The sequence below is a fragment of the Pedobacter caeni genome (assembly GCF_900129215.1).
Taxonomy (GTDB): domain Bacteria; phylum Bacteroidota; class Bacteroidia; order Sphingobacteriales; family Sphingobacteriaceae; genus Pedobacter; species Pedobacter caeni.
In genome coordinates this window covers 288,357-346,027 of sequence record NZ_FQUQ01000002.1, presented here as the reverse complement: position 1 = coordinate 346,027, position 57,671 = coordinate 288,357, and the positions used below count along the sequence as shown (strand labels likewise).

48 protein-coding genes (1 of these 48 only partly in view) are annotated in these 57,671 nt (G+C 41.1%); 20 read left to right on the top strand and 28 right to left on the bottom strand.

The window, feature by feature from the left end:
- The first annotated feature begins 16 nt into the window (after window positions 1–16).
- Together BUC20_RS08850 and BUC20_RS08845 are read left to right on the top strand one after the other, a co-directional pair.
- Window positions 17–922: a class I SAM-dependent methyltransferase gene (locus BUC20_RS08850; protein WP_073230101.1), complete on the top strand. Its 906-nt coding sequence runs from the start codon at window positions 17–19 to the stop codon at window positions 920–922.
- Window positions 923–989: 67 nt separating this feature from the next.
- Window positions 990–1,469, top strand: coding sequence for a GNAT family N-acetyltransferase (locus BUC20_RS08845; protein ID WP_073230099.1), 480 nt, complete (start codon window positions 990–992; stop codon window positions 1,467–1,469).
- A gap of 28 nt (window positions 1,470–1,497) precedes the next feature.
- Here the strand turns inward: BUC20_RS08845 and obgE are convergent, their stop codons facing one another.
- The 3 genes from obgE to BUC20_RS08830 all read right to left on the bottom strand — a co-directional run bounded on the left by obgE (window position 1,498) and on the right by BUC20_RS08830 (window position 4,311).
- Window positions 1,498–2,502, bottom strand: coding sequence for a GTPase ObgE (gene obgE / locus BUC20_RS08840; protein ID WP_073230097.1), 1,005 nt, complete (start codon window positions 2,500–2,502; stop codon window positions 1,498–1,500).
- Between the two features lie 87 nt (window positions 2,503–2,589).
- On the bottom strand, window positions 2,590–3,159 hold the full coding sequence (locus BUC20_RS08835; RefSeq protein WP_073230095.1) for an adenylate kinase: 570 nt from the start codon (window positions 3,157–3,159) through the stop codon (window positions 2,590–2,592).
- 654 nt (window positions 3,160–3,813) lie between these two features.
- Window positions 3,814–4,311, bottom strand: a complete 498-nt coding sequence (locus BUC20_RS08830) for a copper resistance protein NlpE N-terminal domain-containing protein (RefSeq protein WP_073230093.1) — start codon at window positions 4,309–4,311, stop codon at window positions 3,814–3,816.
- 222 nt (window positions 4,312–4,533) lie between these two features.
- Between BUC20_RS08830 and BUC20_RS08825 the strand changes: the two genes are divergently transcribed.
- The 5 genes from BUC20_RS08825 (at window position 4,534) to BUC20_RS08805 (ending at window position 7,492) form a co-directional block, all read left to right on the top strand.
- Complete coding sequence (locus BUC20_RS08825; protein ID WP_073230091.1) at window positions 4,534–5,226, top strand: NUDIX hydrolase; 693 nt, start codon at window positions 4,534–4,536, stop codon at window positions 5,224–5,226.
- A gap of 36 nt (window positions 5,227–5,262) precedes the next feature.
- Entirely contained in the window at window positions 5,263–5,814 is a 552-nt protein-coding gene (locus tag BUC20_RS08820) for an NADAR family protein (protein ID WP_073230089.1), read from the top strand.
- A 12-nt stretch (window positions 5,815–5,826) separates the two neighbouring features.
- Window positions 5,827–6,333, top strand: coding sequence for an O-acetyl-ADP-ribose deacetylase (locus tag BUC20_RS08815; RefSeq protein ID WP_073230087.1), 507 nt, complete (start codon window positions 5,827–5,829; stop codon window positions 6,331–6,333).
- A gap of 18 nt (window positions 6,334–6,351) precedes the next feature.
- Window positions 6,352–6,903, top strand: coding sequence for a 2OG-Fe(II) oxygenase (locus BUC20_RS08810; RefSeq protein WP_073230085.1), 552 nt, complete (start codon window positions 6,352–6,354; stop codon window positions 6,901–6,903).
- Window positions 6,904–7,075: 172 nt separating this feature from the next.
- Window positions 7,076–7,492, top strand: a complete 417-nt coding sequence (locus BUC20_RS08805) for a DoxX family protein (RefSeq protein ID WP_073230083.1) — start codon at window positions 7,076–7,078, stop codon at window positions 7,490–7,492.
- Window positions 7,493–7,504: 12 nt separating this feature from the next.
- On the opposite strand, the gene BUC20_RS08800 is transcribed toward BUC20_RS08805, so the two are convergent.
- Window positions 7,505–8,698: an MFS transporter gene (locus tag BUC20_RS08800; RefSeq protein ID WP_200800915.1), complete on the bottom strand. Its 1,194-nt coding sequence runs from the start codon at window positions 8,696–8,698 to the stop codon at window positions 7,505–7,507.
- Between the two features lie 83 nt (window positions 8,699–8,781).
- Here BUC20_RS08800 and BUC20_RS08795 point away from each other — a divergent pair, with 83 nt between their 5' ends.
- The 3 genes from BUC20_RS08795 (at window position 8,782) to BUC20_RS08785 (ending at window position 12,142) form a co-directional block, all read left to right on the top strand.
- The gene (locus BUC20_RS08795; protein ID WP_159441078.1) at window positions 8,782–9,663 is read left to right on the top strand and encodes an AraC family transcriptional regulator; all 882 of its coding nucleotides are present in this window, start codon (window positions 8,782–8,784) and stop codon (window positions 9,661–9,663) included.
- 47 nt (window positions 9,664–9,710) lie between these two features.
- Window positions 9,711–11,039: a DUF6138 family protein gene (locus BUC20_RS08790; RefSeq protein ID WP_073230079.1), complete on the top strand. Its 1,329-nt coding sequence runs from the start codon at window positions 9,711–9,713 to the stop codon at window positions 11,037–11,039.
- A 65-nt stretch (window positions 11,040–11,104) separates the two neighbouring features.
- Window positions 11,105–12,142 carry an aldo/keto reductase gene (locus BUC20_RS08785; RefSeq protein ID WP_073230078.1) on the top strand — a complete coding sequence of 346 codons (1,038 nt, stop codon included), beginning with the start codon at window positions 11,105–11,107 and terminating at the stop codon, window positions 12,140–12,142.
- Between the two features lie 136 nt (window positions 12,143–12,278).
- Here the strand turns inward: BUC20_RS08785 and BUC20_RS08780 are convergent, their stop codons facing one another.
- The 5 genes from BUC20_RS08780 to BUC20_RS08760 all read right to left on the bottom strand — a co-directional run bounded on the left by BUC20_RS08780 (window position 12,279) and on the right by BUC20_RS08760 (window position 18,233).
- On the bottom strand, window positions 12,279–13,055 hold the full coding sequence (locus BUC20_RS08780; protein WP_159441077.1) for a LuxR C-terminal-related transcriptional regulator: 777 nt from the start codon (window positions 13,053–13,055) through the stop codon (window positions 12,279–12,281).
- Window positions 13,056–14,018: 963 nt separating this feature from the next.
- On the bottom strand, window positions 14,019–14,903 hold the full coding sequence (gene rfbA / locus BUC20_RS08775; protein ID WP_073230075.1) for a glucose-1-phosphate thymidylyltransferase RfbA: 885 nt from the start codon (window positions 14,901–14,903) through the stop codon (window positions 14,019–14,021).
- Entirely contained in the window at window positions 14,904–15,782 is an 879-nt protein-coding gene (gene rfbD / locus BUC20_RS08770) for a dTDP-4-dehydrorhamnose reductase (RefSeq protein ID WP_073230073.1), read from the bottom strand.
- Window positions 15,763–16,821, bottom strand: coding sequence for a dTDP-glucose 4,6-dehydratase (gene rfbB, locus BUC20_RS08765; protein ID WP_073230071.1), 1,059 nt, complete (start codon window positions 16,819–16,821; stop codon window positions 15,763–15,765). Before rfbB ends, rfbD begins: the two co-directional genes overlap by 20 nt.
- Before the next feature lie 20 nt (window positions 16,822–16,841).
- The gene (locus tag BUC20_RS08760) at window positions 16,842–18,233 is read right to left on the bottom strand and encodes an undecaprenyl-phosphate glucose phosphotransferase (RefSeq protein ID WP_073230069.1); all 1,392 of its coding nucleotides are present in this window, start codon (window positions 18,231–18,233) and stop codon (window positions 16,842–16,844) included.
- Window positions 18,234–18,471: 238 nt separating this feature from the next.
- Here BUC20_RS08760 and BUC20_RS08755 point away from each other — a divergent pair, with 238 nt between their 5' ends.
- From BUC20_RS08755 to BUC20_RS08745, 3 genes are read left to right on the top strand one after another with little or no spacing between them, the layout of a single operon-like run.
- The gene (locus tag BUC20_RS08755; RefSeq protein ID WP_073230067.1) at window positions 18,472–19,806 is read left to right on the top strand and encodes a UDP-glucose dehydrogenase family protein; all 1,335 of its coding nucleotides are present in this window, start codon (window positions 18,472–18,474) and stop codon (window positions 19,804–19,806) included.
- Between the two features lie 4 nt (window positions 19,807–19,810).
- Window positions 19,811–20,890 (top strand): mannose-1-phosphate guanylyltransferase, encoded by a 1,080-nt coding sequence (locus BUC20_RS08750; protein WP_073230065.1) that lies wholly within the window; start codon window positions 19,811–19,813, stop codon window positions 20,888–20,890.
- Between the two features lie 12 nt (window positions 20,891–20,902).
- The gene (locus tag BUC20_RS08745; protein WP_073230064.1) at window positions 20,903–22,438 is read left to right on the top strand and encodes a capsule assembly Wzi family protein; all 1,536 of its coding nucleotides are present in this window, start codon (window positions 20,903–20,905) and stop codon (window positions 22,436–22,438) included.
- A 16-nt stretch (window positions 22,439–22,454) separates the two neighbouring features.
- Here the strand turns inward: BUC20_RS08745 and BUC20_RS08740 are convergent, their stop codons facing one another.
- From BUC20_RS08740 to BUC20_RS08660, 17 genes are all read right to left on the bottom strand, one after another.
- Window positions 22,455–23,561 carry a DUF1972 domain-containing protein gene (locus BUC20_RS08740; protein WP_073230062.1) on the bottom strand — a complete coding sequence of 369 codons (1,107 nt, stop codon included), beginning with the start codon at window positions 23,559–23,561 and terminating at the stop codon, window positions 22,455–22,457.
- Between the two features lie 132 nt (window positions 23,562–23,693).
- Window positions 23,694–24,392 carry an SGNH/GDSL hydrolase family protein gene (locus tag BUC20_RS08735; RefSeq protein ID WP_073230060.1) on the bottom strand — a complete coding sequence of 233 codons (699 nt, stop codon included), beginning with the start codon at window positions 24,390–24,392 and terminating at the stop codon, window positions 23,694–23,696.
- Window positions 24,385–25,119, bottom strand: a complete 735-nt coding sequence (locus BUC20_RS08730) for an acyltransferase (protein ID WP_200800914.1) — start codon at window positions 25,117–25,119, stop codon at window positions 24,385–24,387. The genes BUC20_RS08735 and BUC20_RS08730 overlap by 8 nt, the downstream gene beginning before the upstream one ends.
- A gap of 16 nt (window positions 25,120–25,135) precedes the next feature.
- On the bottom strand, window positions 25,136–26,218 hold the full coding sequence (locus BUC20_RS08725; RefSeq protein ID WP_084528703.1) for a glycoside hydrolase family 99-like domain-containing protein: 1,083 nt from the start codon (window positions 26,216–26,218) through the stop codon (window positions 25,136–25,138).
- A gap of 106 nt (window positions 26,219–26,324) precedes the next feature.
- The gene (locus BUC20_RS08720) at window positions 26,325–27,428 is read right to left on the bottom strand and encodes a glycosyltransferase family 4 protein (protein ID WP_084528701.1); all 1,104 of its coding nucleotides are present in this window, start codon (window positions 27,426–27,428) and stop codon (window positions 26,325–26,327) included.
- A 194-nt stretch (window positions 27,429–27,622) separates the two neighbouring features.
- The gene (locus tag BUC20_RS08715) at window positions 27,623–28,444 is read right to left on the bottom strand and encodes a glycosyltransferase (protein ID WP_159441076.1); all 822 of its coding nucleotides are present in this window, start codon (window positions 28,442–28,444) and stop codon (window positions 27,623–27,625) included.
- A gap of 24 nt (window positions 28,445–28,468) precedes the next feature.
- Entirely contained in the window at window positions 28,469–29,728 is a 1,260-nt protein-coding gene (locus BUC20_RS08710; protein WP_073230055.1) for a glycosyltransferase, read from the bottom strand.
- Complete coding sequence (locus tag BUC20_RS08705; RefSeq protein WP_073230053.1) at window positions 29,725–31,062, bottom strand: O-antigen ligase family protein; 1,338 nt, start codon at window positions 31,060–31,062, stop codon at window positions 29,725–29,727. The genes BUC20_RS08710 and BUC20_RS08705 overlap by 4 nt, the downstream gene beginning before the upstream one ends.
- On the bottom strand, window positions 31,055–32,299 hold the full coding sequence (locus BUC20_RS08700; protein WP_084528699.1) for a polysaccharide pyruvyl transferase family protein: 1,245 nt from the start codon (window positions 32,297–32,299) through the stop codon (window positions 31,055–31,057). Before BUC20_RS08700 ends, BUC20_RS08705 begins: the two co-directional genes overlap by 8 nt.
- Before the next feature lie 23 nt (window positions 32,300–32,322).
- Complete coding sequence (locus BUC20_RS08695; protein WP_084528697.1) at window positions 32,323–33,330, bottom strand: nitroreductase family protein; 1,008 nt, start codon at window positions 33,328–33,330, stop codon at window positions 32,323–32,325.
- Window positions 33,331–33,343: 13 nt separating this feature from the next.
- Window positions 33,344–34,891 carry an MATE family efflux transporter gene (locus BUC20_RS08690; RefSeq protein WP_073230049.1) on the bottom strand — a complete coding sequence of 516 codons (1,548 nt, stop codon included), beginning with the start codon at window positions 34,889–34,891 and terminating at the stop codon, window positions 33,344–33,346.
- Window positions 34,892–34,897: 6 nt separating this feature from the next.
- A complete protein-coding gene (locus BUC20_RS08685) occupies window positions 34,898–37,255 on the bottom strand; it encodes a GumC family protein (RefSeq protein ID WP_073230047.1) in 2,358 nt (785 codons plus the stop codon).
- 118 nt (window positions 37,256–37,373) lie between these two features.
- Complete coding sequence (locus BUC20_RS08680; protein WP_234994484.1) at window positions 37,374–38,168, bottom strand: polysaccharide biosynthesis/export family protein; 795 nt, start codon at window positions 38,166–38,168, stop codon at window positions 37,374–37,376.
- Between the two features lie 113 nt (window positions 38,169–38,281).
- On the bottom strand, window positions 38,282–39,010 hold the full coding sequence (locus BUC20_RS08675; RefSeq protein WP_073230043.1) for a tyrosine-protein phosphatase: 729 nt from the start codon (window positions 39,008–39,010) through the stop codon (window positions 38,282–38,284).
- 175 nt (window positions 39,011–39,185) lie between these two features.
- A complete protein-coding gene (locus BUC20_RS08670; protein ID WP_073230041.1) occupies window positions 39,186–40,277 on the bottom strand; it encodes a hypothetical protein in 1,092 nt (363 codons plus the stop codon).
- 151 nt (window positions 40,278–40,428) lie between these two features.
- Window positions 40,429–41,907: an SGNH/GDSL hydrolase family protein gene (locus BUC20_RS08665; protein ID WP_073230039.1), complete on the bottom strand. Its 1,479-nt coding sequence runs from the start codon at window positions 41,905–41,907 to the stop codon at window positions 40,429–40,431.
- 21 nt (window positions 41,908–41,928) lie between these two features.
- The gene (locus BUC20_RS08660; RefSeq protein ID WP_073230037.1) at window positions 41,929–43,698 is read right to left on the bottom strand and encodes a right-handed parallel beta-helix repeat-containing protein; all 1,770 of its coding nucleotides are present in this window, start codon (window positions 43,696–43,698) and stop codon (window positions 41,929–41,931) included.
- Window positions 43,699–43,996: 298 nt separating this feature from the next.
- On the opposite strand from BUC20_RS08660, the gene BUC20_RS08655 reads away from it, so the two are divergent.
- Entirely contained in the window at window positions 43,997–44,980 is a 984-nt protein-coding gene (locus BUC20_RS08655; protein ID WP_073230035.1) for an MBL fold metallo-hydrolase, read from the top strand.
- A gap of 100 nt (window positions 44,981–45,080) precedes the next feature.
- A complete protein-coding gene (locus tag BUC20_RS08650; RefSeq protein WP_073230034.1) occupies window positions 45,081–45,677 on the top strand; it encodes a hypothetical protein in 597 nt (198 codons plus the stop codon).
- Between the two features lie 32 nt (window positions 45,678–45,709).
- On the opposite strand, the gene BUC20_RS08645 is transcribed toward BUC20_RS08650, so the two are convergent.
- Both BUC20_RS08645 and BUC20_RS08640 read right to left on the bottom strand, forming a co-directional pair.
- Entirely contained in the window at window positions 45,710–47,035 is a 1,326-nt protein-coding gene (locus BUC20_RS08645) for an SWIM zinc finger family protein (protein WP_073230032.1), read from the bottom strand.
- Between the two features lie 6 nt (window positions 47,036–47,041).
- Window positions 47,042–50,119: a DUF6493 family protein gene (locus BUC20_RS08640; protein WP_073230030.1), complete on the bottom strand. Its 3,078-nt coding sequence runs from the start codon at window positions 50,117–50,119 to the stop codon at window positions 47,042–47,044.
- A gap of 305 nt (window positions 50,120–50,424) precedes the next feature.
- On the opposite strand from BUC20_RS08640, the gene BUC20_RS08635 reads away from it, so the two are divergent.
- The 5 genes from BUC20_RS08635 to BUC20_RS08615 all read left to right on the top strand — a co-directional run.
- Window positions 50,425–51,003, top strand: a complete 579-nt coding sequence (locus tag BUC20_RS08635) for a sigma-70 family RNA polymerase sigma factor (protein WP_159441075.1) — start codon at window positions 50,425–50,427, stop codon at window positions 51,001–51,003.
- Between the two features lie 57 nt (window positions 51,004–51,060).
- A complete protein-coding gene (locus BUC20_RS08630; RefSeq protein WP_073230022.1) occupies window positions 51,061–52,110 on the top strand; it encodes a FecR family protein in 1,050 nt (349 codons plus the stop codon).
- A 108-nt stretch (window positions 52,111–52,218) separates the two neighbouring features.
- A complete protein-coding gene (locus tag BUC20_RS08625) occupies window positions 52,219–55,293 on the top strand; it encodes a SusC/RagA family TonB-linked outer membrane protein (protein ID WP_159441074.1) in 3,075 nt (1,024 codons plus the stop codon).
- 25 nt (window positions 55,294–55,318) lie between these two features.
- Window positions 55,319–56,812: a RagB/SusD family nutrient uptake outer membrane protein gene (locus tag BUC20_RS08620; RefSeq protein ID WP_159441073.1), complete on the top strand. Its 1,494-nt coding sequence runs from the start codon at window positions 55,319–55,321 to the stop codon at window positions 56,810–56,812.
- A 15-nt stretch (window positions 56,813–56,827) separates the two neighbouring features.
- Window positions 56,828–57,671 carry the 5' portion of an alkaline phosphatase gene (locus tag BUC20_RS08615; protein WP_073230016.1) on the top strand. 218 nt of this gene lie beyond the right edge of the window, so 844 of the gene's 1,062 nt are visible here — the first part of the coding sequence; the start codon lies at window positions 56,828–56,830; the stop codon falls past the right edge of the window.

The following is a 57,671-nucleotide window of genomic DNA, read 5'->3' as shown; positions in this document are numbered from 1 at the left end:
AACCCACTTAAAGATAATGTTTCATAAAGAAAGCTATGAGCTGCATGAGAAATGGTATAACGAAAAGTTTCCTACTCCAGAGGCGAAATCTGACTATTTTAAGAAAAGCAGATACGAAGATGCCGGTAGTATAGGATCATGGCTTCAGCGCTTGTTTTTTGATTGTCTGAACCCCTTGTTAAAAAATAAAGACCAGCGATGGTTAACTGTTGGGGATGCCTACGGTTTCGATGCCAGATACATTCTTAAGAATGGGAATAAAGCAACTGCAAGTGATCTGAATACAGATTTCCTCAGTATTGCGCATCATGAAGGGATTGTCAATGATTTTCGCTCTGAAAATGCCGAAAGGTTATCATTTACAGATGACAGCTATGATTTTGTCCTTTGTAAAGAGTCCTATCATCATTTCCCACGCCCTTACTCTGCATTATACGAGATGATCAGGGTTTCCAAAAAAGGGATCGTGGTGATTGAGCCACAGGACCCCATTTCAAAAATGCCTTTATTGCTGTTTATGGTGAACAGCCTGAATGCCATCAAAAGTAATTTAGGATCGTCAATCTGGAAAAACAGGTTTTCTTATGAGCCTGTTGGTAACTTTGTGTACAAGGTGTCGGAACGTGAGTTTGAAAAATTTGCAGCAGGTTTAAACCTGCCGATGGTTGCTTTTAAAAAAATCAATCCCAATTTCTATTTTAGCGGGGCTGAGGCACTGGAGGCCAATATGAAAAATAAAAAATTCAGATCCATTTATCTTAAAAAATCATTTCTGGACGTTCTCTTAAAGTTGAAGATCATTCCGGGCCAGGTATTGTCCGCAATCGTCTTTAAACAGCTACCCAATGAAACAGAACTACAAGACCTTAAAAATGATGGCTATAAAATCGTAAACATCCCTAAAAACCCTTATATTAACTAAACCAGCGCCATTCATCCCTAGTATAGATTTATTCATCAGACAGATTCATTTAGTAAATAAATATATCATGAACAGGAGCATACACATTAGCAGGACAAATCCGGAACATCTGGACTTCAGAAAATTAATCGCTCTTTTAGACGAGAACCTAAGCATTAACAATGGAGAAGACCATGCTTTTTTCACACAATTCAATAAAACAGATACCATAAAACATGCAATAGTTGCCTATATCGATGGGAGTGCAGTAGGTTGTGGTGCGATAAAGGAATATGGGGAAGGCGTAATGGAAATTAAGCGGATGTTTGTTCATCCTGAGTTCCGCAGACAGGGAATTGCCAGACAGATCCTGGAGCAACTGGAACACTGGGCAAATGAGATGAAATATGAAACCTGTATCCTGGAGACTGGGAATAAACAGAAGGAAGCAGTAACCCTTTATCAAAAAGTAGGTTATGAGGTGATTCCAAACTTTGGGCCTTATGAAAAGGTGGAGAGCAGTATTTGTATGCAGAAAAAACTAAAAGACCTTTCTTCAGCAGTATAGTTGCTGAAGAAAGGTCTTTATCTATTTTTTAAGCTTCCGAATTGATCGATTCCCATAGCATATCTTTCAATTCTGTTAAGCCTTTTTGGGCTACAGAAGAAATAAAGATGGATGGAATATTTTTAGGCAGTTCTTTCTTCATTTCAGCAACCAGCTCTTCGTCCAGCATATCGGATTTAGTGATGGCCAGTAAATGAGGTTTTTGCATCAGTTCCGGATTGTAATCCTGAAGTTCTGCTTTAAGAATGGCATATTCTTCTGCAATTGTTCTGTGGGTATCCGCCGGAACCATAAACAACAATACTGAATTTCTTTCGATATGACGTAAAAAGCGATACCCTAAACCTTTTCCTTTTGAAGCGCCTTCAATAATTCCCGGGATATCGGCCATTACAAATGATTTGCCTCCACGGTAAGAAACGATCCCAAGATTCGGCACCAGGGTGGTAAAAGGATAATCTGCGATTTCCGGTTTTGCTGCGGAAAGTACAGAAAGTAAAGTTGATTTTCCTGCATTGGGAAAACCTACCAGGCCTACATCGGCAAGTACCTTTAATTCCAGTACCATCCATTCTTCTTTACCTGCTTCACCTGGTTGGGCAAAGCGTGGTGTTTGAAGGGTTGGTGTTTTAAAATGCCAGTTTCCCAGTCCGCCACGTCCACCTGCAGTCAGGATTTTTGTTTCTCCATCTTCAGTGATTTCAAAAAGCACCTCTCCTGTTTCCGCATCTTTGGCGATGGTTCCCAGGGGTACATCCAAAATTTCATCTTTACCGAACTTACCGGAAGAGGTTCCACTGGAACCCGGCTGACCATCCTGTGCGATGATGTGTTTACGGTATTTCAGGTGAAGTAAAGTCCAGAACTGGGAGTTACCTTTCAGGATGATGTGTCCACCGCGTCCGCCATCACCTCCATCAGGTCCACCTGTAGAAGTCCGTATATCACGATGCAAGTGTGCAGAACCTGCCCCTCCCTTGCCGGAGCGACAGCATATTTTAACATAATCTACAAAATTTGAACCTTGCGACATAACCTTCTTTTTTTAAAATAAAAAAGCCGGCTTTTAAGCCGGGCTTTTGTTATCCTGATGAGATCAGGACCAATCCTATTGTTAAAACTAATATTTATCTACTACTTCACATAACTCAGCAAAGATGTCATCGATTTTTCCGATTCCATTTACTTTACTTAGTTTGCTTTGTGCTTCGTAATAAGGCAAAACATGAATCGTTTTGCTAAAATACTCGTCTATTCTTTTTTGCAATTTATCTGCCTGATCATCCACACGACCGGTTTCCAACTGACGTTGGGCGATACGTTTGGTTAATTCCTGCTGATCAACATCCAAAGCAATTACACCTGCAATTGAACTTCCTTTGCTTTCCAGAAACTCATCTAAAGCAGCCGCCTGAGGAACAGTACGTGGAAAACCATCAAAAATAAAGCCTTTGGCTCCAGGGTTTTTATCCACTTCTTCTTCCAGCATAGCAATGGTAATTTCATCCGGAACTAACTGTCCATCTGCAATTAGCTCACTTACTCTCTGGCCTAATGGTGATTGATTTTTAATGTGAGCCCTAAAAAGGTCACCTGTTGAAATGTGAATCAATTGATATTGATCTATCAATTTCTGAGATTGAGTGCCTTTGCCTGCACCCGGTGGGCCAAAGAGAACAAAATTTAGCATTTGGGTTGTCTTTAAAGTTTAGGAAGCCTTCTACCTTGGCTTAAGGCTTTAGTTTCTTGTTTTTCCAATTAATCAGATGATTTCTTCCTTAAATTCCAATCTGGTCAGTTAACCTGATCGACAATTACCGTATAAAACCATAAAATCTTTGCAGTCTTCAAAACCAGCCTTTTGTTTTGTTGACTATTTTCTCCGGGATTTGAGCTTCAATCCACCCTCCTTTTGGCAAGCCGCCGGAAGGATCAATTTACATCCAATTACCTGTATTAAAGTTCAAAACAGGTAAAATCCTTTTGAGGTTGCAAATATATAATTATTAATTTAGTATACTTAATTTTTGACAAAAAACTACGATTAACACCACAACGGCAACCTGGATAAAATAACATAAATCTCTCATTATCAATGTAATTACTCCTCAACAGACTCCAATCTGCCATGGGATAATTTATCCAAAGAAGATGGTGTAAATATAACACTATGTGGATTAATAAACTGAGCATACTGCCAATCAGTGTTTTAAGCAGTTGAATACAGGCAGATTATCTTGCAGAAAATCCCTCATCCGGGATTCCGGATCTGATCATCTATCAGAAAATAAGCGCGAAAAAACTGAAGCGCCTGAAACTGGATTGCAGACGCTTCAGCCAGCATTTATTTGCTTTTTTTAAGTAAATACAGGTCTTTCATTTCGCCTTCAATTACTTTTCCTTCCTGAGTTAACTGACGCAATTGTCTTCCCTCAGTTTTAAACTTTTTATAGGGTTCAATGTTATTTTCTCTTAAACTAATCACATCCGTATGTCCGGTTTCCCGAGACCAATATCCGGTAGACTCAAGAGGTTTCGCTCCCGCACGGGTGAAGAGTTCTGTCAGTTTGAATGTTCCATTATCATTTAAGACCAGGGTTGTTTTAGCCGTTCCATCAGCATTAGGAATATTCCCTTTATATTTACCTGCATATTTTTTTCCCAGCTTATGATCAACAGCAACCTCTTTTTTACCTGCACCATCCAGTACTTCTGTTGCCGGCGAGGAAGTAGAATCAACTATCGTCGTATCCCCACCAGCGATATTGCCATTAGAAGAAGAAGTTTGAGTACATGCCGCAAAAATTGCTAAAAAACTTGCTGCTAAAAATATTTTTTTCATAGATAGATTTCAATAGTTAAATATGTTTCATTGTGAACAAATACAACGAGACTCAAACTATAACGTCTTATTTTCTCAATTCGCATTTTGACCTCACTTATCTTTCACAAAAGAGCAGGTTAAAAAAGCATCATAAAGGCTGATTTTCAAGAAGATTGAAGATTTATTTGGAAGTTATTATAATTTCACCGTTACTTTGTGTCATAATAACGCAAAGCAGAAATGAATCCGGAATTCCACACCTATAAAAACCCCTCTCTCGCAGTTGACCTTGTGGTATTCGGCTACCATAACCAGTCGCTATCTGTATTGCTGCTCAACAGAAAAGACGAGCCTTTTAAAAATGGCTGGACCCTCCCCGGAGGATTCCTGCAAATGGAAGAAACACTGCAGCAGGTCTGCAACAGGATTATGCACACTAAGATTGGCATTGAAAACCTTTATCTCGAACAGCTTTATTCTTTTGATGAACCCAACCGGGATCCCAGAGGCCGGGTAATTTCTATTGCTCATTACGCGCTGATCAATCCGGAGCGTTTTGAAATTGTAGCAGGAAAAATGGCCAACGATGTGCAATGGTTTCCGGTAAACCAACTGCCAGCACTTGGCTTTGATCATGGGTTGATCTTCGATCAGGCCTTGCAGCGGTTGAAATCCAAAATACTCTATTATCCTGTAGGTTTTGAATTGCTGGACGAAACATTTACCATGCCTGAACTACAGGCACTTTATGAATGCATTTTAGGCATTACGATTGACCGGAGAAATTTCCGCAGAAAGATACTGGATGCAGAATACATCTTACTAACCGGCAGCAAACGGGAAGGCTCAAAAAACCGCCATCCTGATTTATACAAATTCAACAAAGCATTGAAACAAAGTAATTTTCAATTGAACATTTCAGCTCAGCAATAGCATACCGCTTTGCGATGATGATTAAACCTTAAAACCATGACCAATTCCCATAAAGAAGAACTAATTAAAAAGTACCAGAAAAAAGAAAAGATCAAATTCCTTTTCTTCTGGGGGCACCAACCCGCCAAAGACGGCCATATTTCTGCAAGTTGTTTCAGTCAGTGGTGGATTGCTCCATTTACCCATGAAGGAAAAACTTACCCCAGTACAGAACATTGGATGATGGCAAAGAAAGCAGAATTATTTGAGGATTTTGCCATTGCAAAAAGAATCCTGGAGGTTAAATCCCCGGCCGAAGTAAAGAAACTGGGGAGATTAGTGGAGCGCTTTGATGCCAAAGTATGGGATGCTCATAAGTTTGATATTGTCCTTGCCGGAAACTATCATAAATTCAATCAGCATCAGGAGCTGAAAGACTTTTTATTGCAAACGAAGAACAGGGTTATCGTAGAGGCAAGCCCGGTAGATCCGGTTTGGGGAATAGGCCTCGCTGCTGATGACCCGAAAGCAGAAAACCCTTTATTATGGAAGGGTGAAAACTTGCTTGGCTTTGTCTTAATGGAAGTAAGATCGCAATTGAATGCTTAAACATCATCCAATATGAAAATCGAGTTGGTCAAAGGAGACATTACTACTATTAAAGCAGACGCAATCGTAAATGCAGCAAACAGTTCATTGCTGGGAGGCGGTGGAGTGGACGGAGCAATTCATCGAAAGGGTGGAAAAGCCATTCTGGAAGAATGCATTTTAATTCGGAACAGGCAGGGTGGCTGTGCAACCGGACACGCGGTCATCACAACTGCAGGGCTTCTGCCTGCAAAATTCGTGATTCATACCGTTGGCCCGGTATGGAATGGCGGATCTAAAAATGAAGACAAGCTATTACATGATTGTTATAAGAACTGCCTGCAGTTAGCATTTGAACACCATTTAAAAACGATTGCATTTCCCGGAATAAGCACAGGAATCTATCATTTCCCGAAAGATAAGGCTGCAGAAATCGCCATAGATACCGTCCGGAATTTCAAGAATGTAAAGGCATTTGACCGTTTGATTTTCGTTTGTTATGACGAAGAAAGCCACGAGATATATCAAAAACTATTGTAATTATTAACCTTCAACGCTATGAACAACATTAATGAGCATACCGAAATCTTCACAATTGATCATTTCCTGACTGATGAAGAATGTGATCAGTTGATTTTCAAAAGTGAAGAAATGGGCTTCGAAGAAGCGAAAGTAAATATTGATGGTCAACAGGCGATGATGAAAATGATCCGCGACAATGAAAGGATTTTATATAATGATCTTAATTATGCCGGAGAGCTTTGGGAAAGACTTAAAACCCATATCAGACCAGTCATTGGCCATGCTGAAGCTATTGGATTAAATGAATTATTCCGATTCTACAAATATAGCCCCGGACAACGGTTCAAAATGCACAGAGACGGCAGCTTTATACGCAGTGAAACAGAATTCAGTTATTACACATTTATGGTGTATCTGAATGAAGGATATGAAGGTGGAGAGACTAAGTTTAAATCCGGAGAGGTCATCACTCCAAAAAAAGGGATGGCCCTGATTTTTGAACACAGTCAGCGCCATGAGGGTGATCGCCTTATCAACGGAATCAAGTATGTTCTAAGGTCTGATATCATGTATAGGCTAAATTCCTAAACCTTTCCAATTGTAATTTAATTGTCATAGAATCACATTTACCCTCTTTTATTGTTTAGAAAGATTCTAAATAGATTACATTTGTCATGCTATTTGGTTAGAAAACAAAGTCCTGTTTACCTGTGCATAATGAAGCACAGGTAAGTCAGGCACAATCTTTAGATCCCATTTGATGAAGCGATTATCCACAATAAGTCATAGCCCAGTCCAATTTAACCTCGCCACATTATTCCTGAGAATCGGATTTGGCGCATTAATGATCCCCAGTCACGGTTACGCGAAATTGATCCATTTTGCAGAGAAGAAAGATACTTTCATGAGTTTTATGGGCCTGGGCAGTACTTTTTCATTGGGCCTGACTGTATTCGCCGAATTATTTTGCTCCATTCTTATCATTCTTGGTCTTTTTACCAGACTCGCTACCATTCCGTTACTCATTACCATTTTTGTCATTCTGGGCATACACAACTGGGAGATCTTTGGAGAACATGAACTTGTCCCTGCTTTTTTAGTTGGCTACCTGTCTATTCTTTTGCTGGGACCAGGGAAATACAGTATTGATGCCATGATCAGTTCTAAAAAAAGATAGGTTTTGTATTCCTTAGTTTAGTGCAGCTACAGGTTTTGAACGTGCAGAAATCATCACAATGATCAAAGCAGTGCTACTCCAGAATAACATTTGCCATGTTGCCGCATTCCATCCCCCATATTCCCAGGCCAGCAAACCAGCATAAGTCCCTGCTGCAGCTCCTATAAAATAAGTGGTCATATAAATGGTGTTCAGCCGGCTATGGGCATGTTCATGCAAGCTGTAAATTCTGGTAAAATTGGTAATCTGCGTGGCCTGAACCCCAATATCCAAAAAGAAAACGCTAATGATCAGAACAGCTATAGAAAAAGGGAATAGCTTGATCAGAAGAATACTTCCAATAATCATGCAGACCGTCATCACGAGCGACTTATACACACTTCCCCTATCTGCCAACTTACCAAAGTAAGGTGCAACCAGCGCCCCTCCTATCGCAATCAATCCAAATAAACCAATTGTTCCTGCATGATAATGAAATGGAGAAGCACTCAAATGAAAAGTCAGGGTGGTCCAGAAAGAACAAAAAACCCCAAAGGTAAATGCGCCCAACACCGCAGCCTGCCTCAACACCTTATATTCTTTAATCAGGGATAAGGTAGATCTCAAAAGGCTGAGGTAATTTCCTTTAAATTTAGACGCAGCCTCGGGCAGGTAAATTTTTAAAAGGATGCACATGACCATCACCATGAAAGCCGAGATCGCAAACACGGACCTCCAGCCCAACCATTCGGTGAGGAGTCCAGCTGTAACCCTTGCACCCAGGATTCCCACCAAAATTCCGCTAAACACCTTACCCACCGTGGCCCCTCTGTTTACCTTATCTAAAGTCGCCGCCATTGGTAAAATGATCTGTGCGGGTGTGGAAAAAAGACCAACAAAAAAACTCAGGATGGAGACTTGCAGGAGACTGGTAGAAAAAGCAACCATCACCAGTGTTATGGAGAGCAATCCTGCCAAACCGATGATCAGGTTTTTCCTGTTTACTTTATCCCCAAGGGGGAGTAGAAAAAACATTCCCAATCCATAACCGAGTTGGGAGATCATAGAAATCTTGCCAATTTCACTTTCTGTCGCATTGACGGAAAGCCCTATTTCCTTTAGAATCGGTTGGTTATAATATACGTTTGCTACTATAATTCCTGCGGAAATTGCCATTAAGGGAATCACTACAGGTCGTATTTTTGTATTTTGATCAGACAGCATCATTTGTTGTTTAGGAATGTCGCAAATCTATGACCGCTCTGATTTTAATAATTGTACTTATTAATCCTATACTTGTAAAATTCAACGTGAAAAGATTTATCCAGCATGAGGCCCTTTTTATCCGGCATTTTACTACGCTAAAATGGCCTTTTCCTTTGCATAATCACGATCATTTTGAATTGGTGTTCATCCATTCCGGCAAGGGAAAACATTACCACAATCAGATAGAGCAGCATTATGAAGGCAAAAGTCTCTTTTTACTTGCACCTCAGGATGGCCATATTTTCGATATCACGGAAGAGACCACCTTTAGCGTATTGAAGTTCAATAACATGTACCTGGAGGGCTTTTCTAATGAAAAGACAACGAAAGACTGGAGTAAACTCATTGATCATTTACTGGCCATCAGTGCCACTTATGATTCCAGGTTAGTCAAATCTGAAGATGATCTGGAAAAGATTGATCAAATCATGTTATTGATTGTCAGAGAATGGCAAAACACGTTAAGCCCATCCAATGAGCTGATTTTTCACCTCATCCGGGCAGTATTTTCCATTCTGAAGAAGAATGCCATCACTGATATGATCACCGAGCAATCGCCAAATGGCCATACTTTGATTTCCGTCGTTGAATTTATCCACTCCCATATCCAGGAGCCAGAATCACTAAAGATGAGTGTACTATCTACCCATTTCCATTTCTCTCCTAATTATTTAAGTAATCTGTTCAAGCGTCAGATGAATGTTTCCATCAAACAATATATTGATGATTATAAATTCAAGGTCATTGAGAGTCAGTTGAGTTCCGGGAATGCGACAAAAAAAGAGATCAGCTATAAATTCGGCTTCAGCGACCTCAGCCATTTTAACAAGTTCCTGAAAAAATACAATCCGTTAAATGGCAGGATACCGGGAAAGAATGAAAATGGAGCAATTTATATCGCTCATTTAAATCATCAGCAGAGCTAAAAACGTTTTTCAAACGTTATGCTGTAAAAATAAAGAATTGCCATAAAATGAATAAAAACTATAATGTAAAAATCGAAGGAAACGAAGAATTACTGGAGCGGTTTATCGATGCCATCTGGTCTGATACCATTAAAGAATCAGCAGAATACCCCCATCCTCTTGAATTACCAACAGGAGAACTTTTTCTCATTGATAGTATCATTAGATATTTCCTGAATAAAGCACCATTTACCGCAGAAAAAGCCGGTCAATTTTGTGATAAAATCAGAAAGCAGGCCCCGGAAGGATTTCAGGAATACAGCCTGGAAAAATGGGTTGAAGAAAATGTTCAAAAACCATTTTTTGGTAAAGCGCCTGTCCGCTCTGCAGATGATTACCTGCTAAGCCCAGGCACTGATCTTTCTGCCGTAAACCCTGAACATTTAAGTTTTGTATGTTATGTGGCCATCTGTTTGATGAAATACGGAGCAAGCTTTGAAATCGTGACCGTAAACAGGTACTTCCGGATGGTAAAATCCCTCGGTTCAAATGAAGTGGAAGAATTGAAAAAATATGGTTCAGGGAAACTGGCAACACAGTTAACAAACTATAAAGATGAAAATGTAAGCTGTGTAGCCAATGATGTTTTTGCCACCATTAAAATCAAAGTAAATCAGGAATGTGAAGCGGCTTATCAAGCCATCTTTCAGTTCATAAACGCACTCCTGAAAGTTGATTTCCCGAAAAGTTATTCTATAGAATTTTCCGCAAAAACAAAGCAGATCCTCCCCATAAAAGGACTCATCAAAACCGGTGTCCATCATCTCTTTGCCAACGCTGTTCAATATCCGGACCTCCATAAATTAATTGAAGAATACGCCCTCCTTGCAATGAAAAAATGGGAATGGTACCATAATCTACAGGACGAAAATTGCGCGATGCCTTCTACCTTTGCTGTTTTTGCATTGGGTCTTGAAAGTGAAAAACACTTTGAGCTGGTGAAAAAGTACATGCAGGAGGTTGACGAAGAACACCAATCCATTCAGGAGAAATTCACTCCTGCTTTTGTGGAAAAGTTTGGCATCAGCAAAGCCTCCTTACCTGTCTTTATCAGCTGTATTCTATCAATGCAGGAACACAAACCGTTTAAACTGTTTGCTGAAGCTTTCCATAACGTTGAGAACTTACAATTGCTGCTGGATTGCAAAAGAAATTTTACGGATTACATCAGCAAAAGCAGCAAAGAAGACTGGTCGGAAGAAGATGCCAGAGAGATGCCGGCTTACATTTGGACTTATGTGATCTACAGCATCTGGGGACCCGACAACAAATACCCTGCACTGATCAAAAAGTCGCCTCCCGAAATGAAAGCTTTTTATGAAGAACTCTTGCAATAACATGACTTGAAAATCCTTTAATCTGAATACCTTTTACAGATCATATTATCAGCATTATAAAGCTTATGGAATATAGACAATTAGGCGCATCCGGACTCTTTGTTCCGGTACTCACCTTTGGAACCGCCACTTTTGGTGGTGGCAACGACTTTTTTAAAGCCTGGGGCAGTACACAGGTTGAGGAGGCTACGCGCATGGTCAACCTGTGCATGGATGCCGGGGTCAACCTCTTTGATACCGCGGATGTTTACTCAGCAGGTTTATCAGAGGAGATCCTGGGGAAAGCCATCAAAGGAATAAGAAATAAAACCCTGATCTCGACCAAAGCCACCTTCACTTTTGGAGAAGGCCCCAACAACCAGGGATCCTCCCGTTTTCACCTTCTAAAGCAACTGGAAGGCAGCCTTAAGCGATTAAACACCGATTATATTGACATCTATCACATGCATGGTTTTGATGGGAATACCCCGGTCGAAGAGACATTAAGAACCCTTGATGACATGATCCAAAGTGGAAAAGTACGCTATATTGCCTGCTCTAATTTTTCCGGATGGCACCTGATGAAATCTTTGGGAATATCTGAGAAATATGGCTGGAATAAATATGTGGCCCATCAGGTATATTATTCCCTGACCAACAGGGAATATGAATGGGAACTGATGCCTTTAGGTCTGGATCAGAATGTTGGCAGCTTCATCTGGAGCCCACTTGCCGCAGGCCGCTTAGGAGGCAAATACGGACGCAACAAACCCATTCCTGCAGATAGCCGCATTGCACAGGGCGGAAGTCCTGTTCCGGAGGCCATCCTGAATGAAGAAGTCTTCTATAACATTACAGATGCCCTTGATGAAGTGGCTGAAGAAACAGGAAAAACAGTGGCACAGATTTCCTTAAACTGGTTGTTGCAGCGTCCTACCGTTTCAAGCATCATTATAGGCGCGAGAAATGAGGAACAACTGAAACAAAACCTGGATGCTGTAGGATGGAATTTAACGCTGGAACAAGTAAAGAAACTGGATGCAGCTAGTGAAGTTCCAACGATCTATCCTTACTGGCATCAGCGTCAGAATACCAGCCTGAATCCATTACCAGATTTTTACTAAACGGGAAGCATTATCGGCTTAACCTGCTTGAGCAAGGGATTGACTCAACAGGTCAATAAAAAACAAACTTTACAAAATAAGAAAGGCGAACCAAATGGTCCGCCTTTCTTATTTTCCCTGAGCTGTAAAAAACGGATTAAATTAATCCTTCTTTCACACATAAACTAATGAGTTCAGAGCTGGTTTTAACACCAGATTTCCGAATAATATTCTTACGATGAGATTGAACGGTATGCAGGGAAATAAATAGTGATTCTGCAATTTCTTCACTTTTATAACCAAGGGCGATCAACTTAATGATTTCCATTTCCCGTTTACTAAAATTTAAATTGAGCGAAGTGCTTTCCGATTCTGGTTTGACATTGACCGGCCATACATTCTCCGTTCCCTTTAAATCCATCAATGCAGGGGTGTAATCATTCACAGCGGTCAGGTGATTGATATTCGTATGAATATGAAGTACCTGTGAGATACGGCCTGTTTCCTCATCAGAGAGGAATACAGACTCATTATGGAACAATTCATAATTGCCACCAACCACTTTGAACCTAAAACAGTAAGTCGTTTTGTAATAGCTCTTCAGGTTATCTTTACCTACCTGATTGAGCATAAACCGATAACTTGCCGATTCTGTCTGCGCTACATAATTGATGTCTTCAGGATGGATACAACCCAGGATACTATCCACAGTTGCTGATTCCGGATCTAGTCCTAAGATATCAGCGATACTTGGATCTATATATCTGATCTGTTGGCCATAGAAATCTACTAAATAGTAGTAAAACTGCCCTGGACTAAGAAATGAGGGCAAAAACTGATCTAAAATTACTTTAGGTAAAGCCATATTTGAACGTGTGTAGAAGTCGCTACGCCTATCCCAGGGAGCATTCATGACGTTATTATTAAATTCCATAAATTCCATAAGGTTAATTGAAAAGATTAAAAAATAAAAAAACGGCTCGTCAGTTTATTCATAACGGGTTTTGAGAACGTCTTTAGTTTTTCTTCATCTTATTAAAAAAATATAAAGTAGGTATTGTAGGATCAGAAGACGGGTTCTGCCTCAAAAACTTACCAGATACAATTATTCATTAACAAATTGGCATTAAAGAGCAGATAGTTACCGCAAAGGTGTGTTACGCCGGAGACTCGCGGGGTAACAGGAATAAGAAATGATTTTGACATGGTGAAATAGGGGTTAGATTAAAAAAATTATAAATTGATTAGATTCATATTTAGTTAGCACAATTAACAATCCGATCTGAATGATCTATTATTCAAACGACAAAGAACTCCCTTATGGTCTTACAGAACCAAGAGAAATATTTTTTTCCAAAGAGTTGATAAAACGATAAGAGAAAAAAAGAAGCAAACTGAACATCAGCCCCCCTGAAAGGAACAAAAGACAGTTGATGAAGTACAAATGATAGATCAGCATCGGAATTTAAACAAATTAGGAATAAAAATTACTCTTTAAGAAATTTAACCTAAAAAGACCTAATTTTAAAAAAATTCGGAGTTTCAGATTAAACTTCTAAAGACCAATTAACAACAAAAACTAATCCAATTAAACAGAAAAAGCATCCCTATAAGTGGGGATTTTACTAAAAACTTTTTTGATAAATCGTTTTTAAGCAATCAAAAGGGTATTTTTTTGTTTCCATCACCAAAAGTCAACTAATCTGACCGAACGAAAGCCCGTTCTTATGCGAAATCAGAAACTTTTTTTCAAGCCTATTGCTACTTTTATCTACAAAACCAGGCATTATTCCTCATTTTTGTTCAAAAAAACAGAATAGTCCAAAATTTCAAAAGTTTAAACAAGCTTTTTCATTGAAATATTTTACACCGTCAGGAAACAGGCAAAGCAATTTAATTAACCTGCCGGCTGCGGCTCAATCTGCCTGATCATTTTCAAAAGATAGGCTCCGTAACCACTCTTGATCAATGGTGTAGCAATTGCAGACAGCTGCTCATCATCAATGAAATTCATCCGGTAGGCCACTTCCTCGATACATCCGATTTTCAGCCCCTGACGCTCTTCGATGACCTGTACAAACTGACCAGCCTGCATCAATGAAGCAAAAGTACCGGTATCCAGCCAGGCAGTCCCCCGACTCAGCACTCCAACTTTAAGTTTACCCTGCTCCAGATAAACCTTATTCACGTCTGTGATCTCATACTCTCCCCTTGGAGAAGGTTTGATATTCCTAGCAATTTCTACCACAGAATTGTCGTAGAAATACAAACCAGGCACCGCATAGTCCGACTTTGGTACTGAAGGTTTCTCTTCAATAGAGATCGCTTTTTTATTTTCATCAAATTCCACCACACCATAGCGTTCGGGATCTGACACCGGATAAGCAAAGACCACGCCTCCCTCAGGGTCAGAACTACCCTGAAGGAGCTTGGCCATCCCGTCCCCGTAAAATATATTGTCGCCGAGTACCAGTGCTACTTTATCTGTCCCGATAAAATCTGCACCGATTACAAAAGCCTGGGCAAGGCCATTAGGCTCGGCTTGTACCGCATAAGAAAATTTACACCCCAGCTTACTTCCGTCACCCAGTAGCTTCTCAAAGTTCGGCAGGTCATGAGGTGTTGAAATGATCAGAATTTCATTAATCCCCGCCAGCATTAAAGTAGACAATGGATAATAGATCATTGGTTTATCATAGACCGGCATCATTTGTTTACTCATCACCAGGGTCAAAGGATGTAAACGTGTCCCGCTACCTCCTGCTAGTATAATTCCTTTCATTTATTCTTTTTTTATAGCGTTAATACATTTGATCAGGCTATCCCTCCAGTAGGGGATCTCCAGACCATATACCTGTTTAATTTTTGCCTTATCCATTACAGAAAAAGCGGGCCGGGCTGCTTTGGTTGGATAAGCAGAACCCGGAATTGAATGGAGTTTTACCACCGTATCACTCAGGTCAAAAATGGCCTTTGCAAAATCATACCAGGAGGTCACTCCTTCATTGCTGTAATGGTAGGTTCCGTATGCTTTACGGTCTGATGCGATGATCTCCAATAGCACTAATGCCAGGTCTATCGCATAAGTTGGTGTTCCTACCTGATCCACAATCACACTGAGTTCATCACGTTCCGCACCTAGCTTAAGCATCGTTTTCACAAAATTATTCGCAAATTCAGAATACAGCCAGCTGGTGCGAAGGATGTAATGTTCCTTTAATATTTTTGTAATTTCCTGCTCTCCGTCAAGTTTGGTTTTACCATAAACACTGATCGGTTCAGCCGGGTCATTTTCATTTAAAAGTTTCGGTACTTTTCCATCAAACACAAAATCTGTAGAAATATGGAGCAGTGTTGCCTTAAATTGCGCACAGCATCTGGCCAGGTTTGCGGCACCGTCTTTATTGATTTTCTCGCAAAGGCCGGGTTCATCTTCCGCTTTATCTACTGCAGTATATGCCGCACAATTGATCACGAATTCAGGCGCTTCTTCCTGAAACAATTTTTCCAGGATAACCGGGTCCAGTATATTCCCTTCAAATTCATCGAGAAAACGAACAGAGGTGACTGCTCTTTCTTCGCAAATTTTACTGATGCATTGACCCAATTGACCGATTCCGCCAAAAACAAGTATGTTCTTTTTACTGTTCGTTATATTCATATTGTTGGTTATAATATTCCTGATAATGCCCGGAGGTTACATTTTCCAGCCAGGTTACATTTTCAAGATACCAATCTACAGTTTTTCCCAGACCTTCTTCGAATTGTAAGGAAGGCACCCATCCCAGGTTCTCCTGTAATTTTGTAGAGTCAATTGCATAGCGGAGGTCATGCCCTGCCCGATCTGTTACATAGGTAATGAGTTCCGCAGATGTGCCGGGAGTTCTTCCCAGTTTTTGATCCATGATCTTACACAACAAATGGATCAGGTCGATATTTTTCCATTCATTATGTCCGCCGATATTATAGGTATCCCCGGATTTTGACTGGTGGAAGATGGTGTCAATTGCACGTGCATGATCTTCGACCCAAAGCCAGTCGCGCACATTTTCACCTTTACCATAAACAGGTACAGGTTTATTATTTTTTAGGTTGTTAATGGCCAGCGGGATCAGCTTTTCAGGAAAATGATGAGATCCGTAGTTATTTGAACAGTTCGAAATGACCACATCCAGGCCATAAGTATCGTGATAGGCCCGAACAAAATGATCAGAACTCGCTTTTGAAGCAGAATAAGGGCTATGCGGATCATAAGAAGTACTTTCCGTAAACATCCCTATTTCTCCAAGGGCACCGTAAACCTCATCTGTGCTGACATGGTAAAAGCGATGCTGAGGATAATTTCCTTTCCAGGATTCTTTTGCCGCATTCAATAAGTTCACCGTTCCGATCACATTCGTCATTACAAATTCCATTGGATTACTAATGGAACGGTCTACATGCGATTCCGCAGCAAGGTGGATCACCGCCTCAGGTTTTTCCAATTGAAAAAGCTCATTAATAAAGGCTGCATCGGTAATATCTCCTTTGATAAACCTGTAATTAGGAGCCGATTCGACATCAGTAAGGTTCAATAGGTTGCCTGCATAAGTTAGTTTATCCAGGTTGATGATTTCATAGTCAGGATAGTTTTTTACAAACAACCGGACCACATGTGAGCCGATAAAACCAGCGCCACCGGTAATTAAGATCTTCTTCATATTCAGTATTTTTTTAGCTGTTAATACGCATTATCTTCTCCTTTGATCATATTAATGACCGTCAGGAAGACAATTTTCACTTCTAACATTGCAGTCCAGTTTTCCAGGTACCAGATGTCGTGTTGTACCCTTTTTTGCATGGCATCGTCTTCTTTGGTTTCTCCTCTGAAGCCATTTACCTGTGCCCATCCGGTGATTCCCGGTTTTAAGAAATGGCGGACCATAAATTGATTGATGATGGCCCGGTATTCTTCTGTATGTTTTAGCATATGTGGTCTTGGGCCTACTACACTCATATTTCCAAAGAGTACATTAAAGAACTGAGGCAACTCATCAAGGCTGGATTTTCTAAGAAATTTCCCTATCGGAGTAATGCGGTCATCGTCTTTGGTGGCTTGTTTTTTATCACTGTCGTTGTTGACCTTCATGCTTCTGAACTTATAGCACCAGAAAGGCTCATCATTCCTTCCGCTTCGGAGTTGTTTAAACAAAACCGGCCCTCTGCTTTGCATTTTAATCAGGATGGCAATCAGAGGATACAACCAGCTCATCAGAAAAATGATCACCCCAAGACTAAAGACTATGTCAAAAGCCCGTTTTTTAAAGCGGTTGCTGACACTTTCCAGGGGTTCTTTTCTAAGTGAAATTACCGGAAATTCATCTCCCACATAGCTGATCGTATAAGGCGTAGCCAGGGTGGTCGCCATATCCGGAATAAACTTTACCCTCAGACAATGCTTGTCGGCTACCTCCAGAAAGGTTCCAATTTCCGACATGCGGTGTGGTTCCAGCGATACATAAATATCCTTTACCCCACTTAATGCTGCTGCAACCATTTTGGAAATAAAACGGGTTGGCAGGTTTCCGTTTTCATCCGCATAGATCCTGCTGCCATCATCAAGATAACCATAAAAATCTATATTGTATTGGCGGTCCAGATAATGCGCCAGTCGCCTTCCGGTAGGATTAACACCAATTAAGGCTACTTTTTTATTTACGTTAAAACGCTGCACCAGTAAAAACTGGAAGGCAGTTCCAAGGAATCGGTTCAGCACAAAGGCGCCCAGCAACAAGGCATAGAATACCAACAGGAAAGTTCTGGAAAAGTCTACATCCCTGGAAAACAACAGATACAGAGCGAAACCAACACCATGTAATGCGATGCTGCGCCAAGTTCCCCTGTAAATCCGCTCCAGCCTTCTTGATCCATAATCTGAATACAGGCCAAAAATCACCGTATTGAACATCCACAGCAGGTTACAAACCACCATATAATGCTGCCACAGTTCATAAGAAACTGTTTTACCCAGGTATTCGGTAAGGTAATAGGCTAAAACATAGACCAAATTGAGCATTACAAGATCTGTAATGGGCAAGATGTATTTGAGCAAGTACAAATAACGTGTTTGCATCTGAAATGGGATAAATAGGGTTGAGTTGTTAAGAAGTCGTTAATAAATTGCAAACAAAAAGCACTCATTTATAAAAACAACCTAAAAATTTCAAGTCATCATAATAAACCTCTTAACATTTACCAAAATTAGCTCGATTACCGATTCAAAATGTCCCCACAAATAGGTATTTTAAGAAAAACAGCAACATTTTCAGCTCATGATAGGTAGTTTTACAATAAAAAAAAAGGAACTACTTATGAAAATTGCGGTAATAGGAACAGGATATGTAGGTTTAGTAACCGGTACATGTCTTGCAGAGACAGGAAACAATGTAATCTGCGTAGACATTGACAAAGCAAAGGTGGAAAAGATGCAAAATGGGATCATTCCCATCTATGAACCAGGCCTTGACACTTTATTTCTAAGAAATATATCACAAAAGAGATTGACTTTTACAACTGATCTTGCGCTCGCTGTCAGAGAAGCGCAAATCATCTTTATGGCTTTACCTACCCCTCCGGGAGGAGATGGCAATGCCGATCTTTCCTATATTCTGGGAGCAGCAGAAGACATCTCAAAACTCGTTACAGAATATAAAGTAATTGTCAATAAATCAACAGTCCCCGTAGGTACTGCCGCTAAGGTGCAGGCCGTTTTTGCAGCAAATACTACCGTCGAGATCGATGTGGTTTCCAATCCTGAATTTTTACGTGAAGGTGTTGCGGTAGAGGATTTCATGAAACCCGACCGCGTAGTGGTGGGCACCAGAAGCGAGCGTGCCATCAAACTGATGACAGAACTCTATGGACCTTATGTCAGACAGGGAAACCCGATTTTATTTATGGATGAGAAATCTTCAGAGCTCACCAAATATGCAGCAAACTCATTCCTCGCCACCAAAATCACATTTATGAATGAGATCGCCAATCTATGTGAACTGGTGGGATCTGATGTCGATGCCGTACGTCGCGGGATCGGTGCCGACGAGCGCATTGGTAAACGCTTCCTCTTCCCTGGCATTGGTTATGGAGGTAGTTGTTTTCCAAAAGATGTGCAGGCCTTATCAAAATCCGCAGCAGAAAACGCCTATGATTTTCAGATCCTGAAAGCAGTGATGTCTGTAAATGAAAAACAGAAAACTGTACTCGTCGATAAAATATTAAAATACTACAACAACGATATACAAGGGAAACATTTTGCCCTCTGGGGACTTGCTTTTAAGCCGGAAACCGACGATATCCGCGAAGCACCTGCTTTATACATCATAGACCGCCTGCTCAAACAGGGTGCTACACTTACTGTTTTTGATCCCGAAGGAATGGGTAATGTAAAAGCGCTCCTGGGAAATCAGGTTACGTATGCCATAGATCAATATGAAGCATTAAAAGGTGCAGATGCTTTACTCATCGCCACAGAATGGTCGCTATTCAGAAATCCGGATTTCGATCAGATGGAAGAATGTCTGAACAGTAAAGTGATTTTTGATGGCCGGAACTTATATGATCTTCAAAAGATGACTGATCTGGGCTATTACTATAACAGTATCGGCAGGTCTCTTATTGAAAATGAAGTTCTTATCGATAACCAATAACTACATGGATAAAAATAATTATGTATTGATTATGGCTGGTGGCATTGGCAGCCGCTTCTGGCCCAAAAGCCGCAATCATTTTCCCAAACAGTTTCTGGACATCTTAGGAACAGGAAAATCACTTCTTCAGATCACCTATAACCGGTTCTTAAAAGTCTGTCCTGCTGAACATATTTTTATCGTCACCAATAGTCAGTATAGTGATATTATCCTGGAGCAACTACCGGAGATTTCAGCCGATCAGCTGATTTGCGAGCCCAGCAGAAACAACACTGCTCCCTGTATTGCTTATGCATCTTTCAAACTAGCAGCCCTCAATCCGGAAGCTAATCTGATTGTAGCCCCCTCAGATCATTTCATCTTGTTTGAGGATGTTTTTGTAGAACGAATTGGTTTTGCATTGGAGTATACCCGCAACCACGAAGCCCTGGTGACACTTGGAATCAGCCCAATCAGACCAGACACAGGCTATGGATACATTCAGTACGGAAAAGAAACTGAAGAGGGGATTTATAAAGTAGAAAAATTCAGAGAGAAACCGACCCTTCAAAAGGCGCAAGAGTACCTCTCAGCGGGGAATTACCTCTGGAATGCAGGAATCTTTATCTGGAAAGCAAAGACCATCATCAGTGCTTTAAAGAAATACGCTCCTGAAATTCATGATCTGTTTGAAAGTGGAAAGGAACATTACAACAGTCCTGCGGAACGCGCTTTTATCGATGAAAATTATGCCAGCTCTCCGAACATATCGATAGACTATGCCATTATGGAACAGGCGGATAACATTTACACCATTCCTGCAAATTTCGGCTGGTCGGATCTTGGCACCTGGACTTCATTACACGAAGCTGCAGGCAAAGATGCCGCTAATAATGTGATTTCGGCCAAACAGGTCAATGTGCAGGATACACAGAACAGCATCATCCATATCAATACACACAAGGTTGCCGTCATCAGAGGACTGGACAACTTTATTGTAGTAGATGATGGCAATGCATTACTCATCTACCCTAAAGACCAGGAACAGGAGATTAAAGAGGTGGTCAGGCAACTGGCAGATGAATTCGGAGATAGTTTCACTTAATTAAATTAAAATATGGGGATAAATCGCATTCCATTAATCAAACACACGCTCTTCGGTATCGCTTTCCTTTTGATGTTCTCCAATCAGGCACATGCACAGCGGCTTGATGTTAAATATGAACTCGAGGCTCAGGCAATCGGTACCACAAATGATGTGGTTCCTTTCTGGATGCGGTCTAATCAATTTGGCTCCGTTCCCCTTTCCGGTGTATCCGCTGGCTTTATCGGAAGGGCTTATAAGGAATACAAAAAATCCAACACCAAACTCTTCGACTGGGGCTTTGGCTTCGAAGGAAGGGCCAATGCAGGGAAAGGTTCAAACCTTCAGCTCATTGATGCTTACGCAAAGGTAAAACTGGGGGTATTTCAGTTCAAAGCAGGCAGAACAAAGGATGTCATGGGGCTGAATGGCGATACGATATTGAGTTCCGGTAATTTCGCTGTTTCCGGTAATGCACCCGGAGTACCAAAACTGGAACTCTCTATTCCTGAGTATTACAGGGTACCCATTTTCGACGGACTGTTCTCTGTAAAGGGAAATTTTGTACATGGATGGCTGGGCAGGACACCCATTCTGGACAGCATCGCCCCTGCTCCTAAAATCATTTATTATATCAATGATAGAAATCCCAAAACATATTTCCATCAAAAATCACTGTACATCAGGCTGGGAAAAGCAGACTGGAAGCTGAAACTTTATGGAGGCTTCAATCATCAGGTGTACTGGGGCAATGAACAAGCTGCTTATGGTGATAATTTCAAATTGTCTCCTGCGGAAACGTTCTTTTATGTCGTTACCGGAAAAGCATATGGCACCAAAGGAGTTCCTACTTCTAAGATCGGCAATCAGCTGGGCTCAATAGACCTCGGTGCGGAATATGATTTCGATGCGGTAAAGGTCATGATCTATCGTCAGAATTTCTATGATGTAGGTGCTTTATCCAAACTTGGGAACATCAACGACGGCCTGAATGGGATCAGTGTTGAAAACAGAAAATATAACGACAAGACAACGGGCTTTGCCTGGAAGAAGGTTTTATTTGAACTCTTTTATTCTAAAGATCAGGCCGGATATCCCTGGTCTACGTTTACCAAATCGGGGGATGAAGACTATTACAATAACTTCTATTACGTGAATGGATGGTCTTATAAGAACATGGGCTTAGGAAATCCATTGATCACCGCCAGACATGATGCCAGAAGCGGACAAGCGATCAAAAAAGCAGATTACTTTATCAACAACCGGGTAATCGCGGTCCATACCGGTCTTAGTGGCACTGTCCTGAACTGGGACTTCATGACAAAAATCAGCTATTCCTGGAATTACGGAACTTTCGGAACCAGCATTTATGGAAACTCAACAGGTAAAATCAGAAATCCTCAAACAACGAATATCTTCAAACCTGTTGAGCAATTCTCCTTCTATTTAGAAGGCTCTAAAAAGCTTAAAAATGGCTATAGTGCAGGTTTTGCAACCGCACTTGATCAGGGCCAGCTCCTGAACAATTCCCTGGGCTTAATGCTCAGGCTAAAAAAGCAATTTCAATAAAACCACTAACCAAATATCACCTGTTTAAAACACCTTTCACTTCTGAAAGGTGTTTTTCGTATTGATCTACGATCAACTCCCAATCATAGATATTGGTAATTTTATCTTTATTTGCCTGTATCATAGCCTGATATTTATCTTCCTCATACCTCACCTGAAGCAGTTGCTCAGCTACGCCATCTGCATCGCTAAAATAAATTGCATCGGTACCCAGAATATACTTGTTAAAAGGATTGTCATTTGCACAAATTAAGGTGTTGGAGGCCATTGCTTCTAAAAGTGAAGGGTTTGTTCCACCCACAGTATGCCCATGGAAATAGATGTTAGAATAATGGCGTAAACTATTCAGGATATCGATGTTATAAACTCCACCAACAAAGCGGATCTGTCCATTCCCGGCATACTTTTCTTTTAAATAATTCCCATAGGTTGTCTCATGCTTACCAATCACCAAAAACGGGCGGTTGAGGTTTGCTGTTGCCACACCATCTAAAATGAGCTCAATGCTGTTCTCAGGTTCCAGTCTGGCGATGAGCATATCATATTGATAGGAAGATACCTGATAGCTTTTAAGGATACTTTCAACGGGCTGTTCAAACAAGGTTGCCCCGTAAGCAATAAAAGTAGAGTCGGCGTTATATTTTTGTTTGAGGTAATCCTGGATGCCAATAGAATCCGAAATCAGGTGATCGCTATATTTTACCCCTAATTTTTCGGCCCATTGCAGGAACTTTCTCACTTTACCTGAGTATTTCGTCCTTTTCCACTCTAGTCCGTCCATATTTGTGGTGACCACCACTTTTTTTGGCAATAGCCAGCCCCAGACAGATCCACTGGTATATCCCAATTGAAGAATGACATCACATTTGCGTTTTCTTACATCAAGAATACAGTTTAAATCATAGATGAATTGTCCGGCTGTCCCCAGCTTATGCTCCGGATCATAACAATGACGCAAGTCCACACCATTCCACTCGCTTTTCTGATAAGGATGGTTATGCGAATTATAAACGAGCACCTCATGTCCCCTCTTCACCAAACCCAGGGCTAAATATTCTGCACATTGCTCAAATCCACCATAATGATTTGGAATTCCCCGCGTTCCGATAATTGCTATTTTCATTGTTATATAATTGTTTTTTCTTGTTTTTTATTGCTTTACTTGTGCTTTTTATCGATTTTAAAAAGTTTTCAAGAGTTCAAAGCTTAATTGAAAGGTGCCGAAAAGGTAAACCCGGTTTAAAACCGGAAGATTTCATGGCTGATCAACAAACCAGTCTTGCACACTATTCCAGATTCTTTCTGCTATACTTTCCATTCCCTGATCAGAAGGATGCATGCCGACTCCTTTATTCTGATACTGGTTGAGGGCCGTATTCTTATCTCTCTCTTTGTAGAGCCCCTGCAAGTCCACATACGACCAGTTGTTCTGGCCAGCCGTCGCTTTCATGATGTTGTCAATATTTTTATTCGGCCAGAAGCTCCCCACCAGACAGACTTTTACATTGCTCCTGCCAGATAGCTCCTTTACAAATTGCCCAAGGTAAGTTCCCAACCCTTGCTTTACTGCCATGGCATCATCTACATTCTCTCCGATAACCAAGATGATCAGATCAGGATCAAAGGCCTTGTAATCTTTAAAATCATCAGGGTTATATTTCCAGAATTGCCTTTCAAAACCAGCAGCTATATTGCCGGATTTCAGTTTTACATTGGGCCGAACCGCCTTCATTTTCGCCTGAAGAATATGGACATAATCTTTTTCTGCAGTACTCGCTGCCATTCCCCAGTTTCCTGTCCAGCCTACTGATGGTTTGGCCCCATGGAAGGTGATGCTATTTCCCAGGATCAATACTCTTGAGGGAATAGAATCTATCCCTTTACCAGCTACAGACCCCATGGAAGTCAATAAAATAAGACTGGTTAAAACGCTTAAAAAGATCTTTCTAGTCATATATACCTTTAATAACACGGGCAGGAACACCCGCAATGATAGAATTAGCGGGCATGCTCTTGTTCACCACCGCACCTGCCGCTATAATAGAATTATCACCAATGCTCACCCCGGCAAGAATGGTCACCTTAGCCCCGATCCAGCAATTCTCCCCGATGCTGATTTTAGCGCGTGTGGTCCCCTGGTTTTTAATCAGTTTGTTTGGATCGCTGTAATTATGATTTTCCGGATGGCAGCTGAAATACTGACCAATGATGGTATTGTTTCCTATGGAAACACCTCCCGAACCACCGATACTGGCGAACTGACCAATACCGACATGATTTCCAATGTGAATATACTCCCCGAGGTTGTTAAAAGAAGTAGAGATGATCAATTGAGAATAAGCTCCTATGCCTGAGGAATTCCCGATACTGAGTTTCCCTTTTCCAAGACCACTAAGGTATACGCCATAATCAATTCTCACCCATTTCCCCAGGCTAATGTTCTGGCTATTGAAACACCTGACTGCCCTTCCCATGAAAATGAGTCCGGGTTTTTTCAAATGAAACAACAGAAAAACAATACCCCTTAAAAGTTCAACACTTTTATTCCTTACCAAATTGAATAAGGTACGGTTACTGATGTGTTCATCAAATTTAAAGGAGGGATTTCTTTTCTTAATAATGGTTTCGAATAGTATTTTCATTGGAATATAATTGTTTTTCAATGGTAATGAAGCGATCATAAGCATCCATATTTTTTTATTTCAATGCCTCCTTAACTGCACGCAAAAATTTATCCTGGTACTTTGCAGATGGCGTGAGCCATGCCCCTTCCCCATATTCATTCCAGGCATAAATCATCGCTACATTACTCGCAGAGCCAGAAGGATGATTTTCAAGTGTCCATTTTTTCAAACCTTTTATAGATTCATAAACTGAAGCCGGAGAATAGCCGTCAAAATGTGGGGAAGCCTTTTTTACTTTTTTAGTGTCATCCCAGGGGCGTGGATCCCAATTGAGTGTGGCCACCGGCATATATGGCATCCCTAATTTTAAAAAGCTGGTCCAGACAGATTGTTCCCTTGGACTTAAAGCCGAGATCTTGCTGACAGACTGGCCGGCAATTAGGGTTTGGTCATGGTAATTGTACCCGGTTAGCAGGTCAAAGCCACATTCCTTTGCCTGATCGGCATCAGCCTGCTTGGGACCAATACAGACCGCAATAGTGACCCCTTCCAGGCCCTTGGCTTTTGCATCTGCTCTCAGTTTATCCAATGCGGTTTTAATCTTCGCTGTTGAGCCGAAAGTGCTAAGCAACATCCTTAAACTGAGGAAAGTGAGCAATGGCTTTTCATTGAGTTTCAGGTAAGCCTTATTTTCAAACAACTCAATCCAGGTTTTCGTCACCCGGTCCCAATCGGCAGGTCTGATCAGGTATCCATAGTGATTTGCCACCAGCAGATTGAATTTCAATCCTTTTTTATCCCTGGTGTTTATAAATAAACGGAGGGCATTATTTCTTGGTTCCTCCAGGTTCTTTTTCGAAGAATCAGAATCATACCAGCAAAAGCTAAAAAAATCAATGTTCGCATTTACAGCGGCATTGACCTGCTTCTGAATAATTTCCGGCTTGCTCGTCACCCATCCCCAGACCGGCTCCCGTTCCTTAAAATTCTCTCTTAATGATTTGGTAATGTGATTGGTTTTCCCTGTCCATCCATCAAAATAATAAGCCCCAACCAGGAGTTGTTTTACTGGTTTATCCTGAGCATAAACGTCGGAGCACAATGCAGCAGTTGTTGCTGTTAAAAGTAAAAGGCATATTCTTATCTTACTATTCATTTTTTCCAGATTTATTTTTCAATTCAACTAGTTGTTTCAACTTTTTTTCAGCTTCTTGTTTCTGATATTTTTCAATCCTACACAGTTATAACCGGCATCAACCTTTTTACACCATTTCCTTTTTAAAGACTGCATCCAGTTTTTTATAGAACCCCTTTAAGGAAAATTTCTCATCATAGGTTCTTTTAGCATTCTTTCCATGTTGTTCCAACAAGTCCCTGTCGCCTGCATACCTGCTTAAAGCATTAACAAATGAAACCGTGTTATTGGGTTCAAATAGATATCCGCTTACTCCATTTTCAATAATTTCCGTCAGCCCGCCATGGTTTGCTGCAATAACCGGCTTGTATAAACTCATCGCTTCTATGGCAATCCTTCCAAAAGGTTCTGGCTTGGTGCTTGGAACAATGACCACGTCAGACCAGGCGTAGATTTCGGCAGTATCAGACACAAAGTCTAAAAACTCTACCTGATTACTCAGCCCGAGCTGTTCTACTTTTTTCTTTAGTTGCAGCACCAGATCTTCATTCCCTGCAGAAGTGCTGCCCACAATTCTCAATAAAACCGGGGAAGCTTTCATATTCACCAATGATTCAATGGCAAAGTCCTGGCCTTTCCATCCATTGATCCTTCCGATTAACAAGACCCTCAAAGGCCTTTCTTCTTTTTTCATTTCTGAGGCAACGTCTTTACCAAAGCCTTCAAAGGCATTATGAATTACCACACTGTTGTCTAACTTTTCAAAGCTTTTCAAAGTAGAGTACGAATTGAATATAATTTTTGATTTTGCCTGCCTCAGAAATAAAGACAACACTTTACCCAATGTTTTATTTGGGATTTCCCTGATGTGAATGATCTTCATTTGATGAAGAAAAGGGGCCAGCAGATAAAAGTCCAAAATCACTGAAGTATTGGCATACACCACATCATATTCATTGAACAATTTCTTTTTTGTGCGGAACTGGAATAAAGGAAACAGGATTTTCCCCCATTGTAGTTTCATCAAATAAGTTTTACTTAATAAGGAAAGGTTCAGGTACCTGATATCTACATTTAACTTCTCCAGCTCCAGCACCAATGGTCCGCTACGTGGAAGTACAATGGTTATTTTCTTAAAGTCGGCAGACTGACTAAGGTATTTTACGACTTGCAAAAAGCTTCTGTCAGAACCATACATATCAGCACTTTGGTGTACACAAATAATTTTCATTGGAATATAATTGTTTTTCAATGGTTAAGAAGCGATCATGATCTTGTATTATTCATTGACATTTATGGTTTTCAACAGTATTCTTGAGCTCGTAAACCCGGTTCATTTCGTTGTGTGATCTGTATGCTCATGATGGTTTCATCAGATTTCTGCTTGTTGTTTTTAATCGTTTTCAGAAGCCTTAAAGGGCTATTTTATTTTAAAAATCTCCTGTCCTGGTATTTTAACGCCAGCTTTAGAGAAACTGCTATGCTATAAAAATAAGCCAGCACCAAGGCCACCGGCCTGTCTGATAAAATCTTGGGCCAGGTACCTTTGAGATTTCTAAAGCGGCTTAACATCACATCTGCCGAAGGGTTTGACCACAACACCGTATCATGGTCAAACTTTACCTTTAAAACATAGAGCTGCTTTTCTAATTTTGAGAACCTGAGCATAAAGCTGGTATCAATGCCATACAAGTTCAGGCGCTCATCGAATTTCATTTGATGAGCAAGGATCACTTTGGAGGAAATGACCATTCCACTGGTAATTGCCAACACATTTTTAGAACTCATTAGTCCGGTCTTTATCTTTTTCCAATGTTTTCCTTTGAAATAAACAAAGGACCCCGGGCTCACCACTTTTTTATTGTTCAGCACAATCGGGAGAAAAAGAGAAATATCCGGGAAATCCGATATTGCTGCACCTAACTTGTCGAAATAATAATCCGGTAATTCGCTATCCTGATCAAGCAATAAAGCATAATCGTAAACATTGGCCTGCAGCACCTGATTATATAATTTCGACAACCATACGTTTTCAGGAGTCTGGATGTATTGAAACTTAGAAAAGACAGCCGATAGTCCGCTAATTTCTGCTTCCGGAGAAGGCTCCGGGCTATTGTCCCAGATCACCAGCTCCAGGTCAAACAGTTCTTTATTTTGCGATAACAAATGACTGATGGTAGGAGACGCTGAAATCGTCTTCTTATACAGCACCACCAAAACAATTAATTTAGGTTTGATCAACTTCATAGTTTTCATGATAGGTTTCCTTCTTTAATTATAAATGGCCAGCCTTCTGTCAATTAATTGTGTATAAGAATTTTCTTTGTTCAGAGTATTCCGGGCATTTTCCAGAAGCCTGGTGCCTAAATCTTCACTCTCTAATATCCTGGCCACCGCAGAGCAGAATTCCTGCGCGGTGTTACCAATTAAACAGTCATGTCCGTTTTTAAAGCATAAACCCTCTACCCCCACTTCTGTAGAAACAAATGGGATACCGGCATTCACGGCCTCAATAATTTTCATCCTGATTCCACTGCCAATACGGATAGGAACAATAAATATGCTATTCGCCAATTCCTCATGAAGCTGCTCCACATAACCCAAAAAGCTTACCGCGTCTAACAATCCGGCATAACCATCAATGGTTTGCTGATGCCATTTACCAATTACAGACAGTCTTAAATCCGGGTATTTGGATTTTAAAGGCATCCAGCAGTTCATCAGAAACCAATCTACCCCCTCTTTATTCGGGAAATGATCTTCCCCTCCGAGGAACACCAATTTATTGGCAGATGAAAAACCTGTTTCCGCTTTTCCCACTCTGATCGGAACCGGAGAAGAAACCAGGATCGGCTTTTTGATGTCTTTTTCTAAAAGGAGTTTATCGACATCAGAAAGTGTACAAACCATATCATACTTTTCCAGGGCAGATAGTTCAAACTTTTTGTTTCTTTTATAGATCCTTTTTAAAAAACCGGAATTGAAGCTGAAGAGCTCAAGCTCTCTCTTTTCCCTGATGAACCTGAGTTCATGGTGTACAAAAATCCGGTAAGAACTTTGTGGAATATATTCGGCAAAAGAAATCAGCTGGTGAAATTCCACCTGTACATATTCAAAATTATCTTCCAATAAGACATTTCTAAAATGATCAATAAATCCTCTTGGAAATCCAAAGCTTTTAGATCTGAAGAGTGTGGTATTTATTTTTAGCAGTTTATCCAGATTCGTCTTACAACCGAAGAAAAAGACACCTTTGCCGATCAACCGGTTGAAGAATTCCGAAAAACGGAACAAGATATCACCAAACTTATCCGAAACAGATTTATCTCTGATCACATAAGGTTTAAACTCTACATTTTTCCACAATCCTTTGAGCTCTTCAAGTGCTTTTTGCTCTTCCGGTTTCATGGTAAAGGCGAGGGTCATCTTAAAATGATGACGCATTTCATTATTGAATTCAAATTGAGCTATTCTTCCACCAGAATTTAGAGGGAATGGCATATATGGGGTAACAATCAGTATTTTCCTCATTGGTCTCTGTATTTAATTGAAAAAAAAGTTATAAAAAGGAATATTGGCAAGATGGCTGTTGAGAAGGGAGCCCAACCTGTTAGACCATAGATAATGTAAGCTACAAAGAGCCCGATTAAAGTAAGGGAGAAGACCTCATTATGTCCCTCCTTAATTTCTTTTTTTGCTTTAAAGATGTTACCAAATAAAAAATAGACCCATAAAAGAATCCCGAGAATCCCAATTTCACTCAAGATGATCAAATGAATATTGTGTATCGGATTGACCGAAAAGAAGTCGTCCATTGTTACCTGGCTTACGATACCAAGATGTTGTGAAATGTATGAGAGGTGGGCATTTAGCCCTACTCCGATGTATGGAGAAGTTTCAAATATATTGAATGCCATTAACCAGTGCACCATTCTGTTGTCATACTGATCAGAAGAGTCACTTTGAAGAAACAGTGCACTCAAAGGAGAGTAGACAATCAGATACACTAAAACCAGTACCGTTGGCACTACAAATTTCAAAATATTAGACATTGAAAAAATGTTCTTATGGGCATTCTTATCAATGTAATAGCAGGTTGAAAGCGTAATGATTAAAGCTAAATAAGAAGTCCTGGAGTACGTCAGGAAAAGCGTCAGGATACAAATGCCCAGGCATATTGCGCTCGCTTTTCTTTTGAAATTATACAGGTAAGTGGAGAGAAAAAAGGAAGAGGCAATCACCATAAATAAGGCTAACCTTCCCGGGTGATTAAAGAAGCCTACAGCTCCGCTTCTGGTATCCAGTCTGGTGGCCCAGATTTCCGCAGATTCATGAAACAGCTTGGTTACGGCAGAGATCCCCAGGACAGGAAAACATAAGGCCAGGAAAAACTGAGAATAGGCCAGCCACATCAGTCCGTCGAAAAGACCGTTCACCACATCCGCTTTTGTCAAAAAGCTACTCAGCAATTTGAAAAAGAGAATATTGGATAAGAAAAAGATTGCAAGCACCCAGGTTCCGGTATAAAAAGAATTGTAAGGGTTCAGAAAAGAGATGATCAGCAGCACACAAAAAGCGTTGATCCAGTTGTTGAGGTTAAAGGAATAATTTATAAATCTCCGTTTCGCATAAGGCAGCACTGCAATAATTAACCCAATGCATAAAGAAATGATATAGATGGGCTGTACAGTGCCTGCAATATCATTCAGCTTTGGGGTATTCAGTGCTTTTCCAAATTCAAATGGGATGCAGAATATAAAAAAGCTGACCCATAAAAATTTGGTATCCCTTTTCTTTGTTTTAAGGATAACCGTTCTGAAAAGATAAATAGAGATGATAATAAATAATAATATCCCTTTACCCATGGGTATAGTTGTTACTTGTTTCTAGTTTAACCTTCTGTATGTTCTTTTTTACGCTGTTTTCGATCGACTCGAAGTTTTTAGTAAAGAGCTGAATCTTTTCTTTTGATTCGCTGAGCTTATCATAATCAATCAGGCAGATGTTCGGATCTACCTCAAACAACTTCACCATTCCCTCAAATTTATTGGCATAGGAAACGCCAAACATAGGCTTGGAGAAAGTTAAGCCTGAGATTCCCAAATGCATTCTGCCCGTGATGGTAAAATCCACTAAGGAAACATAACCCTTTAGTTCTACCCCATTTTTAATCTGGTCGGTATAAAAGCAATCCACAGACTTTGCCTTAAAATAGTCATTCAGAATATGGCTGATCGTGCTGTCACTGGCATCATCACAGATGGGTCTGATGTCATGATAAAGAAAAACAAAGGCATAGTCGCCCACTGCTAAAAAGCCTTCCAACAACTGCTTAAATCCAGAAAGGTAGTTTTCAAAACCGATCTTTTTTGCCTGAATGGCATTCGGACAAACCCCAATGATCGTTTTGCCATTTGCTTTGACCGTATTCGCCCATAGCTTATAATCGTTATAGGTATTGCTTTGATAACTTGCCGGTACATCCGGACAGATAAAAGCAATGTCATTTGTTAAGATCAGTCTGTCTGTAGCAATAAAATCTTTCATCCTGGTATAGGATTCCACATCTCTGATTTTCAACTTCACATCCTTAGCCACCTGAATGAATTTTGCTTTCACCACAGGAAGGATATTCTTGCTCACACTAAATCCGGAAATCTGTGCCTTTACCCCTATACGATGTGCCAGTTCGATCACCCTCAAACGGTTGATCGAGTTATGCACCCGGTAAGTACCATCCATAATATCTGCACCAATCACATAAACCAGAGAACAGTTTTTGATCAGTAACAAGAGTTTCAGAAAATTAACCCTATCGTTAAAGCCATCAATAAACTCTATATTTTTATTGATCGTTTTATAATCTTCCCTAACGATCCTGAATCCATTTAAAATGCAGACAGGCGTACCATTTGCAAAATTATTCATGAAACTCGTGATCATGATATCTTCCCCAAAACCTCCATTCAGATTTGCAGCGGGCAGCACCAAAATCTTATTCGCACTCTTTTTAGCCTTTATAAAAAGAGAACAGAAAAGGGCCAGCGACCAGAAAAACTCAACATATAACCCCTTAAATAGCTGCTTGAAATTGTTCATCATTAAAAATTAAAATTTATATCTTGTTACCTCACTTCAACAATATCTGCGAGTGGCTTACGCTCTGAAATGGCCACTTTGAAATCCTCTTTAAGATTTCCTACAGCCAGGAACATGATCGGAACACAGTCGCTATCCATCTGCATTGACGCCCTGAAAGCTTCATACTGTTTCACCGCATAACTCGTATTCAGGCAACAGACACCCAAGCCTTCTGCATGGAGCGACAATACGATAGACATCGCGAACATTCCCCCATCAATAAATACCTGATTTCTTTCATAGGCGAAAAAAGAAGACAGCTTTCCGGTGATCACAATCAGGGAGCTGATGTGTTCCCCAAAACCCCGGTTGCCATTCTGCACATTCAACAGCTTCTTCTTAAGCTCCACATTTGAATGTTCAATCACATATACTTTCCAGGCCTGTCGGTTACACACCGAAGGTGTATACCTTGCCGTATCAATGGCATTCAAAATCTGCTGAGTAGAGACCGGCTCTTCCGAAAAATCCCTCACACTGTGTCTGGACTTAAAAAACCCGGCATAATCGAAATCCAATGTGTCGGTAATTTCCGTTCTGGGAATAATTTTAGTGCCCCCGGTTTTATCGGAAGACGATTCATCACAACGGGTGATAAGACTTTCCAGTTTCCTGGATAAATATTCAGGAACTTTATGATGTGTGGCATCAAAATTCAAATACTCTCTAAGTGTAAAGGCGGTAATAGAGGTAACGGAATCGATCCCGTAATTTTTTATATACTCTTCTACCACATCCGCTAAAGCAGAAACTCTCGCTTCCCCAAATCCCGGTCGGGGATCCAGCAAGGCCAGCCCTTTTTCTATAGCATGGTATTCTTTAATGATGTAAGCCTGCATCATCTCCTTACTTCTTAATTTAAATGAAGCAGATTCCCGGTTAAACTTCCGATAATCATAGACGTAATCTTTGATGATCGATAACTGGGTTTGCTTAGACCGATAGAACCTTTTAGCCGATTTCGGAACGATCTTTTTTAGGATACTTTTCATAACTCAATAGAGACTACACGTGATTAAATTGTTTCTTTAAATTCAGTTTATCAGTTAACTGATTTGCTATCTTATGGATGATTGCTTTTTCATCATCACATAAACCAAAGAGATAAATGCTGACCAGGAAAACGGAAACACCCGCTACCCCGGTAAAGATGAACCTCCAGCCAAAATGAACATAAGTAACGCTCAGATAGCAAGTCAGCACCAGCAGACAAAGTGGTACAACCACTTTGAAAATCACATTAGAAAAGTACAGCCTGATGGATAATCCGGCTATATTTCTTAAAAAAAACAGCCTGAGTGTACAGGCGATGACCTCGATAAAACAATAGCCAATAAACACCGTATAAACGGGATACCCCAGCTTTAACAACAGGTAAGCAAGTGGCAGAGCCAACAACAGGACAGAGCCCACAACTGCCTGGTAAACCTTTACTTTTCCTGTGGCCTGTACGGCCGATTGCAGGCCCACAGTCAGCTGATTAATTAAGGTTGCACACAACATTAAAGAACAGAAAGCTGCTGTGTATTCTGGTACAATATTCAGCCACAGGTGAAGAATGGCATTCATTTCGAAAATGCAGGGAATGGCTGCAAAAGCCAGCAGGAAGAAACCAAACTTACTGCCGATCATAGAAAGACGCAACATCTTTTCCCGGTTTTCGGCTCCCTCACTTTTCATGATTTGTGGGTTGATTGCCCTTAAAAGGGTTAAAGAGAAAAAATTCAGTTGAGCGGCAACCTGGTTTGCGATCGCATAGGCTGCGTTGACTACCGTTCCAAAAAAGATATTCAACAAGATGGCCAGTCCCTGTGCCCTTCCCAGCGCACAAAGGGAACCAAACAGGTTCCATCCTGCAAAGGAAGTCAGCTCTTTCATCATTGTTTTATCTACGGAAAAAACACCTTCCAACGTGCAGTCTTCATATTTACCAAAACAATACACAGCATAAAGTAAAAAGCTGGCAATGCTGATTCCTGCAGTCAGTAATCCGTAGACCGACAATTTATCCTGAGCTACAATATATAATACATAAGCAATTCCTAGTTTCAACAAGGTCTCCACCACATTTACTATGGCCACCCATAACATATTTTCATGTGCAACAAGAGATCCTGTAAAAGGAACCGCTACAATGGTAAAAAATACCGTGACTGACATAAAATGATAAATCAACCGGGCCACTTCAACCCGATCAGCAGGAATATTCAGAAAGCCGTTAAAGAGGAAAAATCCGGAGATCTCCAACACAATGACCATCAGCAAGCCAATACCTATATGTAAGAGCAGGCTATTGGTAAATACCCGCTTTTGCATTTTCAGATCATTTTTTCCCTGATAAAAAGAAAGAAACCTTTGCGTAGAGGTGGCCATCGCCGTGTTTAAAAAAGACAGCATGGCAATCACTCCGGCAACAAGGTTAAAGACCCCGTAATCTACGGAGCCCAATGCATTTAAAACCAGCCTTGTCGCATACAACGAAATCCCCATTGTAATCAACATCCTGGCATATAATATACCTGTGTTGATCACCACCTTATTTGCTGATTTCATTTGAAATTATTTATTTCGTTTAAACAGTTTGCTAAAAAAACCTGATTCCTGACCACTCACATCATAATTGCCATAGCTGTATCCATAACCATAACCTTTGGTGGCCTTGATGTCATTCACCACAATACTTAATCCTTTGATTTTTTGGCTTCTGGCCAAATCATCCACGATATTGATTTGCTGTTTCAGGGTATAATTCTGTCTCACGAGGTACATACATACGTCTGAATAAGAAGCCAGCAATTGCGCATCAGTAACAATTCCTACCGGAGGGGCATCAATGATGATATAGTCAAACTGCTGCTTCAATTCCTGCATCAGCGTTTTTGTTCTTTCACTCAGCAGCAACTCTGCCGGATTTGGTGGGATAGGGCCTGAACTCACCACAAACAGGTTTTCCTGAGCTTTCAATGGCTTCACAATATCAGCGGCTGTTAATTCAGGAGTGGTTACATAATTGGTAAAACCTATCGGGTTTGAGATCTGCAGCTTGGCAGAAAGCCCTGGCTTCCGCAAATCGAGCTCCATCAACAACACCTTTTTATTCGTCAGCGCTAAAATTTGTCCCAGGTTAATGGCTACAAATGATTTCCCTTCCCCAGACATGCTGCTGGTCAATAAAATCACTTTCTCATCCGCATTCTTGAAGAAGAAAGAAAGGTTGGTTCTCATGGCCCGGAACTGCTCTGAAATGGCAGACCTGGAACTGTTTGCCACCACCATATTGTCGTTCCCCTCATCATGACTGATCTCGCCGATAATGGGAACCTGAGTCAACCTGATGATGTCTTCTTTAGTCTGAATTTTATCATTCAACATGTCTTTTACATACATCAGCCCCAGGGGAATCACCATCCCTGCTACCAATCCAAATAAATAGACCACCATTCTTTTCGGACTAAACGGCTTAACTTCAGACTTGGGGGGGTCTATGGTTTTGGAGTTAGCAATATTAGACGTCTTAGAAATGGCGGTCTCTTCACTTTTCTGCATCAGAAATATGTAAAGCTCTTGTTTAATCTGTTGTTGTCTGGCCAGGTTTAAATAGTTTCTTTCCACTTTTGGAACATTGCGGACCTGGCCTTCCGCTTTTTTCATTTGACCATTGATCCTGTTTCTGGTGATGATAAAGCCATCCAGGGTAGTGGAAATATTGGATTCAATATCCGCCCTTGCATTTGCAATTTCTTTATCCATCAACTGAATTCCGGGATTGGCCTCTGTTACACCGATCAGACGCCTGGCGCGTTCCAGTGTTAAGGCATTGTATTTTTCTACCGCTCCGTTAAAAACCAGGTCAGCAGGAATAAGCGAACTTGGCAATACCCTTTTGTTCTTGGCTTCATCTTTTAAATAGTCCTGCAAGCTTTTAAGGATACTGATCTGAGTTTCTATTTTCCCAAGGTCATTCACATATTGACCTGTGGTCTGCACCAATAATTTAGATTGCTCCGACATGTCCGCCAGGTTATTCTCCTGCTTAAAATTCTGGATGTTCCCTTCCAGGCCACCAAGTTCCCCGCCGATATAAGCCAATCGGTTTTGAATAAATTTGACGGTACTATCTGCCACCTCATTTTTATCTGTCAGGTTGGCCTGCACATATTTCTCAATGAGTTTGCTTAAAATGTCTTCTCCTTTTTTAGGAATGGCATGAGTTAAGCTCAGGTCGATAATGGTCACTTGTTTATTTTTAACTTCTACTGTAATCGCATCCATCAGGGCAATCACTTTTGAATCCACAGACATGATGTTAAAAGAATATTTTTCGTCCATCACAGGAACAGCATCTCCTTTACTGATCTGAATAAGCCCTACATCAGGAATGGTAAAAGAACGGTCCAGACCAACCAGTGTATCGATGCCATCAGCACTTACAGAAAGCTGGTTGCTTTTCAGAAAACTAACCGTTATATCTGTAGCTTTAATGGTATCTGCGCCTTTGATCACTTTTACCTGATACGGAGATTCATATAGCTCTACCCGCTTCAAAGTCCCTTTTCTGTAATAAGTGATGTTGAGGTTCATGTCTTTCACCACCTGTTCCATCAGGTATCTTGTTTTCAGGATTTCAGCTTCGTTATCAACCGTACTTTTTGTACCCAACAGGCCTCCTAAATCACCCAGAAGATCACCACCGCCGGATAAACCAGCCCCTTTCTTTTCGTCGTTGACCAATACGCGGGCAGAAATTTTATAATTGGGCGTTTTGTACCTCACATACAGGTTAGAAAATGCCAGACAGATCAACACAGATAATGCAATCCAATACCAATTTGCAAGGATCCTTGAGAGGATCTGTTTTAAATCCAATCCTTCTACATCCTCATGTACAGTTGTATATTCTGAAATTGTGTTTTTCATTAGTATATGTTGTTTTTTTCATCTGTTATGAAGCAATCATGATATCCGATCCTGCTGCGACAGGAAAGATCATGATGGTTTCATTTAATATGATATAGATGTCAGATGATGCTATTTATTAAAGTCTTGAGAACAATACGATCAACACGGAAAGGGCGGTTCCAATTACTGCAAAAGTTTGTGTCCTCGCCTGATTCAATGAAGCAGCTTTACCTTTGTTAGGTTCCACATAGATCACATCATTTTGTTTCAGGTAATAAAATGGGCTGTTGAAAACCTGGGAAGAGTTGAGGTCTAACCTTGCAAACTCTTTCTTCCCATCGATATCCCGGATCAGCAAGACGTTCTCTCTTCTTCCAAAAATGGTCAGATCACCTGCCATTCCCAGTGCATCCAAAACACTGACTTTTTCATTTGGCAAGACGTAAGATGCCGGTCTGGTTACTTCTCCCAATACCGTAACCTTGAAATTTGCATACCTTACCTGTACATTAGGATCTCTGTAAACCACGGATGCTTTACTTTTAATCAATTCCCGGGCTTCATAGGTAGTTAACCCTGCTACCTTGACCTTTCCAACTACCGAAATGTCGATTTCCCCGTTTTTATCTACCAAAAAACCACTTGTTGAAGAAAGTCCCGCCGGATTGGCCTGTTGAACTACCGAACTTACGCTCTGACCCGCCAGTTGATTAACCGGCATAGCCGTTGTAGCATCAATAGTTACAATAGAAATAGACAGAATATCATCAGTATGGATAGTTAACTCTTTAAATTCACCCGTTTTAGCAAACAAAGACTTACCATCTGCATCAATATCCTGGAAATAAGGAACTTTTTTCGTAACAGAACAGGAACTTAACAGAAAAACAGAGAAAATAATCAGACAATTCAGGTATTTTTTTGTTAACATTAATTTAATCATAGTAATTTCGATCTAAAAAAACCGCCTAACCAGCAGAATTCCGTAAAAGCAAAACTAATTGATTTAAATTTCAGTACACCTAGCCAGAAATGGGTATTTAATCAAAAAAACAGCTCCTTGTTCTTGAAACCCACATGTCCCAGCTTATTAAAAAGACGGCCGCTCTGTGTTTCTTGCGTTAACACGTGTAAATGTTTGTCGTGGTGCAGGTCTGTTCCCGCCAAATCATAGTAGTTTTTCTGTAACAGGTATTCCGCAAGCTTCTTCACATCCTTACCATAGTATCCGGATACCGACAGCAGGTTGAGCTGGAACAATACCCCCATTTCCTTAAAGCGGTGAAAGCGCTGGTGCTTTTCGAAGTAAAAATTATAACGCTCAGGATGGGCAAGGATCACGATGTATCCTTTTACCTGCAGGTTGAAAATGACCTGTTCAATATTTGGCATTTCGGAGAGGTATGACATCTCGATGAGCACATGTTTATTCGGCAAACAAAGGAGTTCAGAGGTAACTTTGAACGTATCATTGACCATGTACTCCGCGGCGGTCCCAATTTCAACAGCTACGTTTGCAGCCTTTAAGGCCACACGGGTATGATCTAACGCAGATTGTATCGTCTCCGGGGTATTGGGATATAAATCGCTGAACACATGAGGAGTACAAAGCAGTTTTTGAAATCCGAGTTCATGTAACCTTTTTATAAAACCTACAGACTGTACAACATCTGTTGCCCCATCATCAATGGCGGGCAATAAATGGGAATGCATATCCACTCCTAACCACTCCAAATGGTCGATGTGCGCTCTTTTTTTAAAAAAGGAAAACATGTTAAGGTTTTTAAAGGATTTTTTTAAACTCAAACCTGTAATTCATGATGATCTGCCAGAGTTTGCTTTAACAAAAGTACAATAGCGACAGTTTACATGCGCTATATTTTAAAATTTTATCCTAGGATTAACGAAATATACCCAATTATAGGGATACGGACAGGACAATTGCTCCTTATTTACCCTGTTCTGCACTGGTCAATATCCGGCTATTGAGCCATAACATCAGCACCCAGTAAACCACCCAGAATAATGGTAAGCTCAGTACCACTAAAAATACATAACCATGCCTGCCCAAGGAATGCTTAGCTAAACTCCAGTCGATTAGATCGTAAGCGAGTAAAAAGAAAACGTAAAACAAGACGGGAACAAAAACTATCCCAAGCGTCAGCACCCAGTTAAAACCGGTTTTCATCGCTTGTTTACGCTTTTTAAGCGCTAAAAAATGCAGGTAAAAAAGGCCTGAGAAACCTATCGTTGCCAAACCTAATGGACTGATGGCCAACAACACCTTCGACAGCAAAGAAAACACAGGGATGATTACAATTTTCAAATCCTGCTCAGGGAGCTTGTTTAGCGTCCAGGAATAAATGTTTTTATTTTTGCGGGCTTCCCCTACAGAAGCGCTTTCCAAACGAAGTTCTTCAGGTAACTCCAGGTCAATTTTTATTGGTCCAAAGGATGCCCAGTACTTAGAAGGAAATAAAGCGTAATCAATATCCAGACTCCTGTAAAAACCATAAGTATTATAACCCATAACTGCTTTATAAGCAACAGTAATCGTATTTTTTCCTTTTTTTAAATCGGCTTCAAAATAAACCAGGCTATTGACGTTTACGATTTCTTCCTTCCCTTTTTCGTAAAATACACCGACATCATCACCATCATGAGGTTTAAGAAAGGGGTAAAACTTAGGATCACCTTTTTTCATTGCCGCCTTAACATCCGCAGCATTCACGATTTTCCCGTTTATTTTAATCAAGGGTTTATCTTCTAAACCTATTGCAATAAACAACAATGGTAAAAGGCGGGCCTGCCCTGAACTTACTTCATAAGAAATCTCATATTGAGTAGCATAATATGCGGATTCTTGTATGGTATCATCCGAAATAACTTTGATTTTTATAGATTCAGCAGAAACTTCCAATTCCTTCCCAAAAAATAAAAGGGAGTGACTGGAGCCCTCCCGGTAGGGTTGTCCCATGTTCGCAAATACCGCAATACTGATCAAAAGAAAAAAAACTAAAAACAGGTGCCTGATGTACATATTGCTCAATTATTTATGATCTGATCTACGGTATTCCTGCCAGATCTTTTCTACTGCAAGATAACTGATAATTAATAAAATGTCCACCAGAATCAATAAGTGAGAACTTAAGCCAGTTATGCGCAGCTTCTTAGTCCATTTCCGCAATTTTTCACCTGATCATTTTTCCTCTGAGCAATATCTTGCCAATATATGCTGCAGTCCTGTTGTATTTTTCAGGATGTTGGGTGATATCATCCAATTGTTTTTCACCTAAAATCTTTCTTTTATCAGGAATCACAGGAGAGATGGACAACCTTACTTCATGTGTACCTGGCTCAACCTCAATGATATGATATTGCCCCCGGTATCGGTTATTACAAAATGAATTGAACCTGTTCAGCACAGCAACTTCGGCTTCCCCCTCTGGTACCGCCTTTCCCATATGTGGAAATCTGCCTGGATTCAGCTTCACCTTTTTACCGTCCAGCTCAACGATGAGCTGCCCCGATTCCGGACCACCGATATCAAAAAAACCAAACATTTCTCCCTGAAACTTAAAGGTAAAAGAAGCACCAGGCTGATCCGCTTTCATCACATAAGGAAACCAACCTGAAAATTGCCTGAACTGATCAATTTCATTGGGATCAACTGAGGACCATTCCCGGCTAAAGGTTGCAATTTCCTTTGGCGCATACATCGTTGCATCCTCCCAATGGTCAGCAATTAAACCAGCAGGCATCACGTGGGCTTTAGGCTGATCATTTTCTTTCATTTTTTCCATCGCCCTGGCAATTGCACCGGCATACAGGCTTCCTCCTGCTTCGGAAGGATGCACACCATCCTGACTAAAGATCAGTTGTCCCGGACTTAGCGTCGGGTTGTGTTTCTGACCGGGCACCTGACTGCGTTCCTGACTCAGCACCTGGCCAGCTTTCCAAAGCAGCTTCCCTTCCGCTTCCAATATCCCAGCCTGCAAACCCATATGTATCGATGGGAGGTTATAGTGTGCGGCAATACGTTCCAAAGCAGCAATATTTGGAGGCACTTTGCCTTCTGCATAATACTTTGCCTGTCCCTCATAAATGGTGTATAAAATGCAAATATCTATGGTGGGGTCGTACTTTATAATCTGACGGATGATGCCCTCCATTCCATCCGGAAAAGCCTGGTTAACCGCGAATTCAACAAACACCAGATCCGGATGGTATTTTAAAAGCTGATCATACAAACGACAAGCCCCTAAATCAGTCCCTGTCCCGGAAACACCTGCATTAATTCCTTGTAACTTCGATCCCGGAAACATGCTTTGGATGTATTTTGCAGACTGTACTCTATACATATTGCCGGCCCGGGTAATGCTCCCTCCCAGATACCCGATGTTCCCACTTTTTTTATGCTTCAGCTTATCAAAAAAATTAGGCAAACCACCTCTCAGCAAAAACTCGTTCCCGTTTTTAAAATCACCCGGCAATACCTCTGGTCCGTTCAGTGCGGCAATATCAAAAAATAATGGCATTGCACCAGCCTGACTTGCGGCAATCAACCGATCCCTTTCCTGATCTTTTTGTGGCACAGATTGAGCAGCGCCTGAGCAGGCATAACCCAGGATGATGAATACCAAGCAACTGAATTGAAAATGTTTTCTCATCTTAATCAATTTGAATGAACATTAAGGAGTCATCAAACCATAGGCTCTTACCAAAGCTTTCAATTTATTCAGCTCCTCTTCCAGAGCAGAAAGTGTAGCACCTGTTGTATTTGGAATCGCATTGTACTTAACAATCGGTGTCTGACCAAAAAAACCAAGTTTTCCGGTCGGCTCTGCCAGCTTCATTGCACCATCTGAACGGGTAATGGTAATCGGATTACCAGCCACAGTTCCATCATCATTTCTTCTGATAATTAAGAAATCAGAGCCCGCCTGCGCTCCTGCTTCAGCTACATTATTCACCCTGATGTCCCACCTTCTCAATCCCGCGGTCTGAAAAAGCAACTCTCTCAAAGTACCGGATTTTGCATTGATGGTTACCGATTGGTCCGGATCTCCATTACCTCCAACCACCAGTTTCTCTGCCAGAGGCTGCCGGTATCCGATCATCGTATTGTTTTTCTGATAAGAGTCTTTACTTATCCTGACTGCAGGTGGATATGCATAATTAGATAAAGGGATAGCTCTGGTATCTACGAATGAATTGCCAACAATGCCAATGCGTTTGATCTCCTCGCCCGGCACACCCGTAGTATAAGTATACACCCCGGAATTGAAATCTGTCTTGGTTACTGTAGTATCTGTTGCACCGATATTAATGAAAGAGTTACCTGTGATCAGGATATCTGAAGCTCCGGTAAGAGAAATCCCACCCCGGGCAACATCACGAAGAAGATTATTTGAGATCACAATGTCTCTCGCTTCCTGTATCACTGCTCCATTTGCCGAAAACGAAGAAACTACAATCCCTCTGCCCTGCGATTTATTCCTTGCATCGGTTGGCCCGTTAAACACTGTGTCAATCGTATTTCCACTTACCGTCCCGAAACGGGGACCATTCAACAGGGCGATCCCACCGAAACCAGAGCGCCTGATTACGTTTCCGGTGATGCTAAAAGTATCGGGCCCCGGCTCTGCAGTATTGCTTGGCGTATCCACAAAACCAGAACACCAGATTCCCCAATAGGCCACGTCATCAAATATATTATTTGCAATCACTACTTTTTCACATTGCCTGCTGACAGACACACCATTATCAGCACCTTTTTTTGTATTATTTCCAATAAACTGTACTGACTCACACCAGGTAAATCCAGGATCAAGACAGTTTTCAAAATAACAGCCAGTCACCATTACTCCATTACTTACCCCATGAAAAATCACAGGCAGTTGTCTTGTTTTTAATATATTACAGTTTTTCACGATGATATTCTGAATGCGCGGAAAGGATCCCCCCGGCTTCCTGTCGCCGGTCATGGCAATTGCAGAGCTAAAGGAAGGGGTATAGTTCCTGGCACGTCTTGGAAAGACACCTTCATCGATCACCCCACCTTCAAAAGTAAGGTCCGAAACCATAAAATTTGATAGGTTTGCCTTCGGCTGTCCGATAGCAGAACCAAAACTTGTGGTGGCCATGATCACAGCCCCCAATCCATTGCCTTTCATGGTGATGTTACTCTTTGGAATTAATGAAGCAGCCAGGCAATACCTTCCGGATGGAAATATCACCACTCCCCCACCTTTTGCAGCAGCAGAATCAATAGCCCTTTGAATTGCTGGGCCATCATTTGTAGTCCCATTACCAAGCGCACCATAATCCCTCACATTAAAAAATCCGGCTTTAGTCAGTGTGGTATCTGTTTTCAGCTCATCAGGATTTGCAGCATAGCAAATACCGGTATAAAAGAACAGGGACATGCCCAGTACATAACGTAAAACTTTCATCATCATCTAGATTTTATATTTGGCTCAACCTAAATCTATCATCCAAATGACAATAAAGCAATGAAAATCAGCAGGAAACGAAATTGGGAGCGTTCCCAGTTTCAGGGAGCGCTCCCAAAACCGGAGTTAACTTTATTTTGATTCCTCTGCCATATAGCCGTCCTCAACTTACCTGCTGAACAACAGATATATTTTATTTATAAAGCACTGATTCTCTGTATAAGTATGTTTTTAGTACCTAGGTTACTTTCTTGTACGTACTTGATGTGATCTTTTCAATTGTCTAGGTTTACAAGAAAACGATATGGAAAGAAGAATTTTTCTAAGAAATACTGCATTATTGGGAATTGCATCATTAATCCCTTATAAAAGATTATTTGCGGATCAACCGCTGGCCTCTGGCCATCTTAAAAAGAGTTTTCACCGTTTTGCACTAGGCGAATTGGAACTCACAATTGTCACTGACGGACATATACCGCTTAGCCCTGTTCAACCTTTCTTTGCACCTATGATTGATTCTGCGAAAGTGGCAGAAGAGCTAAAAAGTAATTTCCGTTCGGTAAAAGAAGTAGACCTGAGTATCAATGTATTGGTGATCAGAAAAAAAGACAAGTTAATCCTCATAGACACCGGAACCGGAATTTCCGAAGGAAATGTATCCGGATGGCTGCCTCAGTCGCTCGCCGAAGCAGGAATCGATCCCTCGCAGGTAACAGACATTGTGATCAGTCATGCACATCCTGATCATATTGGCGGATTAATCAATAAAGATGGTGGATTGATCTTTAAGAATGCGCAGGTCTATTTATCAAAAATTGAAAACAAGTTCTGGGCATCCAGTCATCCTGATTTTTCAAAAAGTAAGTTGAGTACCCAAATGGTGGAATCGGTGGTTTCCGTAGCACATAAAATTATTCCCATGATAAAAGACAGGCTTCATCTGTTTGATGATAAAGAAACTCTTTTTGATTGTATCAGGTTACAACTGACTCCCGGGCATACCCCCGGACACACTGTCTGTACTGTTTTTTCGGGTTTGGAAGAATTGGTCAATGTAGCGGACCTTGTCCACTCAGATGTCCTTGTGATTCCTCATCCTGAATGGGGATTCTTCGGAGATACAGACTTTGATCTGGCCATCAGCACCAGAAGAAAGGTATTGGAAGAGCTCGCGATAAAGAAACAAAGAATTTTCGCCTATCATCTGCCATGGCCTGGATTAGGACATGTCCGCAAAAAAGGCGACGCCTATGAACTGGTCCCTGAAGTATTTGTTTTGCCGGATTAAGTGATATTTTCAGGTCTACCTGTACCATCCAGCGATAAAAGAAACCGACCTTTTATGATAAAAAAATCATTACATTTATGCAACACCTAAATCACTGATTATGAAAGCGTTTCTTATCGTTGCACTTTGCTCATTTACCATAAACACATTTGCTCAGTTAAAAAGCACATCTGCAAATAAGACAGACACCATCCGTGTTTCTTATGACAATGCGACTAAGAGCCCGGATCATACGAGCCCAAATTATATTCATACTAATCCTCCGGTTCAGTGCTACATTGATAATATCCATGTTGGTGAGATTGCGGATATATCCTATCTAAATCCTGATGAGATTCTTACTTTCGATGTTGACAAAAAATCTTCAAAGATTCTTATAACGACAAAAAAGCCAGGTAATTTCAAGTTCCTTACTCTTCAGGAGGTAAAAAATAAGTACGTTAAATCTTCAAATCCAATTGCCCTCTATTTAATAGATGATAAATTAATCAAGGATAGTCATCAAAAGATTGATGAAAAATACATTCTGAGTATACAGGTCTCTGCTTCCGATAGCTTTGCCTCGTTCAAGAATACTCAAATGAAATTTGACATCATTAAGATCACTACAAGATCAAAAGAAAACCTTAAAAAGGCCAGTACGATTATGATCAGAGGAAACAGCCTGTCATCGGTTATTCCCAATAAGAAGAGTTAATGCAAATGTGCATCTTACCGGGATGAGAAAAACTAGATGATCATTTTCAGGGCAAGTATGTGTTTACAAATCCCTCTTTTCCCCTGATAAGCGGTAAACCATTCACAGGTACAGCGATCCCCCTGTTGATCCATCACGACCTTATGTTGTACTCCGGTTCCCTTTACAGTTGCTTCAATATAACCTTCTTCTCTTCTTATAATCTGAACATCTTCATTATCAATCAGCTTTTTCGCATTTTTCAATCTCGGATTTAAACTGAGGATCCGCTCTGTTTTAAAAGGAAGTTGCCGGTAAAAATGATGACGTCCCATCAGGTCATAGCCCAATAAACCAATCGAAGACAAACTTGATGTCAGCTGATCCATCGTTCCAAAATCAATATCATGTTCTATGGACAATAAAGTAGGATCAAAAGTCTCATTCGATTTCAAAAGACTGTTCAGTCCGTAAACCCATTCTACCGGAACATTTTCTGTCATTTGTTCCAAAGCTTTGCCCTCTCCTGAAAACCCACGGTAGGCATCCGGAGAAAAAGCCATCATTAGTTGCATTTTACCAAATTCACAAACTATTGCACAAGTCTGCTTATCTGTAGATTCGTAGATGAAAATCTTTTCTGATATGGCCAGAACCCCATCCAGCAAACGCAGCCTGTGTATCCCCCCAATACGTACCGCATCGGTAGTCATGAGTGTAGAGAACATAAACTTCCCGGCTCTTTTGGTGATAAAGAAATCACCTTTTACAGCTCCCTTTGGTAAAGTTTGAAAAAGCTGTATCGTCTGAATCTTATTCAGTTCAAACTTCAGGTCCATATCAGCCAGGTATAACTGTACGCTTGTCAATCCTTTTATCCAGCGCATAGGCAAGGTGACCTTCTTCTCGGTTATTTTAGCCTTTGCCGTAATGACCTGTACATCCTGCTGCCCAACCGCTAATGTTACCTTTTCATTCTTCTGAATGCTGTTCAGCGCATTTAACATGGGTTCATTAAAATCGACATTGGTTGTTCCGTTTGCAAGGAATTCCCCATCTATGGATTCAGGTTTCATGTCTAGCCTCACATACACCCCATTGCAGGATGAAAAACCTTCAAACCGGATCCTTTCTGTCCCTGCAGAAACAATTGGGTCCCGCAAACTTGGCGGTATTGGTCCGAAACTGGAACGAACCACCTTGGCAATGGTACTCCAGCATTTTGCAGTGACATAAGGATCAGTCAGTGTACCCCAGAAAAAACAGGGGATATTGTTCACTGCTTCAATTTCAGTCTGGTGCGCTAAAACAAGGCTGTTCACCCCCTTAACCTGGGTATAAGTCGAAACTCCGCTATATTGATATTGTAAATCGGTCATTCTTGTCTATTTTAAAATTTGTTTTACCAAAGATTTCAATGCTGGGTTATCTTTCAGCTGCTCAAATACTGTAGCCACAACTGCCGAAGGCTTTTGATTGGTTTTGTAAAGAAGATCAACATAATGCTCTACCAGTTTTTTAAAGTTAACCGGTAGCTTTTCCTGAATATCCATACCTGTAAACAACCTCTCCAGCAACTGTAGAAAAGCAGAATTGTGTACCGGAGAAACATTTTTTAACATGGCCAGACATTCCACCAATCTTAAAAAAGGACCATATTTATTGGATGCCAGAAAAGCCAGCTTTTCTGCAAACAAGTTCAGGTCAATACTCCGTTTCTCAATCAGATTGATCAGTACTTCTCCGGACATCAGACGGATGTCTTTTTTATCCTGAAAGAACGTGCAGGCAAAGACCAGCATTGTCGTATCAGAAAACGCAAACTCTTCCCGGTTCACCACATTTAGAAAGCCTTTCAGCTCCGCTCCGCCACCACTGGCAGTTATACAGGATGAACGCAATAGAAAATAGGCCAATGCATCCGGATTTTGTGGCATCAGACTCTGCCAGTAATACACATTACCTTCAATATTCATCATGTATCTCCATTCGTGTTTCCGGCCAAACAGGTCTAAGCCATATAAAAAATAATCAGGCATATTCTTATATCCGGGAATATGGAAATTCAGTTCGTACCAGGATGCAGAACGCTCTTTTTGGTTAGTTTGATAATTTGTAAATTCATTCCAGCGCTCCTCAAAGGTATAGGTCGCACTAAATGGAGCAACTACAAATGGAATGTCCTTAAGGTAGGTTTCTTCAAACTCCGGAAAGGTGGCATCAGGATAATAAGTTCTGGCTGCCACTGCCCAAACAGCTTTGATATGATCTTCATTTGTCTTTGGCAGCAATTTACCCAACAGGGAGGGCTTCTTAAAGGTAAGCGCTTTGCTTTCTCCCAAACAAAATGCCATCAGGTCTTTCAGCTCCCCCTCCAATTGCCCCAGCAAAGGAATAGCAGCTTCAGTATTTTCTCTTGGCATTCTGCTGATGGCAATACTCAGGTCCAGCTTATCGATTTCCTCTCCCGCTTTTTTATAAGCGATCAGTCTTTCCAGTAAAACCTTAGGCGCTACCCAATGGGGAAGATGGCTGGGAAAGGAGAGCATGGGCAAGGAAGATTGGTTACTTATCTTTTTCTGCACAGCACCCAGAAAGGGATTAATGAGCAATAGTGTTTTGATTTTTTGATAAGCATTCACGACTTTATAATCGGAATTATAATCCTCGATCTTCATTTGCAGAAAAATACTGACTGCAGATTTAGACACTGCTTCAAAGTATTTCTTTTCCATCTGTTTCCCGTAAGGCTGAAGCTGTGTAGTATAGTCCTCAGGAAATAAATGTCTTTGGGTAATAAAGGTATTTAGCAATATTTCCCCATCCGCCACTTCATCAGAAGCAATGAATTTCCCAAACAAAAATACGATGTCATTCCAGTCCTTCGGTAGTTCAATTTCTTCCAGCAGCACTTTTTCTTTTTTGGGCTCGTACTGATAGGTTTCCCCCTCCTCTGGCTCTGCGATTAACACCTCCTCAGTTAGAAATGAATTCAAACTGGTTTTGATATTACCTTGCATCAAACTCACATAGGACGATAACTTTTCACTCAGTTCAGGATCTTTTTCATCAGCAATTTTCAGGAGCAGCTTAGTTGCCCTTTCCTGTAAGTTCAGATCCGGCACCACATAAACATCAGCCAATAAACCACTGATCCTTTTATTGAGTTCAGGATAGGCTTTATTCAATTTTTCTAAAATCGGAAAAGCAGCTTTAATCGCCGTTTTATTCTCAGTTGCCATCATCACCGGCTCCAGCCAGTCCAGAAAAGAACGGACACTGAATTGCTGATCTTCGTAAATCTTCTTAATCAACTCCATGGCAAAGTTGACTACAGGCGCATAAGCATATTGTAAACCTGCGAAAAGATTTTCCTGTAAAGGCAGCAACTCTTCCGCAACAGGATTCATCTCGGTGATCCTTTTGCGGTAAAAAGATTTGAGGGCATTGTTCCATTCTTTAGTCTGGATTAAAATCCCCTGTTCTATAAAATGACTTCGTTTTAATTTACCTTCTGTTAATAAAGAACTGTAAATAATTTCCCAGGTCTTATGGGCATCATAGGCCTCCTTATCATTGTCCCTGAAATATCCTTGATGAAGTTCAGTTTCATAATTGAACAATTCCGGCACATCCCTTTCGTAAGCAACCTTGTCGTTGATTACATAATTGATATAGGTTCTGGTTTTAATTTTTGTTAACCATTCATTAAAAGAAGCAAGACTTAAAGCGAAAAGTTCCGGTTCATAACTGACTAAGGATTGATCTTCTAAAAAGCGTAATTGCTGATAGTTATATCTTCTCCAGGTATCTCTTTTAGACCTTTCCAGCAAAAAGCTGGTCAGCCATTCCGGTTTTGCCCAGGTTAATATCTCCAACACCAGAGGTTCGTCAATTCTTTTCAGCATTTCAAACGCTTCATCCGAGGAGTTGATTTCTGTTTTGTTGAACAATGCAATCGTACTCAGGGTAATGATGTCAGATTGCCGCTCCTCCGCTCTTATTCCCCATGCCGAATTGTCTTTTCTAAATTGAGGTTCATTGCTGAGGTCTATGTAATCCATCCAATATTTTTTGGCTTTCCTGATGTGCTTTTTTAAAGCTTCCAGGTTTCCTTTGGCATTGTCCTTTAAAAAAGGCAACAATGCACTCAGATCCTTTGACAGCACAACAGCATCGTATGCTTTAAGTATCAGTTCTATACCCGCACCAGAACTTTTAGCAGTTTTAGACGCAGTATGGCTAACCACCACTTCTCCATCCTCAGAATATCCTTTCTTTACCTTCTCATTCAATAGTTTTTCCGCTGCTTTCAGGCATTCTTCATTACTGCCAAATGATTTTGTCTGCGAAGTTCCACTGGTTCCGTTTCTTCCATATACCACTGTATATGCAGCATCCGTTACCTCTATTTGCCAGAATTTATCAGAGCTGCCATCAATATATTTAAGGTGCTTTTTCATGCCTTTTCCCTATATCCTTTTTTATGAATAAGATTTACAATTTAACCATCAATTCAAGCCTTCAGATCTCCATCCATCAATGTATATCTGCCAAAATTTCCTTTATATTAATACCTATGGGAAAAATTTCAACATTACGCTTTGAATTTGCCTAAAGATGCAATTAATCTATTATTTTAAAAAGAACCACCTAAGTTTTATATTCCGGATAATAAGCTCAGAACTTAACTTCTTCTTAATACGAAGACCCTACATTTGGCCGCAAATGAGAATTGGTACCAGGGTTCTAAACATAGATGATTTTTATGAGCAGTTTATTTATCGGTGACATTCAAGAAGATACCCTGGTTTTTGACCGCATCTATGAACAATATCATCAGCTCATCTATGCCAATATCTTCAAACTTATAAAATCTGCACCCATTGCAGAAGATATTTTGCAGGATGTTTTTTTCTCCCTTTGGGAAAACAGGATGAAAATCGATATACAGAAGTCTGTAAGCGGCTGGTTGTTTATTGTGAGTTACAACAAATCGCTGAGCATCCTTAGAAAAAAAGTCAAAGAAGCGGTCGAATATGTAGAAAACTACGACGCTTATGACGACATTTCCGAAGAAATCTTTCTGAATGAAGCCGTTTATGAATCTCAGCTACAAATTCTGGAAGAAGCAGTAGTTGCATTGCCTCCTCAACGTCAAAAAGTATTCAGGCTTTGCCATTTTGAAGGAAAATCACAGGAAGAAGTAGCAAAAATCCTCGGCCTCTCTACCGCATCAGTCAAAGATTACCTGAAACATTCAAAAAGATTCATCAGGGAATATGTGCTCACAAAAACTCATTTAAACCAGGCCATCGGCCTCGCCATAATTTTAACACTTTATTAATAATTTCATAACACCTCCCCGCACCCCCAAAACAAAGATCCCGCGTATTTATATCAGATGGCAGATATAAAGGATAACATAGAAAAATTTTGGAAAGCTGAACTGGATCAGCAAGGCCTCAATGACCTGAATCAATCACTTTCAGAAAATGAGCCAGCTCTTCAGCAACAGTTAAAAGCTGATTATGAGGAAATGCTGGCTTCAGGAATCATCTCCCAAAAGATCGACCCTCTATCTTCGCTGAGAATTTTAAAGACGCTTCAACTCAAGATCAGTCCTAAAGAAAACCAGGCCATTAAATTCAGCATTCGTCCGCTGTTAAAATGGGCAGCCTGTTTCTTATTGATCGCCTTTGCAGCTTTCTTTGTCATTTATCGCCATCAGGAAGCGCAGCCTGAACCAAAAACTACGCTGAGCATCCGCAAACAGGTAGAAGGAAAGAATTATGCGAACCACCAGCAAAAGGACATCCGGATTGTCCTTCCAGATGGTTCCATCGTTCTGCTTTCACCAAATAGTAGGCTGTATCATGCTGCCGACTATGGACTCAAAACCAGGAAAATCCAACTCCATGGAAAAGCAGATTTCAAAGTCGCCAAAAATGCATCCCGCCCATTCTCTGTCTATGCAGGTCAGATTGTAACTACCGCGTTAGGAACGCATTTTAACATGAGTACCCTTAGAAAAAACTATGTGACAGTAAAACTGATTGAAGGCCGGGTGGTCGTACATGCTGATGAACATGGAAAATTCAAAATGAAAGACACTTACCTTAAACCGGGAGATCAGTTACAGGTTAACCACAGAGATGGCCAGTTGACCCTCAGCAAAAAACAAGCATCAGCAAACCTTGAGTCACCGGTAAAACTTTCGCTTTCAAATCTTGAATTTAAACAGGAACAACTGTCAGTAGTCCTGAGTGGTTTAGAAAAGCACTACCACACCCACATCTCGTTTAATCAGGATGACATGAAAGGGCTTTCTTTCACAGGAAAAGTACTTCCTACTGACGAACTGAAAGATATCCTGAATATCCTATGTACGATGAACGGACTGGAATTTACAGAACAAAACAACAAAATCACCATCAGAAAACCAGGAAATTAATTCGCCAAACCACCATACCTGTACACCACAACGCCTGAGGTAATGGAAAGTTATGGCCCAGATTTTTAAACAAACAAATGCGTAAAAATGAAACCGACACAATTTTTTATGACTAAGCTACTCCTGATCAGTTTACTGCTCTTCACAACAGTAACGATCAGGGCACAACAAAACGATGGACACCTGAATGGGCTCGTGACCGATATCAAAGGACAAATTCTTCCCGGTGTCACTGTAATAGCCAGTACAAATGGGGTACAGAAAACCTGGAACACCATCACCAACGACAAGGGAAAATTCCAGCTGAGCGGATTGAAAACAGGTGCCAGTTACGACATTACCTTCTCCTCAGTAGGTTTTAAAAAGTATACCGAAAGCAACTTTGTAGTTAAATCCGAAGAAACCAATTCCATTCTGGTCAGACTAGAAGGAAATAACGAGCAACTGAACGAAATCGTTGTGGTTGGCTATGGCAGTCAGGCTAAGAGGGACATCACCGGCTCCGTAGGTTCTATCTCTGGCGAGCAGATTGAGAACAGGTCTATAGGTAGCCTGGATCAGGCCCTGACCGGCAAAGTAGCCGGTCTGAGTGTTTCCAATAATTCGGGAACTCCGGGAGCAGGAATGATGATCCGTGTCCGTGGGATTGGAACGATCAACAACAGCGACCCTCTTTATGTGGTAGACGGCAACCCTTTCAGTAACATCAACAACCTGGACCCACAGGACATCAAATCCGTAGAAATCCTGAAAAGTGCCTCAGCAGCAGCAATCTATGGCTCCAGAGGGGCAAACGGTGTGGTGCTCGTCACCACAAAGAAAGGAAACAGCGGAGCAATGAAAACCGATTTTAATGTGTTTACAGGGGTACAAACCCTTTATAAAAAACTGGAAATGACCGATGCCACTACCTATGCTCAATATTACAATCAGGCATTGGTAGCAGGCGGACAAAAACCGGCGTTCAAAGATCCCTTAAGCTATAGGAAAGGAACAGATTGGCAGGATGCCATTTTCCGCAGCGCGCCAATAACCAGATATGGCCTTGCCTTATCTGGTGGAAAAGGGGAAGATGTTTACCGCCTAAGCGGAAGTTATTTAAAGCAGGAGGGAACACTGATCGGGACAGCTTACAGCAAACTGAGCTTTTCTCTCAATTCTGCCCATCAAATGAAAAAATGGCTGAAGTTTGGCGAGAACTTTAACTATGCCTATACCACTCAAAACAGCGTTTCAGACTACAACAGCGATTCCAGGGGGATCATCAGCACGGCACTGCAAATGTCACCTACTGTTCCTGTAAAAAATGCCGATGGAAGCTATGGCGTATCCCCATTTGCCAATACCTACAACCCTGTAGCCGCAGTAGAAAACATACAACACCTGGCAAAAGACTGGCAACTGGCCGGTTCGGTGTATGGACAGGCCGATCTTTTTAAAGGCCTGAATTTCAAATCCCAGTTTAACATTACCGTGGGCAATGGACGTTCACGTTCTTATACCCCTGTTTATTTCGTCAGCAACTCCCAGAAAGAAGATGTAAGCAGTCTGGAAGAAACCGCCTCAAATCATACCCAATGGGCCTGGGAAAACACCCTGAATTATAACCGTACTTTCGGTGAGCACCGCATCGAAGGTTTACTTGGTTTCACTGGTCAGCATTCCAACGAATCCTTTATTAGTGCCTACGGACAGAATTTACCGGCGGATGCTGCGCTTAATCCTTCCCTTCAATACCTTGACCTTGCCTCTGCCGGGATGTCTGTTGGTGGCGGAGGTGATGAATGGGGTATGGTATCTTATTATGGCCGTATCAACTATGGATTCAAAAACACTTACCTGGCTACCCTGAATCTGCGCCGGGATGGTTCTTCAAAGTTTGGTGCAAATAACCGCTTTGGAACTTTCCCTTCCTTTTCCCTGGGATGGCGTTTATCCAATGAACCTTTCTTAAAAAACCTGAGTTTTCTGAACGACCTCAAACTGCGTGGCGGCTGGGGAGCACTCGGAAATGCAGGTTCGCTATCTACCAGCGCCACTGTTTCTACCTTAAAAGTGAACATCCCCTATCCTTTTGGTGCAGGAAACGGACAAATCATCTACCTGGGTGCCACTCCATCCAGTATCGGAAACAACGACCTGAAATGGGAAAGCACAAAGGAAACAGACTTTGGTATTGATGCCTCCTTATTTGATAACCGCATTACCTTTACCGCAGATTACTATCACCGGTTGACTACAGGAATATTGATCCAATTGCCTATCCTCGCTTCTGTAGGCGTTCGGGAAGCTCCTTTTGTAAATGGAGGAAATGTACTGAACAAAGGCTTTGAGTTTACCTTAGGCTACCGCAGTAATAAAAATCATGATTTCAGCTATGAATTATCGGCCAATTTAGCCCTAAATCATAATGAGGTGACCAGCCTGACCAATGATGGCGCCGCATTCTATGCAGGAGAAATCAGCAGCGGAGTAGATGTCAGCAAAACAGCTGTAGGCCACCCGATCGGTTCATTTTATGGCTATATGACGGATGGTATTTTCCAGAACCAGCAGCAGATCAATCAGGCTGCAAAACAAACGGGTGCTGCACCTGGCGACATCCGCTTTAAAGACCTGAATGGTGATGGAGTGATTGATGACAAAGACCAGACCTATATTGGAAGCCCATGGGCAAAATACACCTATGGTTTTTCTGCAAACCTCTTCTATAAAAACATAGACCTGGCCATTGGCATCAACGGACGTGGAGGAAATCAAATTTACAGCGCCTGGAAACACAGTTCCAATTCATCGGGTATCTCCAATTACTATGCTCCGGACAAACTCCAGTCCTGGACCGGCGAGGGCTCGGGGAATAAAGAGCCCAGAGTAAACATCCTGGATCCCAACAACAACATGCGTCCTTCAAACCGCTGGATTCAAAGTGGCGCATTTCTACGCCTTAACAGTTTGCAGATCGGTTATTCCCTTCCCAAATCAAAATTGGAAAAACTGGGCATGAGCAGGCTGCGCTTTTACTTAGGTGCCGAAAACCTGCTCACCTTTACAAAATACGACGGATATGATCCTGAAGTTGGCATGCGCGATGGCAATGACGGAGATCCGCTTGATGTAGGAATAGACCGGGCGTACTACCCAAGACCACGTACCTTTTCTGCAGGTCTGAATGTCAGTTTTTAAAATTAACCTATCAAATTATAAAGAGATGAAACACCTTCTTACCACTTTTCTCCTTCTGTTTGTTCTAACTTTTTGCGGATGTAAAAAGTTGCTTGAAATCAATCCTCAGGGCAAACAAACAACGGCTACGTTCTTTACCACTCCCGCTACTGCCCGACAGGGTCTGATTGCTGCCTATAAAACCTTACAGTCTAACTATAGGACCAATTACCCGGGTTATGTCAGATGGGTATTTGGAGATGTCTGTTCGGATGATACCCGTGCAAACGGTGGAGACAACCCGGATATGATCCAGGTAGAGTATTTCGTAGCAAATTCTACCAATCCTTTTTTTGAAAATGCCTGGTCTACTTTATATCAGGGCATTCATGCCAGCAATCTGGTTGTCGAAAAGTCACCTTTCGTACAAGGTATGGATGAAACCACAAAAAACACTTATGTGGCAGAAGGCAAATTTCTGCGTGCATATTACTATTTCAATCTCGTACAGATCTTTGGAGGTGTCCCGCTGATGCTTCAGGAAAAACTCAGCGACTATAACATTCCAAGGAATTCAAAACAGGAGATCTACAATCAGATTGAAAAAGATTTACTGGAAGCTGAACCAAACCTGCCCAGCAGAGATGCCCAGGATAAAGCAGATTATGGCCGTGCGACTAAGGGTGCCGCTCAGGCATTATTGGCAAGGGTTTACCTCATGCAGGGAAAATTTACAGAGACAGAAACCTGGACAAAAAAAATCATTGACAGCAGAAAATACAGCCTGGATCCGGTTTACTACCACCTTTTCACCATTGACGGAGAATATGGCCCTGAAAGCATTTTTGAAATCAATTTCCAGTATGATGCCCGTTTCTATGATGAGGAAGGTTCAGGTGATGGAGATGGCAGAACAAGAGGCCCGCTTTCTTATGGCTGGGGATATGACGCCCCTACCCAGGATCTGGTGGATGCTTTTGAGCCTATGGATCCCCGTAAAAAAGCAACCGTCTATAAAACGGGTGATGTTTTACCGGATGGCACCATTGCCGATGTAGGAACAAGCCCTACCGGCTACCTGTGTACAAAATACCTGATCCTGAAAAATGAGATGCCGGATCAGCCAAAAAGTTCAGGTAAAGATCAGAATGTATTCCGTCTCGGACATGTCCTCCTTTGGTATGCAGAAGCAGCAAACGAAAATGGACATGCTGCTGAAGCTTTGAAAACTTTAAATGAAATCAGAAAACGGGCAAGGGAAGGAAATGAACAGATTTTACCAGATGTAACCACCCTGGATAAAACACTCCTTCGCGAAGCCATCTGGAAAGAACAACGTGTAGAATATGCAACTGAGGTATTTCGTTTCTTTGACCTGATCAGAACCAACAGAGCTGCAAAAGTACTTGGCGATTATGCTAAAAAATATAACGATCAGAAAGGCCGGGAATTTAAAGCAACCATCAACGAATTGTTTCCGGTCCCACAATCTCAGATTAATTTAAGTCGCGGGGTGCTTAAGCAAAATCCCGGATATTAATATTATTTTAGTCATATGAAAAGATACTTCGTCCTTGCACTATGCTTTTTCAGCATCTCCGGTTATGCACAAGATCAACCTGCTTCGGCAAAAAAGATCAGGAACATTATATTTATGATCGGGGATGGTATGGGTACCACGCAAATCTATGCCGGACTTACGGCCAACAAAGGCAAACTGAACCTGGAACGCTTTAAATGTATCGGTTTTTCTAAAACCAATTCTGCCAGTGATTACATCACCGAATCTGCGGCAGGAGCTACTGCTTTTTCCATCGGCGAAAAGACCTACAATGGTGCAATTGGAGTAGATACGCTGAAAAGACCTAAGCCAACCATCATGGAAATTGCAAAGAAAAACGGGCTGTCAACCGGGATTGTAGTCACTACAGATGTTACCGATGCTACCCCGGCAACCTTCGCAGCGCACCAGCCTTCCCGCGACCTTTCTGAAGAGATTGCAGCAGCATACGTCCAGTCAGATTTAGATGTACTCATCGGTGCCGGGACCAGTCGCTTTAACAACAGAAAAGACGGGCGTAACCTCATCAGCGAACTGGAGAAAAAAGGATACCAGTTTAAATCTACGACCACAGATATTGTTCAGGTCAAAAGCGGTAAACTGATCGGATTAGTAAAGGAAGATCGGGTAGCCCAGCGAAAAAATCAGCTGTTACAAACAGAGAAAACGGCCATTTCGATATTGAAACAGAATTCTAAAGGTTTTTTTCTGATGGTCGAAGGCTCCAAGATTGATGATGGCGGACATGCCAATGATCTGCCTTATGTAACCGAAGAACTGATCGACTTTGATCAGGCCATAGGTGCAGCACTTGATTTTGCAGAAAAAGACGGCCAAA

Coding starts and splice junctions, on each gene's coding strand:
- rfbD (WP_073230073.1), bottom strand. CDS start 15,782: ATGAATATAACGAACAGTAAAAAGAACATACTTGTTTTTGGCGGAATC.
- BUC20_RS08725 (WP_084528703.1), bottom strand. CDS start 26,218: ATGAATAGTAAGATAAGAATATGCCTTTTACTTTTAACAGCAACAACT.
- BUC20_RS08710 (WP_073230055.1), bottom strand. CDS start 29,728: ATGAGGAAAATACTGATTGTTACCCCATATATGCCATTCCCTCTAAAT.
- BUC20_RS08830 (WP_073230093.1), bottom strand. CDS start 4,311: ATGAAAAAAATATTTTTAGCAGCAAGTTTTTTAGCAATTTTTGCGGCA.
- BUC20_RS08760 (WP_073230069.1), bottom strand. CDS start 18,233: ATGCAAACACGTTATTTGTACTTGCTCAAATACATCTTGCCCATTACA.
- BUC20_RS08620 (WP_159441073.1), top strand. CDS start 55,319: ATGAAACACCTTCTTACCACTTTTCTCCTTCTGTTTGTTCTAACTTTT.
- BUC20_RS08695 (WP_084528697.1), bottom strand. CDS start 33,330: ATGAAAAGTATCCTAAAAAAGATCGTTCCGAAATCGGCTAAAAGGTTC.
- BUC20_RS08635 (WP_159441075.1), top strand. CDS start 50,425: ATGAGCAGTTTATTTATCGGTGACATTCAAGAAGATACCCTGGTTTTT.
- BUC20_RS08730 (WP_200800914.1), bottom strand. CDS start 25,119: ATGATCGCTTCATTACCATTGAAAAACAATTATATTCCAATGAAAATA.
- BUC20_RS08645 (WP_073230032.1), bottom strand. CDS start 47,035: ATGACCGATTTACAATATCAATATAGCGGAGTTTCGACTTATACCCAG.
- BUC20_RS08750 (WP_073230065.1), top strand. CDS start 19,811: ATGGATAAAAATAATTATGTATTGATTATGGCTGGTGGCATTGGCAGC.
- BUC20_RS08690 (WP_073230049.1), bottom strand. CDS start 34,891: ATGAAATCAGCAAATAAGGTGGTGATCAACACAGGTATATTATATGCC.
- BUC20_RS08630 (WP_073230022.1), top strand. CDS start 51,061: ATGGCAGATATAAAGGATAACATAGAAAAATTTTGGAAAGCTGAACTG.
- BUC20_RS08785 (WP_073230078.1), top strand. CDS start 11,105: ATGGAATATAGACAATTAGGCGCATCCGGACTCTTTGTTCCGGTACTC.
- BUC20_RS08715 (WP_159441076.1), bottom strand. CDS start 28,444: ATGAAGTTGATCAAACCTAAATTAATTGTTTTGGTGGTGCTGTATAAG.
- BUC20_RS08680 (WP_234994484.1), bottom strand. CDS start 38,168: ATGTTAACAAAAAAATACCTGAATTGTCTGATTATTTTCTCTGTTTTT.
- BUC20_RS08735 (WP_073230060.1), bottom strand. CDS start 24,392: ATGACTAGAAAGATCTTTTTAAGCGTTTTAACCAGTCTTATTTTATTG.
- BUC20_RS08665 (WP_073230039.1), bottom strand. CDS start 41,907: ATGAGAAAACATTTTCAATTCAGTTGCTTGGTATTCATCATCCTGGGT.
- BUC20_RS08810 (WP_073230085.1), top strand. CDS start 6,352: ATGAACAACATTAATGAGCATACCGAAATCTTCACAATTGATCATTTC.
- BUC20_RS08700 (WP_084528699.1), bottom strand. CDS start 32,299: ATGATGAACAATTTCAAGCAGCTATTTAAGGGGTTATATGTTGAGTTT.
- BUC20_RS08670 (WP_073230041.1), bottom strand. CDS start 40,277: ATGTACATCAGGCACCTGTTTTTAGTTTTTTTTCTTTTGATCAGTATT.
- BUC20_RS08640 (WP_073230030.1), bottom strand. CDS start 50,119: ATGAAAAAGCACCTTAAATATATTGATGGCAGCTCTGATAAATTCTGG.
- rfbB (WP_073230071.1), bottom strand. CDS start 16,821: ATGAAGAAGATCTTAATTACCGGTGGCGCTGGTTTTATCGGCTCACAT.
- BUC20_RS08800 (WP_200800915.1), bottom strand. CDS start 8,698: ATGATGCTGTCTGATCAAAATACAAAAATACGACCTGTAGTGATTCCC.
- BUC20_RS08780 (WP_159441077.1), bottom strand. CDS start 13,055: ATGGAATTTAATAATAACGTCATGAATGCTCCCTGGGATAGGCGTAGC.
- BUC20_RS08740 (WP_073230062.1), bottom strand. CDS start 23,561: ATGAAAATAGCAATTATCGGAACGCGGGGAATTCCAAATCATTATGGT.
- BUC20_RS08650 (WP_073230034.1), top strand. CDS start 45,081: ATGAAAGCGTTTCTTATCGTTGCACTTTGCTCATTTACCATAAACACA.
- BUC20_RS08835 (WP_073230095.1), bottom strand. CDS start 3,159: ATGCTAAATTTTGTTCTCTTTGGCCCACCGGGTGCAGGCAAAGGCACT.
- BUC20_RS08675 (WP_073230043.1), bottom strand. CDS start 39,010: ATGTTTTCCTTTTTTAAAAAAAGAGCGCACATCGACCATTTGGAGTGG.
- BUC20_RS08660 (WP_073230037.1), bottom strand. CDS start 43,698: ATGATGATGAAAGTTTTACGTTATGTACTGGGCATGTCCCTGTTCTTT.
- BUC20_RS08755 (WP_073230067.1), top strand. CDS start 18,472: ATGAAAATTGCGGTAATAGGAACAGGATATGTAGGTTTAGTAACCGGT.
- BUC20_RS08720 (WP_084528701.1), bottom strand. CDS start 27,428: ATGAAAATTATTTGTGTACACCAAAGTGCTGATATGTATGGTTCTGAC.
- BUC20_RS08845 (WP_073230099.1), top strand. CDS start 990: ATGAACAGGAGCATACACATTAGCAGGACAAATCCGGAACATCTGGAC.
- BUC20_RS08705 (WP_073230053.1), bottom strand. CDS start 31,062: ATGGGTAAAGGGATATTATTATTTATTATCATCTCTATTTATCTTTTC.
- BUC20_RS08825 (WP_073230091.1), top strand. CDS start 4,534: ATGAATCCGGAATTCCACACCTATAAAAACCCCTCTCTCGCAGTTGAC.
- BUC20_RS08625 (WP_159441074.1), top strand. CDS start 52,219: ATGACTAAGCTACTCCTGATCAGTTTACTGCTCTTCACAACAGTAACG.
- BUC20_RS08850 (WP_073230101.1), top strand. CDS start 17: ATGTTTCATAAAGAAAGCTATGAGCTGCATGAGAAATGGTATAACGAA.
- BUC20_RS08805 (WP_073230083.1), top strand. CDS start 7,076: ATGAAGCGATTATCCACAATAAGTCATAGCCCAGTCCAATTTAACCTC.
- BUC20_RS08790 (WP_073230079.1), top strand. CDS start 9,711: ATGAATAAAAACTATAATGTAAAAATCGAAGGAAACGAAGAATTACTG.
- BUC20_RS08820 (WP_073230089.1), top strand. CDS start 5,263: ATGACCAATTCCCATAAAGAAGAACTAATTAAAAAGTACCAGAAAAAA.
- BUC20_RS08655 (WP_073230035.1), top strand. CDS start 43,997: ATGGAAAGAAGAATTTTTCTAAGAAATACTGCATTATTGGGAATTGCA.
- BUC20_RS08685 (WP_073230047.1), bottom strand. CDS start 37,255: ATGAAAAACACAATTTCAGAATATACAACTGTACATGAGGATGTAGAA.
- BUC20_RS08745 (WP_073230064.1), top strand. CDS start 20,903: ATGGGGATAAATCGCATTCCATTAATCAAACACACGCTCTTCGGTATC.
- BUC20_RS08815 (WP_073230087.1), top strand. CDS start 5,827: ATGAAAATCGAGTTGGTCAAAGGAGACATTACTACTATTAAAGCAGAC.
- obgE (WP_073230097.1), bottom strand. CDS start 2,502: ATGTCGCAAGGTTCAAATTTTGTAGATTATGTTAAAATATGCTGTCGC.
- rfbA (WP_073230075.1), bottom strand. CDS start 14,903: ATGAAAGGAATTATACTAGCAGGAGGTAGCGGGACACGTTTACATCCT.